Below are 56277 nucleotides of genomic sequence, written 5' to 3'. Positions count from 1 at the left end.
CGACTGGCTGGCAATGCGGGCCCGGACCGCGTGAGCCCGCGCCGGTGGGCCGTCGTGCAGCCGCGCATGCACTGGACGCTGGAAGGCAATGTCGCCGAGACCGTAGCCGCGCTGGAGGCCGCTGCGGCGGCTGGCGCCGAGGGCTGCGTCGGCACCGAGCTGGCGCTGACGGGCTTCCATCGCCGGCTGCCTGAATTGCTGGACGCCACGGCCCTGGCCGACGCCGAGGCGATGCTGCGGGCCTGCTGCGCGCGGCGGCGGCTGGCAGCCGCCATCGGCGTGCCGACGCTGGGCGCCGACGGTGCCGTCTTCAACAGCCATGTCTACATCGATCCTGCCGGCCGCGAGGTCGGGCGGGTGCACAAGCGCGGCCTCACGGCCAGTGAAGCCGGTTTCTTTGCGCCTGGCGGCACGCGGGGCTGGACGTCGTTGGCCGGCTTGGCGGTGACGTCGGTTCTGTGTCGCGAGATGCTGGACATCGACGCGCTCCGGGTGGAGCTGAGCCCGCCGCCGCCGGGAGTGCGCGTGATCTTCTGGCCAAGCTACATCGGCGAGTCGGACACCGAGCAGACCGCGCTGTGCGCGGCCTACCGGGAGGGCGCGCGTCGGCTGGCCGTCGAGCTGGGCGCCTGGGTGCTGCAGAGCAACTGGCCCGAGGCGCTGAACCTGCCGGGGGCGCATGGCTTCGGACATAGCGTGGTGATCGCGCCGGGCGGGCAGCGCGTCGCGACGCTGCCGCGCGATGCGGCCGCACTGCAGCTTGTCGAAATCGCTTGAGTCAGTCCCGACCGGCGGGCCGCTCGAAGCCGCCGTCCACCCAGGCTTCGGCCGCGCTCTGCGTGAGGCGGAAGCTGGCGGCCACCTTGAATTCCGCGAGGGGCTCACCTGCCGCGTCCTGCGCGCGCAACCAGGCGTAGGGCTCCTCTTCGGCCGGCACGATTTCCAGCGTGATCTTCAGCCAGGCGCCATCGCGGGCGACGTAGAGCGCCTTGTTCAGCTGGGCCTCGCGCTGCTGCTCGTGGCGGCGGATAACCTCGTGCGCCGTCTTGACCAGTGTGTTGAAGGCGTTGCCGTCCAGCGGCTTGGGGTTTTTCTTGTCGCGGCCCATGGTCCAGGGGCCCACGAGCGCCGGCTCGCTTTCGCCGGCCTTGTACATGGCCACGGCCCAGCCCTCGTCGTCTTCGTTCTTGATGACCTGGGCAGTCCAGCCGTTGTCGCGCCACAGGCGCGCTTCGTGCAGCGGTTCGTCGTCGGGAGCAGACATGAAAAATGGCGGGCCAAAGCCCGCCATTGTCATCGGGGATTCGGCGGCTCAGCCGTTGCTGGCCGGTGCAGCCGCTGGCTGCACCGCCGGCGCGCGCGTCACGCGGGTCTTGCCACCGGTGGTCACGAGGACGACCGGGTCGCCGCTGTTGAAGCTCTCCTGGCCCTTGGCCTGGATGATGGAGCGGCGTTCGCCATTGCGCAGCTGCACGATGATTTCCAGAGCGTCCTCGCGCGTGGCCGAGCGCTCGATGGCGTTGCCGATCACGGCGCCCGCCACGGCACCCAGCACGCCGGCGACCTGGCCATCGCGCCGGCCACCCACCGTGCTGCCGGCGATCGCGCCTGTCACACCACCGGCCACACCGCCGATGCCGCTCTGCGTGCCGTCCACGACGACGGGGCGCACATTCAGCACCGTCGCGTCCTGCACTTGGGCCATGCGTTGCGCGTCACCACGCTGGACCACGTCCGGGCTGGTCGTCGAGCAGGCGGACAGTGCCACGGCGGCGGCCAGGGCGAGGGAAGTCATGAGCTTGGACATTCGAATTCTCCTTGGGCAAACCACGAGCCCAACGCGCCAGATTGTCCCGCCGTTGACCGCTCGATGCAGCGGCCTACAACTCTTTACCCATGCAGGCGGCTGGAGCGGGGCACGCTGGCCAGCAGGAATTCCATCTGATCGGCCAGGATGCGCCGGCCACGCAGGATCATGTCCTCATGCAGGCTCGGCACATAGGGCAGGAAGAGCAGGCTCATGCGTGCCTCCTCGGGCATTCGGTTGCCCTTGCGGCCGTTGCAAGCCTTGCAGGCGGTAATGCAGTTCATCCACGTGTCCTGCCCGCCGCGCGACGTGGGGTGGATGTGCTCGCGCGTGAGGTCTTCCGGCAGGCAGCGCTGGCCGCAGTAGGCGCAGATGAAGCGGTCCCGCACGAAGAGCTTGCCGTTGGTCAGCGCAGGCGCCTGGCGCCAGGCCCGGCTGGGCACGGCGCCGCGCACCGCGATGATGGGATGAACCTCGATGCGGGACTGGCGGCCGGACATGCGCTGCAGCCCGCCGCGCAGTACCTGGCAGGGTTCCCCGAGCGTCCAGGCGACGCCGTCCAGGGCGTAGATGACCGCCGCTTCGCGTGTCGTGATCCACGCTTGCGGGCGGCCGGAGACATCGAGCTGCAGAACATCCACTGGTTCAACCTCCGCCCGAGAGCCTAGCGAGATCCGCGCCAGGGCTCAAGCGTGGTGGTATGACAGCCGGCGCCTGCGGGTTCCCTCGGGTTGCCTGGCACGTCGGCCGCGTGTCCGAAGGCGCATTAGGCGCATCACCCTAGGATTTCGTGGGAGAAGGTGGCGCGATTCCCGCGACGGCCTGCAAAATAGAACGATCGTTCGTTTTATTCCGCAGCCGCTCGTGTCGACGCAGTCCGCCTCCGCCAAGAAAGCCGCCCCGCTTCGCGCTGCGAAGCCGGTGCGCGTGGCGCGTTCGCTGCAGAAGGGCCAGCAGACGCGGGCCGCCATCCTTGACGCCGCGCTGGGCCTGGCTTCGCACATGGGCCTGGAAGGCCTGTCCATCGGCGCACTGGCCGACGTGACGGGCATGAGCAAGTCGGGCGTCTTCGCGCACTTCGGCTCGCGTGAAGAGCTGCAGATCGCCGTCGTCACCGAGTACCACGCCAAGTTCGAGGAAGAGGTCTTCTTCACCGCGATCCGCGAGCCGCGCGGGCTGCCGCGGCTGCGCGCGATGTTCGAGCGCTGGGTGCGGCGCGTGTCGGTCGAGGTCGATTCGGGCTGCATCTACATCAGCGGTGCCGTGGAGTTCGACGACCGGCCCGGCCCCGTGCGTGATGCACTGGTGGCCATGGTCAAGGCCTGGCATGCCGCGCTGCACAAGGCCATCCTGCTGTCAGTCGAGGCCGGCCACCTGGAGGCCGATGCCGATGTCGACCAGATCGTCTTCGAGCTGCACGGGCTGATCCTGTCGCTGCACCATGACGCTCGCTTCATGCGCATTCCCGGCGCGCTGGCGCGGGCCGGCATCGGCTTCGACCGCGCCATCCAGTACTACGCGACGCCGGCCGGCCTGCAGGTCGACGCCGCCCTCAAGTCATCCAAGAACGGCGCCACCCGGCGCTGACCCTCACCTCGCCCCAGGAGTCCCCGATGCCCCAGTACACCCCGCCCTTGCGTGACATGCAGTTCGTCATGCACGAGCTGCTGAACGTCGTCGACGAGCTGAAGATGCTCCCCGCCCACGCGGACATCGATGCCGACGCGATCAACGCGGTGCTCGAGGAGGGCGGCAAGTTCGCCGCCGAGGTGCTCGCGCCGTTGAACCTCAGCGGTGACGAGCAGGGCTGCACGCTCGACAAGGCGACCCACGAGGTCACCACGCCCAAGGGCTTCAAGGATGCCTACCGCCAGTACGTCGAAGGCGGCTGGCCGGCGCTGAGCTGCGACACCGAATACGGCGGCTCCGGCCTGCCGCACCTGGTGAACCAGTTCTTCTACGAAATGCTGAACTCGGCCAACCAGGCGTGGACGATGTACCCCGGCCTGAGCCACGGCGCCTACGAGGCGCTGCATGCGCACGGCACCCCCGAGCAGAAGGCCACCTACCTGCCCAAGCTGACCAGCGGCGAATGGACCGGCACGATGTGCCTGACCGAGCCGCACTGCGGCACCGACCTCGGCCTGCTGCGCACCAAGGCCGAGCCGCAGGCCGACGGCACCTACAAGATCACCGGCCAGAAGATCTTCATCTCCGCCGGCGAGCACGACATGACCGAGAACATCGTGCACCTCGTGCTGGCGCGCCTGCCGGATGCCCCGCAGGGCAGCAAGGGCATCTCGCTGTTCATCGTGCCGAAGTTCCACGTCAATGTCGACGGCTCGCTCGGTGCGCGCAACAGCATCTTCTGCGCCGGCCTGGAGCACAAGATGGGCATCCACGGCAACGCCACCGCGCAGATCGTGCTGGAGGACGCCGTCGGCACGATGGTCGGCGAGCCCAACAGGGGCCTGGCCGCGATGTTCGTCATGATGAACGCCGCCCGCCTGGGCGTCGGCAACCAGTCGCTGGGCCTGACGGAAGTGGCCTACCAGAACGCCGTGGCCTACGCCAAGGACCGCATCCAGATGCGCGCGCTGTCAGGCCCCAAGGCGCCGGACAAGCCGGCCGATCCGATCATCGTGCACCCTGACGTCCGCAAGATGCTGTTGACCGCCCGCGCCTATGCCGAGGGCGGCCGCATGCTGCAGGCCTACACGGTGCTGCAGCTCGACAAGGCGCTCAAGAGCGACGACGAGGACGAGCGCAAGGAGGCCGATGCCGAGGTCGCGCTGCTGACGCCCATCGTCAAGGCCTTCATCACCGACAACGGCTGGACGGCCACGTCGCACTGCATGCAGGTATTCGGCGGCCATGGCTACATCCATGAGTGGGGCATGGAGCAGTTCGTGCGCGATGCGCGCATCAACATGATCTACGAGGGCACCAACACCATCCAGTCGCTGGACCTGCTGGGCCGTAAGGTGCTGGCCAACAACGGCGCCACGCTGAAGAAGTTCGGCAAGAAGATCGCCGCCTTCATCGAGGAAGAGGGCGTCGTGGAGGCCATGCAGGAGTTCGTGAACCCGCTGGCCGACCTGGGCGACAAGGTCAACAAGCTGACGCAGGAAGTCGGCATGAAGGCCTTCGGCAACCCTGACGAGGTGGGGGCGGCTGCCGTCGATTACCTGCGCGTCGTCGGCCACCTGTGCTTTGCCTACCTGTTCGCGCAGGCTGCCAAGATCGCGCTGGCCAAGAAGGACTCCGGCGACCCGTTCTACACCGCCAAGCTGGCGACCGCGCGCTTCTACTTCGCCAAGCTGCTGCCCGAGACGGCCAGCCTGATCCGCAGCTGCCGCGCCGGTCTCGCGCCGCTGATGGCCATGGACGAAGCGCTGTTCTGATCGCCCGCACCGACGCCAAGGATGCCCCGATGAAAGTCCTGTTCGCTGCTGCACTGCTGTCGCCCCTGCTTGCCTTCGGGCAAGCGACCCCCGTGGGCCTGTGGAAGACCATCGACGACGACGGCAAAACCGCGAAGTCGCTGGTCCGCATCAGCGAACAGGGGGGCACCCTCGTCGGCAACATCGACAAGCTGCTGGATCCCAAGGACCCCGCCGACGCCAAGTGCGACAAGTGCACCGACGACCGTAAGGATCAGCCTGTCGTCGGTTTGCAGATCATCCGCAGCGTCAAGGCCGAGGGTGATGGCGTCTGGGGTGGTGGCGAGATACTGGACCCCAATAACGGCAAGACCTATCGCACGCGGCTGAAGCCGGTGGACGCAGGCAGGAAGCTGGAGGTGCGTGGCTACATCGGCGCCCCTCTGTTCGGCCGCACCCAGACCTGGGTCCGCGTCGAGTGACAAGTCAGTTGGGGCAGACCAGTCGGGCAAGCTGCCTGGTCAGTCCCTCAAGTTCATCAGATTCCCAGGAGGTAACCCCATGAGTCGATTCCAAGTCCGCAAGGTGGCCGTGCTCGGCGCCGGCGTCATGGGCGCGCAGATCGCCGCCCATCTCGTCAACGTGAAAGTACCGGTCGTGCTGTTCGACCTGCCCGCCAAGGAAGGCCCGAAGAACGGCATCGTCAGCAAGGCCATCGACGGCCTGAAGAAGCTCAAGCCCGCGCCGCTGGGCGTGGCCGAGGACGCGGCGCTGATCCAGCAGGCGAACTACGAGGAACACCTGGAGCTGCTCAAGGGCTGCGACCTCATCATCGAGGCCATCGCCGAGCGCATGGACTGGAAGCTCGACCTCTACACCAAGATCGCGCCGTTCATCGCGCCGCACGCGATCGTCGCGTCCAACACGTCAGGCCTGTCCATCACCAAGCTGGGCGAGGTACTGCCGGAAGAGATCAAGCCACGCTTCTGCGGCATCCACTTCTTCAACCCGCCGCGCTACATGTACCTGGTGGAGCTGATCCCGACGCCCGCGACGCGGCCGGAGATCCTGGACCAGCTGGAAGCCTTCGTGACCACCGCGGTCGGCAAGGGCGTCGTGCGCGCCAAGGACACGCCCAACTTCGTCGCCAACCGCGTCGGCATCGCCGGCATGATGGCCACGATGATCGAGGCCGAGAAGTTCGGCCTGACGGTCGACGTGGTGGACGACCTGACCGGCAAGAAGCTCGGCCGCGCGTCCAGCGGCACCTTCCGCACCGCGGACGTCGTCGGCCTGGACACCATGGCCCACGTCGTCAAGACGATGCAGGACAACCTGAAGGACGACCCGTTTTACTCGACGTACGCCACGCCGCAGGTGCTGGCCGGCCTGATCGGGAAGGGCGCCCTGGGCCAGAAGACCGGCGCCGGCTTCTACAAGAAGGTCGGCAAGGACATCCAGCGCCTGGACTTCGCGACCGGTGAGTACGTTGCCGGCGGCAAGAAGGCCGACGAGATCGTCGCCCGCATGCTGAAGAAGGCTCCGGCCGACCGACTGAAGCTGCTGCGCGAGTCCAGCAACCCGCAGGCCCAGTTCCTGTGGGCCATCCTGCGCGACAGCTTCCACTACGTCGCAGTGCACCTGGCCGAGGTGGCCGATACCGCGCGCGAGATCGACTTCGCGATGCGCTGGGGCTTCGGCAGCACCCAAGGCCCGTTCGAGCTGTGGCAGGCCGCCGGCTGGAAGCAGGTGGCCGAGTGGATCGCCGCCGACATCGCCGACGGCAAGACGCTGTCGAGCGCGCCGCTGCCGGCCTGGGTCACCGAAGGTCCCGTGGCCGAAGCCGGTGGCGTGCACACGCCGGCGGGCTCGTGGAGCGCGGCCGAAGGCCGGTTCAAGCCGCGCAGCGAGCTGCCCGTCTACGAGCGCCAGCCCTTCCGTGAAAGCCTGTTTGGCACCGGCGCGCCGGACCCGCTGAAGAGCGGTACGGAGCTGTTCAAGAATGACGAGATCCGCGTCTGGACGCTGGACGGCGAGGTCGTCATCGCGTCCATCACCGCCAAGCTGCATCTGATCAGCCCGGCCGTCACGGACGGCCTGCTGAAGGCCGTCGAGATCGCCGAGGGCGGCTATCAGGGCCTCGTCGTCTGGAGCCCGGATGACGTGTTCTCCGCTGGCGCCAACCTCGAAAGCCTGATGCCCGTTTTCATGAAGCTGGGAAGCAAGGGCATCGCGCCGGAAGAGAAGAAGCTGCAGGACATGATGCTGCGCATCCGCTATGCGCAGGTGCCGGTCGTGGCCGCGCTGCGCGGCCTGGCGCTGGGCGGTGGCTGCGAACTGGCGGTGCACTGCGCGCGCCGCGTCGCCCATGTGGAAAGCTATGTGGGCCTGGTGGAAGTGGGCGTGGGCCTGATCCCGGGCGGCGGCGGCCTGACCTACATCGCCCGCCGTGCCGCTGAGATGGCTGCGGCGGGCAATGCCAACGCCGACCTGCTGACCTTCCTGAAGGACGCCTTCCTGACGGCCGCCACCGCCAAGGTCGCGACCTCCGCGCACGAGGCGCGCAAGAACGGCTTCCTGCTGGAGTCCGACGTCATCGTTGCGAACAAGGACGAACTGCTGTTTGCCGCGACGGCCACCGTCAAGGGCATGGCCGCCGCGGGCTACCGCCCGCCGCACCAGGCGGTCTTCCCGGTCGCTGGCCGCAGCGGCATCGCGACGATCAAGGGCCAGGTCGCCAACATGCGCGATGGCGGCTTCGTCAGTCAGCACGACTACCACCTGGCTTCAGCCATTGCCGACGTGGTCTGTGGTGGCGAGGTGGAGGCCGGCTCGCTGGTGACCGAGGAATACCTGATGGCGCTGGAGCGCAAGCACTTCTGCTCGCTGCTCGACAACCCCAAGACCCAGGAACGCATCATGGGCATGCTGCAAACCGGCAAGCCGGTCCGCAACTAACGGCTTGGCGGGACAGACCGGAGCGCGTACCTGCGCGGAGTTCTGTCCCCGACTGATCAAAGCGAAGGAATTCACATGAGCAAGCAAGTCCAAGACGCCTACATCGTTGCCGCCACCCGCCTGCCCATCGGCAAGAGCGGCCGGGGCTACTTCAAGAACACCCGCCCCGACGAACTGCTCGTCAAGGTCATGCAGGCCACGCTGGCGCAAGCGCCCGGCCTCGAGGCCAAGGCGATCGAAGACGCCATCGTTGGCTGCTCCTTCCCCGAGGGCGAGCAGGGTATGAACATCGCCCGCGTGGCGTCCGTTCTGGCCGGTTTCGGCCCGACGGTCGGCGGCGTGACGATCAACCGCTACTGCGCGTCCGGCATCACCGCCGTGCAGATGGCGGCGGACCGCATCCGCGTCGGCGAGGCCGACGTGATGTTTGCCGGCGGTGTGGAATCCATGTCCATGATCCCGATGGGCGGCAACAAGCCCAGCCTGTCGCCGCTGATCTTCGAGAAGGACGAGAACATCGGCATCGCCTACGGCATGGGTCTGACGGCCGAGAAGGTCGCCGAGCAGTGGAAGATCAGCCGTGAGGCGCAGGACGCCTTCTCGCTGCAAAGCCACCAGCGCGCCATCGCCGCGATGCAAGCCGGCCACTTTGACGCAGAGATCACGCCGTTCGACGTCATCGAGCGCACGCCCAACCTGGCGGATGGCAGCGTCAACGTGAAGACGCGCACCGTCAGGCTCGACGAAGGCGCGCGGCCCGACACGTCGCTGGAAGGACTGGCCAAGCTGAAGGCGGTGTTCGCCGCCAAGGGCAGCGTGACGGCCGGCAACAGTTCGCAGACCTCCGACGGCTCGGGCGGCCTTCTGATCGTCAGCGAGGCAGCGCTGAAGCGCTACAACCTGACGCCGCTGGCTCGCTTCGTGTCGTTCGCCGTGCGCGGCGTGCCGCCGGAGATCATGGGTATCGGCCCCATCGAAGCCATCCCCGCGGCGCTGAAGGCCGCCGGCCTGACGGCCAAGGACCTGGACTGGGTCGAACTGAACGAAGCCTTTGCCGCGCAGAGCCTGGCGGTGCTGAACGACCTGGACAGCAAGGGCATCGAGCTGGACCGCGCCAAGGTCAACCCCAACGGGGGCGCCATCGCGCTGGGCCACCCGCTGGGCGCGACAGGCGCCATCCGCGCGGCCTCGGTCATCCACGGCCTGCGCCGCACCGGCGGCAAGTACGGCATGGTCACCATGTGCGTCGGCGCCGGCCAGGGTGCGGCCGGCATCTTCGAGAAGCTGTGACCATGAGCATCAAGACCTACATCGTCAACGGCGTCGCGACGATCGAGATCGCGCGGCCCGAGAAGAAGAACGCCATCACGCAGGACATGTACGACGACATGGCCGAGGCGCTGCGAGCGGCTGATGCCGACAAGACGGTGCGGGCGGTGCTGATCACCGGCCAGCCTGGCATCTTCACTTCGGGTAACGACCTGGAGGACTTCATGGCCCGGCCGCCGCGCGACGCGCAGGCGCCGGTGTTCCAGTTCATGCAGGCACTGCTGGATTGCGGCAAGCCGGTTGTCGCTGCGGTGACCGGCGCGGCCATCGGTATCGGCACGACGATGCTGCTGCACTGCGACTTCGTCTTCGTCGCCGACGACGCGCGGCTCGCGATGCCCTTCGTGGCCCTGGGCCTGGTGCCGGAGTTCGCGGCCAGCCTCGTCGTGCCGCAGCTGATGGGCAACCGCCGCGCGGCCGAGAAGCTGTTGCTGGGCGATCCGTTCACCGGCACGCAGGCGGTGGAGTGCGGCATTGCGAACGCCGTGCTGGCGGCACCCGAGGTGCTCAACCATGCACGGCGTGTGGCGGAGCGCTTCAACCATCTGGCACCCGGTGCGGTGCGCGACAGCAAGCGGTTGATCCGTGAACCTCAGCGCGAGGCGGTCAACGCCGCCATCGTGAAGGAAGCCGAGATCTTCGGTGCTCGCCTGCGCAGCCCCGAGGCCATGGAGGCCTTCCAGGCTTTCTTCCAGAAACGGGCGCCGGACTTCAGTAAGTTCGACTGAGGCGTGAGGCCCGTCCGCTATCTGCGGACGAGGCCGATCAGCAGGCCCACGACGGCCAGGATCAGGAAGCCGTAAAACAGCAGCTGGGCAAAGCCCGCCGCGCTCGCGGCAATGCCCGTGAAGCCGAAGACGGCCGCAATCAGGGCGATGACGAAGAAGATGATGGCGTAACGCAGCATGGCGGGACTCCTCTCGGTTGACGCCTGGATGGCGGACGAAGGAAGTCTCCTGCGGATGCTGCGTCCGTCATGCCGGACGGCGCGGGAGCGTCGAGTCGGACGCAGCCGACGTCGTTACACCGAGATGACCCGCTGCAGCGTCACGCGGTGATCGATACGGGCCGCGGCTTGCCTTCGCGGTCGATGGCGACATAGGTCAGCTTGGCCTCAGTCACCTTGACGACGTGCGGGTTTTCCGGGTCGCGCTCGGCCTCGACCTCCACATGTACGGTGATTGACGTGCGGCCGACGCGGATGACCGTGGCGTAGAAGCTCAGCAGGTCGCCGATCGACACCGGCTGCTTGAAGACGAACTCGTTGACAGCCACCGTCGTGATCCGGCCGCGCGACAGCTTGGCCGGCAGGATGGAGCCGGCGATGTCCACCTGCGCCATGATCCAGCCGCCGAAGATGTCGCCATTCGCGTTGGAGTCCGCCGGCATCGGCATCACGCGCAGCACAAGCACGCGCTGGTAGGGCTGGAGATGGGGGGCGCTTGAATCCTGGGGCATCGCAGTCACTTGGGGGCAATCACTTGGAGAATCGAGGGGCCATTGTCCGCCTGACGTCCGCCTGACCGCCTGCCAAGCCCTTCCGCTTCATGAGATCTACCCCTCGCGCCATCGAACTTCCCGCCCCGCCGAACGCGGCCGTCATGCCCGCCGTGCGTGGTGACTGGCGCACCGTCGGCCGGCTGCTGCCCTATCTGTGGCGCTATCGCTGGCGTGTCGGGCTGGCGCTGGCCTTCATGGTGGGCGCCAAGGTCAGCAACGTGGGCGTGCCGCTGCTCCTCAAGCGGCTCATCGACAGCCTGGACCTCAAGCCCGGCCAGCCGCAGGCGCTGCTCGTCGTGCCGCTGGGCCTGCTGCTGGCCTATGGCGTGCTGCGGCTTTCGACATCGCTGTTCACCGAGCTCCGCGAGCTGATCTTCGCCAAGGCCACCGAAGGCACGGCGCGCAGCATCTCGCTGCAGGTGTTCCGCCACTTGCACGACCTGTCCCTGCGCTTCCACCTGGAGCGCCAGACCGGCGGCATGACGCGCGACATCGAGCGCGGCACGCGCGCGGTGCACTCGCTGATCAGCTACTCGCTCTACAGCATCGTGCCGACGCTGATCGAGGTCGTGCTGGTGCTGACGCTGCTGGGCGTCAAGTTCGACGTCTGGTTCGCCGGCATCACCGTCGCGGCGTTGGTCGTCTACGTGGCGTTCACCGTCGTCGTGACGAACTGGCGCACGCAGTTCCGCAAGATGCTCAACGAGCTGGACTCGGTGGCGCACAGCAAGGCCATCGACTCGTTGCTGAACTACGAGACCGTCAAGTACTTCAACAACGAGGACTTCGAGGCTCGCCGCTATGACGAGAGCCTGGAAAAGCTCCGCAAGGCACAACTGAAGAGTCAGACGACGCTGTCGCTGCTCAACACCGGCCAGCAGCTCATCATCGCCACCGCGCTGGTGCTGATGCTGTGGCGCGCCACGCAAGGTGTCGTGGCGGGGCACATGAGCCTGGGCGACCTTGTCATGGTCAACGCCTTCATGATTCAGCTCTACATCCCGCTGAACTTCCTCGGCGTCATCTACCGCGAGATCAAGCAGTCGCTGACCGACATCGAGAAGTTGTTCGTGCTGCTGGACCGCCAGCGCGAGGTGGCCGACGCGCCGGGGGCCGTCGAGCTGCAGGTTCTGGGCGGCAGCGTGCGCTTCGACGACGTGCGCTTCGCCTACGACCCGGCGCGGCCCATCCTGCATGGCGTCAGCTTCGAGATCCCGGCGGGCCGCAAGGTCGCCGTCGTCGGCCCGAGCGGCTCGGGCAAGAGCACGCTGGCGCGGCTGCTCTACCGCTTCTACGACATCGACGGCGGCAGCATCCGCATCGACGGCCAGGACATTCGCGCCGTCACGCAGGCCAGCCTGCGTCGCGCGATCGGCATCGTGCCGCAGGACACCGTGCTGTTCAACGACACGGTCGCCTACAACATCGCCTACGGCCGCCCCGGCGCGACTCAGGACGAGGTCGAGGCCGCTGCCCGTGCGGCGCACATCCATGCCTTCATCGCCGGCACGCCGCAGGGCTACGGCACGATGGTGGGCGAGCGCGGCCTGAAGCTGTCGGGCGGAGAAAAGCAGCGCGTGGCCATCGCCCGCACGCTGCTGAAGAACCCGCCCATCCTCATCTTTGACGAGGCGACCTCGGCCCTGGACTCTACGAACGAGCGCGCCATCCAGGCAGAGCTGGAGTCGGTCGGCCAGAACAAGACCGTGCTGGTCATCGCGCACCGGCTGTCCACCGTCGTGGATGCCCACGAGATCCTGGTGCTGGAGCAGGGCCGCATCATCGAACGCGGCCGGCACGAGGAACTGCTGGCCCGTGGGGGGCGCTATGCCGACATGTGGCGGCTGCAGCAATCGGCCGATTGATGCGGCCCGCTGGCCGAGGGCAGCCGGTCAGTGCGGCTTCTTGGGCTTTTCGAAGCTCTTGGGCCGGTAGACGTTGCCGTCCCATTCGCCGTCCACGCGGCCATTGCCCTGGGCAGACTCGCGGGCGCGGCGGATGACGCGCTCGGCTTCCAGCGCCGCGGCGCGGGCCTGGCGCTGGCGGCGGCGCCAGCCGACCGCGCGGTCGACCTGGGCCTGGAACCAGTCCATCAGCCGCGCGACAGCGGCGTCCACCCGGGCTCGCAGCGGGTGCGGCAGCACCATGTGCACCGCCAGCACGAGGCAGATGGCGAGGCCCAGGGCGGCGAGCACGGTGTGGAGCATGGCACCGAGTTTGACCGAAACCGACGGCCTAGGCCACCCGTGTTGACGGGATGTTTCACCCTTGTCGGATCGACCACAACGCCAGCATGGCGTCAGGAATCTGCCGGCTCGCCGCGTCGCGGGCCTCGGCCGAGCCTTCGGCCAGCGCGCCGTCGGCACTGCCCAGCGCGGCGATCGGTGCCAGCAGCGTCGATGTCGCCTCGGCGTCGAACCACGGCGCCCAGGCGTCCTGCGCCAGCTCGACCGCCATCAGGAAGCCGGCCGCCCAGTCTTCAGCGTCGGCGTATTCGACGGTTTCGTCTTCGCCATCGGCGAAGCTGAATATCGGCTCCCAGCCCTGCGGATGCTGGGCCCAGGCGGTGGCGATGGACTGCAGGTGGCGCAGCACCAGCATGACGGCCTTCTTGCGCTGCTTGCCGCTGGCGAATGGTGCGGGCTCCGGCTCGCCGTCACCCCCCCAGATCACTGGCAGCCAGGCCTGGCCCGGCAGATCGGCCAGCGCGCGGCCCGGCGTCAGCAGCAGGCCGGCGAGGTAGCCGTCCAGCGCCTCGATGTTCATCGTGCCGTCGGCGGGCAGCGCGGCCAGCAGCTCGTCCAGGTCGTTCAGCTCGTCGTCGGACAGCGGGCGGTTGTCGGAGGCGGGGTTGTAGTGCGGGTATTGCATGGGGGCCTTGTGGTTCAGCCGTGACGACCGTGGCGGCTCTTGGGTTTCTTGCTGTCGAACTCGGCGATCTGCGTCTTCAGCAAAGCCATCAGCACGCGGGCATTCTGCTCGGTCATGACGAGCACGCTGCTGGGTTCGATGCCGTCGACGGGCGCGCGGCTGGCTACGCGGGCGTCGATCTTGAACAGCACCTGGCCGTGGATGTTGTTGGCGGCGGCCTTGAACTTCTGGATTTCGATTTCGTGGGTTTTCATGGCTTCAGGGGATGGACGGCCGGCAGGCCGCGATCTTGCCATTCCGCGCAGCGGGACTTAACGTGGCGCATGGCCCGGCCCCCTCGCCTGGAGATTGCCAGCGCGGTCTATCTGATCAGCGCGCGCTGCGCGTTGGGCAGCCGGCGTGTCGCGTTCACGGACGAGGCCGATCGGGCCGAGATGCGCGCGCTGCTCGCCCAGGCACTGCATCGCTTCGACGCCCAGGCGCTCGCCTACGCGCTGATGCCCGACCATTACGACCTGCTGCTCTTCACGCGCCGGGCCAACTTGTCGGCGTTGATGCGGCACGTCAACGGCGTCTACACGCAGCACCGCCAGCGCCGCCACGGCTTCAGCGGGCCGCTGTTCCAGGGGCGCTTCCGTGCCGTGCTGGTGGACCGCGAGCGCCACCTGCTGGACGCCTGCCGCTGGGTGGACCTGAACCCGGTGCGCGAGCGCCTGGTGCGGGGCGCCGCCGAATGGCCCGCCTCCAGCTTCCGTGCGCTGGCGGGCCTGGAGCCGGCGCCGGACTGGCTGGACGTCGATGGCCTGCACACCCACCTGCTGGGCCGGCCTGCCGTGACGACGGCGCAGCACAGGCTGGCCGGCGACCGCTATGCGCGGCTGGTGGCGTCCGACCCGGGCCTGCAGCTGTGGACCGGCCGCCTGCGCGAGCAGATCTTCCTCGGCGACGCGGACTTCGCCCGCCGCATGCGTGCTGCTGCCGACGTGCCGTCCCGCGCCTCGCGCGTCGGCTGGGCCGAGTGGCTGCGTCGCGCCGGCGGCATCCGTGAGCAGGCGTTGTGGCTGGCCCACACAGAGGGTGGCATCGCGATGACGGAGCTGGCCGCACAGCAGGGTCTGTCGGTGTCGCGCATCAGCCGTCTCATCGCCGCAGCCGAACGGGCGGTCTAGACGACGGTTTGAGCGGCATCAACGCGTGATGTGGCCGCGCCGTCTCCAATGGATGCATGGGGACGCATTCGAGACAGTGGATTGCCGCCGGCGTCGTCGGCCTGGTGTTGGTAGGTGCCGCTGCCTGGGGCTGGTGGCGCGGGCATGCGCTGCCAAGCTACACAGTGCTGCGCGGCGAGTTCGTGCAGACCATCGTCGCCAGCGGCCATGTCGAGACGCCGCACCGCATCGACATCGGCGCGCAGATCACGGCGCCCGTTGTGGCCGTGCCGGTGGCCGAGGGGCAGCGCGTGGAGCGCGGCCAGTTGCTGATGCAGCTGGACGACCGCGAGCTGGCCGTGGCCGTGCAGGCTGCCCAGGCGCAGGTGGCGCAGGCCGAGGCCAAGCTGCGCCAGCTCGTCGAGGTGCAGGCGCCGGTCTCGGCGCTGGCCGTGCGGCAGGCGCGGCTGAACATGGACAACGCGCGTGCGCAGGCCAAGCGCCAGGCCGACCTCTTCCAGCAGGGCTTCATCGGCCAGGCCGCGCTGGACGAGGCGGTCAAGGCGCTTGACCTGTCCGAGGCGCAGTGGGGCTCGGCCGTCAAGCAGGCCGAGAGCGAGATGCCCAGCGGCAGCGAGTTCGCGCTGGCCCGTGCCAATGCCGAGGCGGCGCGCTCGGCGCTGGAGGCGGCGCGCGTGCGTCAGGGCTATGCACGCATCGTGGCGCCCGCCACCGGCGTGCTGATCGCCCGCGCTGTAGAGGCGGGCGAGCAGGTCTCGCCCGGCCACGTTCTGATGACGCTGTCGCCCGACGGCGCCACGCAGCTCGTCGTGCAGATCGACGAGAAGCACCTGCGTTATCTGGCGCTCGGTGCGCCGGCCTCGGCCAGCAGCGAGGCCTATCCCGAGCAGCGCTTCCAGGCGCAGCTGGCCTTCGTCAACCCCGGCATCAATGCGCAGACCGGCGCGGTCACGGTCAAGCTCGACGTGCCACGCCCGCCCGCCGGGCTGCAGCAGGACATGACGGTGTCGGTCAACATCGAGGTGGCCCGGCATGCCGACGCCATCGTCGTGCCCAGCGACGCGGTGCGCGACCCGGCTGGAGCCAGCCCTTGGGTCATGCGCGTGGAAGGCGGCCGCGCCCGCCGCGTGGCGGTGCGCCTGGGCGCCAGCGCGGGCGGTCGCACTGAGATCGTCGTCGGCCTGCAGGCCGGGGACCGCGTGCTGCCGGCCACCGTCACGGTGCGCGACGGCGAGCACGTGCGGCTGGCGTCGCCGACATGAGGTCCTGGCAGCCGTTCGAGTGGATTGTCGCGCTGCGCTTCCTGCGCGAGGGGCGGCTGCAGACGGCCTTCATCGTCGGCGGCGTGGCCATCGGCGTCGCGGTGATCGTCTTCATGTCTGAGCTGCTGATGGGGCTGCAGGACAACTTCGTGCGCCGCGTGCTGACCGGGCAGGCCCACATCCAGCTGCTGCCGCCCCGCGAGGCCGCCCGCGTGCTGGCCACGGCGCCCGGCGAGATCGGCGCGCCGACCGTGCAGCCCCCACTGCAGCGGCTGCGCTCGGTCGACCAATGGCCCGCCGTGCGCGAACAGCTGCTGGCGCTGCCGCAGGTGGCCGTCGTCGCGCCCACGGTCAGCGGCTCGGCGCTGGTGGCCCGGGGCGGCGCCAGCCGCTCGATCTCGGTCGTCGGCGTCGAGGCGAGGGACTACTTCCGCATCGTGGCGCTGCCCGACAAGATCGTCCGCGGCGAGCCACGGCTGGGCCCGGGCGACCTGCTGATCGGCATCGACCTCGCCAGCGACCTCGGCGTGGTCGTGGGCGACAAGCTGGTGCTGACGGCCGGCGCGGTTGCGCAGACCACGCTGACCGTGGCGGGCATCTTCGACCTCGGCAACCGCGGCGCCAACCAGCGCACCACCTTCGTGGCACTGCACACCGCCCAAAGCCTGATGGCGCTGCCGGGCGGCGCCACCAGCCTGGAGGTGACCGTGCGCGACGTGTGGGCGGCCGAGACCGTGGCGCAGCGCATCACCGCGCTGACCGGCGTGGAAGCCGACAGCTGGATCCGCAACAACGCGCAGTTCTTCACGTCCATCAATGCGCAGACCACGGCCAACACCGCCATCCGCTTCTTCGTGGCGCTGTCGGTGGCGTTCGGCATCGCCAGCGTGCTGGTCGTGTCGGTCGTCCAGCGCTCGCGCGAGATCGGCATCCTGCGGGCCATGGGGGTCACGCGCGGTCGCATCCTGCGCGTGTTCCTGCTGCAGGGCAGCCTGCTGGGGCTGGGCGGCGCGCTGGCGGGCTGTTCGCTGGGGGGGGCCGCGCTGCTGCTGTGGCAGCGGCTGGAGCGCAACCCCGACGGCACGCCGCTGTGGATGCTGGAACTTCACCCGGCGCTGTTCGTGTCGGCCATGGCGCTGGCATCGCTGACGGGGCTGCTGGCCGCCTTCGCACCGGCACTGCGGGCGGCGCGGCTGGACCCCGTCGTGGCGATCCGGGGCTGAGCATGGCCGATCCCGTCGTTCGCCTCGTCGGCGTCAAGAAGGCCTTCAACGTCGGCACGCCGGTCGAGACCGAGGTGCTGCATGGCATCGACCTGCAGCTGGCGGCCGGCGAGTTCTGCGCCGTCATGGGCCCGTCAGGCTCTGGCAAAAGCACGTTGCTCAACCTCGTTGGCCTGCTGGACCGGCCGACCGCCGGCCAGCTGTTCATCCAGGGTCTGGACACCGGCACGCTGGACGACGCCGGGCTCACGCGGCTGCGGGGCCGCAGCATCGGCTTCGTCTTCCAGTATCACCACCTGATCTCTGCCTTCACGGCGCTGGAGAACGTCATGCTGCCGCTGCTGGGCCAGCGCGGCTTCCCCGACGACGCGATGCGCGTGCGCGCGGCCGAGTTGCTGGACGCCGTGGGCCTGGCCGCGTTCGCCGACCATCCGGCCGACCGGCTCTCGGGCGGCCAGCAGCAGCGCGTGGCGGTGGCGCGGGCGCTGGCGCTGCGGCCGCCACTGCTGCTGGCCGACGAGCCTACGGGTAACCTCGACACCAGGAGTGCCGAGGCGGTGTTCACGCTACTGCGCCGCTTCAGCGCCGAAGCCGGCACGGCGGTGTTCTTCGTCACGCACAACCCGGAGCTGGCGCGCCGCTGCGATCGGACCATCGAAGTTGTCGACGGCCGCATCGCGGCAGTTCCGGACTGAGCGACCGGGCGTCGGACGGCGCGGGCGTGGCCAGCGCCTACGATGCGCCCATGCTCAAGTTCTTCGTCCAACGTCCCTGGCTGGGCGCGCTCGTCGGCCTGCCGATCGCTGCGTTGCTGCTGGGCGCCATCGTCGCGGCCGTCATCTGGGTGCAGCTGCCGGCGCTCGATGCGCTGACAGACTACCAGCCCCACCAGCCGCTGCGCGTGCTGAGCGCCGACGGGCAGCTCATCGGCGAGTTCGGCGCCGAGCGCCGCCGCTTCGTGCCGCTGAAAGACATCCCGAAGCCCATGCAGGACGCGCTGCTGGCCGTCGAGGATGCCGACTTTTGGACGCATTCGGGCATCGACTTCGGCGGCATCGTGCGGGCCTTCTTCCGCAACCTGACGCACGGCGGGCCGCTGCATGGCGCGTCCACCATCACACAGCAACTCGCACGCGACACCTTCCTGACGAAGGAGCAGCGGCTGTCGCGCAAGATCGTCGAGGCGCTGCTGGCGATCAAGATCGAGCATGCGCTGACGAAGGAGCAGATCCTCGAGATCTACATGAACCAGATCTTCCTCGGCAACCGGGCCTACGGCTTTGCCGCAGCGGCCGAGCGCTACTACGGCAAGCCGCTGGACAAGCTCAGCACCGGCGAGATGGCGCTGCTGATCGGCCTGCCGAAGAACCCGATGGGCTTCAACCCCGTGCAGCACCTGGCTCGCGCCAAGCGCCGCCAGGCCGTCGTGCTGGAGCGCCTGGCCGCCGTGGGCCTCATCACGCCCGAGCAGGCGCAGGCGGCACGCGAGCAGGCGCTCGACATCCAGCGTCCCAAGCGGCTGGCCGGCGTGGCCGACCATGCGGCCGAGCAGGTGCGCCAGGAGATGCTGACCCGCTTCGGTGAGGATGCCTACACGCGCGGCCTGACGGTGACGACGACGCTGCACTACGCCGAGCAGGCCGCCGCGCAAGAGGCGCTGCGCCGCGCGCTGTTCGAACTGGAGCGCCGCCAGCCCTTCCGAGGCCCGGAGGCCACCGTGGAGTTGCCCGCCGCCACTGCCAAGGACGAGAGCGACGAGCTGGACGAGGCGCTGCAGGCCGCCTTCGACGCCCATCCGGACCTCGGCGAGCTGCGCGGCGCCGTGCTGCTGGGCGTCGACAAGACGGCCGCGCGGCTGGTGCTGTCTGACGGCGAGCGCATTGCACTGAAGGGCGCCGCGGTGCGGCCACTGCAGGACCTCAAGCGCGGCGCCGTGCTGCGCGTGCTGGAGAGCAAGTCGGGCAGCACGTCGACCTGGCAGATCAGTCAGACGCCACAGGCCGAGGGCGCCGTCGTCACGCTGGACCCGGCCACCGGCGCCATCCGCGCTCTGGTCGGCGGCTTCGACTTCACGCGCAACCAGTTCAACTCCGCGACGCAGGCCTACCGCCAGCCGGGCTCGTCGTTCAAGCCCTTCATCTACTCGGCGCTCATCGAGCAGGGTGCATGGTCGGGCACGCTGGTCAGCGACGAGCCCTTTGTGCAGGGCGACTGGGCGCCGCGCAACTACGACGGCCAGTACGAGGAGGCGCTGACGCTGCGCCAGGCGCTGATGCGCTCCAAGAACATGGTCACCATCCGCCTCGTGCAGGCCCTCGGCCCGCAGCGTGCCCGCGCCTGGGCCGCCCGCTTTGGCGTGGAAGAGGAGCGCCAGCCGCTGAACCTGACGCTGGCGCTGGGCACCGGCGCCGTCACGCCGATGCAGATGGCCCAGGCCTATGCCGCCTTCGCCAATGCCGGCCAGCTGCCTACCGGCTGGCTGATCCAGCGGGTGCAGGACGCGCAGGGTCAGACGCTTTGGCAGGCCGATCCGCCCAAGCCGCGCACGGCCGTCAGCGCGCGCAACGCCTTCATGACGTCGCAACTGCTGGCCGCCGTCGCACGCGAAGGCACCGCCGCGCGCGCGAGCAGCCTGCTGGGCCGCTGGGACCTCTACGGCAAGACCGGCACGACCAACGACGCCGTGGACGCCTGGTTCTGCGGTTTTCAGGCCACGCGGGCCGGTGCCGTGTGGATTGGCTACCCGCAACCCAAGTCGCTGGGCGAGCGCGAGAGCGGCGGCGGCCTGGCGCTGCCGGTGTGGGCGGCGACGATGGCCGTCGCGCTGAAGGGCCAGCCCATCACGCAGATCGCGCCGCCTGACGAAGGCCTCGTGAAGCTGGGCGACGACTGGTTCTACAGCGAGTTCGCCGGTGACCTCGCCATCGCCCGCATCGGCCTGCCCGCGCCCGATGGCGCCGCGTCGGCGCCCGAGGACCTGATGGAGCTCAAGCCGGACGCTGCGGCCAGCAAGGCGCCCTGAGCGGTCAGCGGCGCACCGCGGCCGGAGATCGCCCCGCCGTCAGCCACAGTGCGAACGCCAGCTCGCCCACCAGGGCCGGCAGCAGCACCGCCGGGAACAGCCGCTGCGCCAAGGTCGGCGCCAGCAGCAGCGCGCCGCTGTTGACGAGGTAGGACAGCCCGGCGACGGCCAGCAGCCCGCCCAGCACGCGCGGCAGCACGCCGCTGCGCGCGATCAACACGCCGCGGACGACGCAGGCCACGCCGAAGAACACCAGCCCGATGCCGAAGCCCTGGCTGTGCAGGCCGACGGCCAGCATCGCGAGCGCCTCGCGCTGCCCCGGCGGCAAGGTGGCGGCGAGCGTCTGCGAGGTCACCAGGTCCAGCGCTGCCAGCAACTGCACGCGGTTGGCCACCAGCACGGCCGTCTGCACCAGATTCAGGCCCGTGGCGACCAGCGCCGCCGCCTCGTTCACCGGCCGCAGCAGCCGCCACAGCATGACGATGACGGGCAGGTCCAGCACCTGCATCAGCACGTCGGCCGCCAGGCCCAGCCGCCACAGCTGCGGCTGCGCGGCGATACGCGCCGCGGTGGCGGCGGCATCGCCCGGCACGACGAGGCTGCCGCGCACGACGCCTTCGCTGAACAGGCCCAGCGCAATGATGGCCAGATAGCACAGGCCGGCGAGGCGCAATTCGCGCAGGCCGACGGCCGAGGGCGGCGCGGCGCGCGGAGGGAGCAAGGCAGAGGGTGTCATGGCAGCGGGTGTGACGGAAAGTGCGCAGCATGGCAGCTGGCCACGAGCTACCTACGGCCTGTGCGATGCACCGTCTCGACGGGGTGACAGCCTGCGCGCGCAGGCGACAAGGCGCGTCACCTGGGAAACGCCAGGTAACAGTCGCCCGCCGGCGCCAGCCTAGAGTGCACCATCCGAGTCAACCGTTGCGTGCCGATGCGTCCAGCTCTTGTCCTCCTGCCCATCGCCCTGCTCGCAGGCTGTGCCACCGTGCGTGAATCACCTCGCACGACGGCCGAGCCGGCCGACGCGCGCATGGCCCAGTCGCCGGGCGCGGCGGGGCTGGCCGAGGAGCGTCTCGGCAAGCGGCCCTGGGGCCGGCAGGGCGAGTTCCAGCTGCTGGGCCAGCGCGTGCACTACGAGCGTGGCGCGGACCGGCTGGCGCTGTTCGAGCCGCTGCCGCCCGGCCTGGCCACGCCGTTGCGCTTCAGCTGGGCCGGCCCGGCGGGCGACAGCGCGGCGGTTTGCGAAAGCTGGATGCCCGCCGCGGGCGCCGCTGTGCGCAGCAGCGATGCCAGGCCCTGGGTGCTGAGCTGCCGCTGGGGCAGCGCGCCGGCTGCCATGCTGCAGATCGGCGAGGGCCAGCGGCGCAACGGCGTGCTCACCCGCGAAGGCGCGTACCGGCGCGGCGAGCTGACACTGGGGCTGCGCTCGGCCCATCGCCTCGAAGGCAGCACTCGGCCTCAGGCTGGTGCGGTGGGCTACGAGATGCTCTACCAGGGCGACGTCGTCGCCAGCCTGGACCTCGCCGGACCTACGCCGCGGCTGCGCCGGCCGGACCCGGCCACGCCGCTGGGCCGGGCGGTCACCGAGGCCGCGCTAGCACTGGCGCTGGTGTCCGAACCCCGTTGACCGCATGCCGCGGCGGGCATGACGCCCGTCACGGGTGAGAACCGGCATGCGCCGGCCCGGCGGCTAGATTTGCGCGGGTCGATGAACGACGACGGAGTGCGTATGCGGATCGTGGCAATGATGAGCCTCTCGGTGTTGGCGCTGGCTTCAGGCTGTGGCGTCGTGCGCGAGGCGCGCATGGCGCAGCCAGTCTCGCTGGTCGCCGTGGCGGAGGAATCGTTCGGCAAACCGGGCTGGGGCCGGCGTGGCGAATTCGCGCTGTCCGGTCAGCGGGTCAGTTATGACCGGGGCGCGGACCGACTTTCGCTCTTCGACACGCTGGCCACCGGCCGTGCGCCGCTGCGCTACACCTGGGCCACGCCCACGGGCGACAGTCAGGCGGAGTGCACGGCACGCCAGACGGAGGTGAGCCGCGGCGTGCTGGCCGTGGCCACCAAGCCCTCGACGCTGAACTGCCGCTGGAGCGGCGCGTCCGACGCCGTGATGGACGTGGGCGAGGGTCGCGTGCAGTGGGGGCAGCAGACGCGCGAGGGCCGCTACCGTCGCGGTGATCTGACGCTCGATGTGCGTTCGGTGCACCGGCTTGAGGGCAGCGCCATCGCCACCGGGTCGCCGGTGGGCTATGAGTTCCTGCGCGGTGGCGAGGTCGTCGGCAGCGTGGACCTCAGCCGCGGCGTGCCGCGGCTGCGCCGGCCCGACGCCGCCACGCCCCTGGGCCGCGCCGTCGCCGAGGCCGCACTGGCGGTGGCGCTCGTCTGGGAGCCGGCCTGAGCACAACAGGCCGAGGCGGCAGACAATCCGCGCACCATGCCATCGCTCGACGCTTCCCGCTACGCCGACCAGGGCTACCTGGTCATCCCCGGCTTCAAGCCGGCTGCTGAGATCGCCGCGCTTCGCGAGCGCGCGCTGCAGATCGTCGACGCCTTCGACCCGGGCGAGCAGCGCCCTGTCTTCACGACTGAGGAGCAGCAGCGCCATGTCGACGACTACTTCCTCGACAGCGGTGACCAGGTGCGCTGCTTCTTCGAGGAGGAGGCCTTCGACGACGAAGGCCGGCTGCGCGTGGCCAAGGAGCTGGCCATCAACAAGATCGGCCATGCGATGCATGACCGCGACCCGGTCTTCAGCGCCTTCTCCAAGGGGCCGTCGCTGCGCGACGTGGCCGCGGCGCTGGGCCTGACGCGGCCGCAGGTCTGGCAGAGCATGTTCATCTTCAAGCAGCCGGGCATCGGCGGCGAGGTGCGTTGGCACCAGGATGCGAGCTTCTTCGAGACCGACCCCATCACCGTGACGACCTTCTGGTTCGCGCTGGAAGACGCGACGCTGCACAACGGCTGCCTATGGGCGCTGCCCGGTGGCCACCGCGGCCCGCTGCGTGAGCGCTTCGTCCGCGACGGCCGCCACGCCTGGATGGAGCCGGTGGACGCTACGCCCTGGCCCGAGGCCGGCGCCGGCTCGGCGGTGCCGCTGGAGGTCGAGGCTGGTTCGCTGGTCGTCTTCCACGGGCTATTGCCGCACTACTCGGCGGCCAACCGCTCAGAGAAGTCGCGCCACGCGTACACGCTGCACGTCCCGGACGCCGGCAGCCGCTACTCGCCGCGCAACTGGCTGCAGCGTGACGAGACGTTGCCCGTGGCCGGTTTCTAGCCCTTCTTCTCACAGTCCTCACAACTGCTCACGCGTGCCGCCCGCCGTCCTACACGGCGAGGCAGCCTGCGCCGGCACGGCCGGCCATCGGGTCACCTCAAAGTGGGTCCTACCGCAAACGTCGAGAACACGACGACTGGAGGCCGACATGAAATTCCCGAAATCCCTGCACGCCGACGGTTGGGCCGATCACATCGACACGACGCCCGTCGAGCGCAAGCCCGGCGCGACGAAGGTCGCCGGCTCGCCGCTGCGCCCCATGAAGCCTGCTGCCGCGATGGGTATGAACACGCCGCGCGCCACATCGGTGCTGTCCACCACGCCGCCAGTGGCCGACATGGCCACGCCGCGCGCCGAGCCGCGGCCGACGCTGGCCGACCGCCCGCAACCCCAGGCCACGCATGCCGCCGCACTGCCGCCCCGGCGTGAGGTTGACCGGCTGAGCTGGATGATCGCCGCCGGTGCCGGCGCGGCGTTGATCGCCGGCGTGGCCGTGTGGTCGATGAACCGCTCGTCCGACGCGCCCACCACGCCACCGGCCACCGTGACCGGCAGCGTCGAACCGCAGGCCCAGGTGGCGGCCGCCACGCCGGTGCCCGACGAGGCCGCGTCGCAAGCCGTGGCACAGCCGGCCGATGCCGCCACGCCGCCTCCCGTGACCGAGCCCGCCACTGCCACGACGACAGCTGCCGCAGAACCCGCGCCGGCGCCGACGCGCGAACGCCTGGGCCCGCCGGTGACCACCGTGAAGCCGGCGGTCGAGCCGCGCCAGGTGGCCCGCGCCGACGTGCCGGCACCGCGCCCAGATCTCGTGACGCGGGCCAACCCGCGCGGCGACACCGCCCAGGTGCCGGAGCGCACGCCGTATCTGCAGCCGGTCCCGGCCCCGACCGTGGCCACAGCGCCGACGGCCATCGACACGCCTGCCGCAATGCCTGATGCGACGACAGGCGTGCCTGCTGGCAACGCGCCGATCACGATGCCGCCCACGGCCGCCGGCCCGAGCACCAGCGCCACCCCGCCGGTTACCGAGGCCACCCCGCCCGTTGTGGCGTCGCAGCAGGCCGCCGCCTCGCCGGACACGCAGACCCCGCCGGTCGCGCTGCCGCAGGCTGCCCCGTCCACATCGCCAGGCACGCCGCCGCTCGCGCAGGCGCCGCAGCAGCCTGCCGCGGATGACGGCGGCATCACGGTGAAGGTGCGCTCGGCGCTGGCCGCCGACTCGACGCTGGCGGCCGTGCCCATCGCCGTGAGCACGGACCACGGCGTCGTCAGGCTGGAGGGGCAGGCGCCCGACGCGCCAACCCGCGAGCGCGCCACGGTCGTCGCTGCCAGCACGATGGGCGTGAAGGCGGTCGACAACCGGCTGGTCGTGCCGGCCACGCAGGTGAGCCAGGCGCCCACCGGCCTGTAACGGCATCGCGCGCAAACGATAAGGCGCCCCGCTGGGGCGCCTTTCTCGCGGCCGGATGGGCCGTGTCAGTGGCAGCGCTGGGTGCGGGCCGGCGCCAGTTCGGCGTCGATCAGCACGTCTTCGGTCGCCTCGCGGGCGGCCTCAAGCTGCAGGCAGAGCTCCGTAATGCCGTCGTCGCGACCGCCGACGACCTCGGGCAGCGGCGCGGCAGCAATGTCCGTCGGCAGGTCAGCCAGCGCGCCGATGAGCTGGAACAGCAGCTCCAGGCTGGCTTCGCCGTCCTGCGGCAGGTCGCGCGCGGCGCCGAGGCTGCGGGCCAGGTACCAGCAGGCTTCGGCGGCGTTGTCGCAAGCTTGCGCCTTCAGTTCGAGGGCGCGGTTGCGGGCGTCGGTCTCGCTGCGGGCCTGGACGGCCTCGAAGGCGCCGAGGTCCGCCGGGACGGCGTCGTCGAACGAAAGCGCAGCAAAGTCGAGTTCGTGGGCCATGGGATGCAACTGCGTTCAGGAAGGCAGAGTGATCGTAGGGCGCCGCACGCCAGCTGCCGCCCCCGCGATCCCGGCGGCGTGACGCAATCGCCGGAACTAAGTCACTATTTCAGCGCTTCTTCGCGGGCCGGGTCCAGCCCGGCAGAGCCATCTGTTTGCCGCGTGCCACGGCCAGCGAGCCGGGTTCGACGTCCTTCGTGATCGTCGAGCCGCCGCCGATCGTGGCGCCATTGCCCAGCGTGACCGGCGCGACGAGCACGCAGTTGGACCCGACGTGCACGTCATCGCCGATCGTCGTGCGGTGCTTGTTGGCGCCGTCGTAGTTGGCCGTGATGGAGCCCGCGCCGTAGTTGACGCGCTCGCCTACCGTCGCGTCGCCCAGGTAGGCGAGGTGGTTGGCCTTGGCACCGTTGGCCAGCGTCGAATTCTTGACCTCGACGAAGTTGCCGATGTGCACGTCGCTGCCCAGTTGCGCGCCGGGTCGCAGGCGAGCGAAGGGGCCGATCAGCGCGCCCTCGCCGACGCTGGCGCCCAGCGCCTCGCCGTCGATGTGCGTGAACTCGTGGATGCGCGCGCCGGAGGCGATTTTGACGTTGCGGATCACGCAGTTCGCGCCGATGCGCACGCCGTCGCCCAGCGCCACGTCTCCCTCGATCACGCAGTTCACGTCGATCTCGCAGTCCTGGCCGTGCGTCAGCGTGCCCCGCAGGTCGAAGCGGGCGGGGTCGGCCAGGCGCACGCCGGCGCGCATCAGGTCCTGCGCCTGCCGGGCCTGGAAGGCGCGCTCCAGCTGCGCCAGCTGCACCGGGTCGTTGACACCCAAAACCTCGGTTTCGCTGTGGGCCTTGATGCCCAGCACAGGCAGACCTTCGGCCACGGCCATCGCGACGATGTCGGTCAGGTAGTACTCGCCCTGGGCGTTGTCGTTGGTGAGCTGGCCAACCCAGCGCTTCAGCGCCGCGGTGGGGGCCGCCATCATGCCGCTGTAGCCCTCGCGGATGAGGCGCTGCTGCGGCGTTGCGTCCTTGTGCTCGACGATGGCCAGCACGCCGCCGTCGTCGGCGTTGCGGATGATGCGGCCGTAGCCCGTGGGGTCCGCCAGGTCGACCGTCAGCAGCACCAGCGCGTGGCCGGCGCAGGCGTCGATCAAGGCCTTGGCGGTGGCGGTCTCGATGAGCGGTACGTCGCCGTTCAGGATCAGCGTCGTGCCTTCGCCCACCAGCGCGGGCACCGTCTGCTGGATGGCGTGACCGGTGCCCAGCTGCGGCATCTGCCGCACGAAGGAAATGCCGTCGGCGCCGACGGCGGCTTCCACCTGCTCGGCGCCGTGGCCGGTGATGACGATGCGCGCGTCGGCCGTCAGCGGCTGGCAGCTCTTCAGGACATGGGACAGCAGCGAGCGGCCCGCCAGTTTGTGCAACACCTTGGGCGTTGCCGACTTCATGCGGGTCCCCTTGCCCGCCGCCATGATCACGATGTTGAGCGCCATGCCTGCCTTGCGACTGCGTTTTTGAACGAAGCCGCGATTATGGGCAGGCAGACCCTCCCTAGCGGGCAGCCACCATCACCGTCACGCGGTGCGACTTCGGCTCCACCTGCGGGAAGCCGGCGAGCGCCGCGTCGAACAGCGGCCCGAGCATCGCGTCGCCGGGAGCGAAGCCCTCGTTGCTGGCATGTGCCTCGTAGAGCGCCTCGCCACTGGCGCGGTCACGTACCAGCACGGCCACGGCGCGGTCGTAGCGGCGGTCGAAGAACGGGTCCTGGCGCCAACCCCACGGGCCGGCGCCCACGTAGCCGTAGCGCGGCGAAAACATCCGGCCGCGCCAGCGCCACCACAGCGGGTCGTCCCAGGGGACGGGGTCGTAGGCCGTGACACGCGCGCCCAGCGTGATGAGCACGTCGGCGCTCTTGGTGTCGGCCGCGGGCTTGAAGCCGGCCTTCTCCAGCGATGCGCGGGCGGCGTCTTCCAGCGCCGTCTGGCGCTTGGACGCCTCGTCGCTCTGCTGTTGCGAGGGCAGCCGGTCGAACGCATAGGTGCCGGGCTGGCGGCCTGACGGCCAAGCGCCATAACTGGACACGTCGGCGGAGACGCTGGCGGGGCCGGCACAGCCGGTGATGGCCACGACCGAGGCGGCGGCCAGCGCGGTGAGGACGAGACGGCGATTCATGACAAAACCTCCGGGGGAATCGATGCGGACATTCTGAACCCGGCGGATTGCCCGCGTGTAACCGCCAGGCAAAGCGTCGTGTGCCCGGCGCGGTCAGCGGTGCAGCGTGATGACGGAGGCCGGCGCCGGGGTGGCGCAGCTCTCGTCGTCGTCGAAGGCGATGTCGCCGTCGGCGTCGGCCACGCCGGTGGCCTTGATCGTCTCGAACGGGAACAGCTTCTTGTCCATCATGTGCGAAGGCACGATGTTGGTCATGGCCGTGAAGATGTTGTCGATGCGACCGGGGTAGCGCTTCTCCCACTCGTTGATCATCGCCTTGACCTGCACGCGCTGCAGGTTCTCCTGGCTGCCGCACAGGTTGCACGGGATGATCGGGAACTCGCGGTGCTCGGCCCAGCGAACCAGGTCGGGCTCCTTTACATACGCCAGTGGCCGGATGACAACGTTCCTGCCGTCGTCGCTGACGAGCTTGGGCGGCATGCCCTTCATGCGGCTGCCGAAGAACATGTTCAAGAACAGCGTCGTGACAATGTCGTCGCGGTGGTGGCCCAGCGCGATCTTCGTGCAGCCCAATTCGCCCGCGACGCGGTACAGGATGCCGCGGCGCAGCCGCGAGCACAGGCCGCAGGTCGTCTTACCTTCGGGCACCACGCGCTTGACGACGGAGTAGGTGTCCTGCTCCTCGATGTGGAAAGGCACGCCGCGGCTCTTCAGGTACTCCGGCAGCACGCCTTCCGGGAAGCCGGGCTGCTTCTGGTCGAGGTTGACGGCCACGAGCTCGAACTTGATCGGCGCGCGCTGCTGCAGGTTCAGCAGGATGTCCAGCATCGAGTAGCTGTCCTTCCTTATTGGACTACCCACCATCAAGCAAGAGGACCTCTTGAGCCCCGGAATTCATAGAGGAAAGTGGCAATCGAGCCCGCGTATCAAACTTGACATGCGCGCCGATTCGTCAAGATTGAGGGCTCCTGGGACGAGAAACGACAAAGTTGACACGCACCAGCGCGCTACGGAGCACGAACCCAGAGCCGCGGACAACGGGTTTTGCTCTGTTCAGAGACAATCGGCGGCTCTGGAAGAAATGCCCATGAACACCCTTGATCCCATCGCCAGCATGCAACCGGCGCACCTCGAGGTGCGTGAAAAGACGTTCCTGAGGCGCGAGACCCCACAACTGTCGAACTCCGAACAGGGCGTCCAGAAGAAGATCCGGCGACTGACAGGCCGAGCCATTCAAGACTTCACCATGATTCAAGATGGTGACTTGATCATGGCCTGCATGTCTGGCGGGGCTGACTCGTACACGATGTTGGACACGCTGCTCTACTTGAAGCACGTCGCACCGATCAAGTTCGATGTCATTGCGGTCAACCTCGACCAGAAGCAGCCGGGCTTCCCTGAAGATGTCCTTCCCCGCTACTTCAGCGACCGTGACATTCCGTTCCGCATCGTCGAGCAGGACACGTATAGCATCGTCAAGGAGAAGGTGGCGCCTGGGAAGACAACGTGCTCCCTCTGCTCCCGCCTTCGCCGCGGGATCCTCTATCGCACGGCCAAAGAGCTCGGCGCCACCAAGATCGCGCTTGGGCACCATCGCGACGACATCCTTGAGACGCTCCTTCTCAACATGTTCTTTGGCGGCCGTATCAAAACGATGCCACCGAAGCTCAAGTCCGACGACGGCAGCAACGTCGTGATCCGGCCATTGGCCTACTGCAAGGAAGCGGACATCAAGAAGTACGCCGGCGCGATGCAGTTTCCGATCATTCCTTGCAACCTATGCGGGTCGCAGCCCAACTTGCAGCGTCAGGCGATGAAGGAACTGCTACAGGGCTGGGATCGCGCGCATCCTCAGCGGCTGCGCAGCATGTTCTCCGCGATCTCCAACATCGTGCCGTCCCACATGATGGACCGCAAGTTGTTCGACTTCGAGAAGTTCGAAGGTGTCGCATACGACAAGACGTACGGAGACATCCTCTTTGACCGTGACGACTCGATCGACCAGTTCCAACAGACCATAGCGATCGACTGATCCGCGAAGTCTTTGAATTGGAAGGGTGCGCGCATTGGAAGATGCGGGCCCCTCTTGCTTCGGGGGGCGTTTTTCAGCTATTGCCACGGAAGACTTGCTGCCCTCCCCAGATCCGGCGCGAGCAAACGCGCGGCGAGAGAGCTGATCACCGCCGCGCGGCGAGGCGCCCCAGTTCCTGCAGCAAGTGGCCGTGCGGTTGATCGATGCACCGCAGGCAAACGGGTGCGTATTCCATTGGACCTGAGCATCCAGTTCGGCACGATGGGCACGCGATCCAGTGCTCCTGAGCACCGATGATGGCCTCGCACGACCGGCAGCTCTGCAGCGCTATGGAGAGCTTTCCATAACGCTGCCTATGCGCAGGTCGCAACTATGCGCACGATCAAGCCGTGACAGCAGAAGTCCCCTATGAGCGCCGCACGAGACGCGCTGCAGCTTCTGCGCATATTTTTCGGCGATACAAGTCCGCAGATTGCACAGCTCCCGCTACGACTGCGGTCTTGGCGAGGTCGATGGCTGACATCGCCCCGAAGTGGATCGCGGGCCTGGGACCGGTCGGTTAGCCGTTGAATGCGGGCGCTCGCGTGATTGGGTTCGACGATGCATCGTTGCCAGGTCGAGGACCGGCGCGGGGCGCGACAACCAGCCGTCGGCATCACACGCTGCTCCGCAACGCCTCATGCTCGCAAAAACTATGTCAAGGTCTGCCGCCCGTTCCTCCTTGGAGGCCGCGAATATCCTGGACGTCAAGATCGCCCGCCCGTCACCTGCGCATAGTTGCGACCTGCGCATAGGCAGCGACTGCTGACGCTCGCGGCCGGCGTCCGTAGGGCAGCAATGTGCCCTGAGCTGCCGCTGACAGTCGATCGCCGAACGGCAGCATTGGGAGAAACACCCGGCGCTGCGTCAGATGCCAGACCGCGAGCAGGGCAGTTTTCACGGAGATCGAGCGAACCTGGGCTGGCATCATCTGGGCTACAAGCACGCCGTTCTGGCGCGACTTGAACTTGTAACAACGTGCCGCTTTTGTCGGAAATTTAATGACCGGTTCGCCCGTCAACTTTTTGAGAAAACGCTGATGAGTCAAGCACTTGCGGCGCCCAACCAGGGACATGTTGTGGCGCACTGTTCCTGCCTAAGCAGCAGCGGCTGTCTCCCGAGAACACGTTAGGCAGCCCAAGCACTTGCACTCTGCCATGCATCTTCAGTACTCCACTGCCAAGCCTGAAGACGCTGCTGAATGCATCAGTCTGCGAGCGAGAACGCGCCAGAACGCAATCTCTGAAACCCAGCTTCGCTCAATCGGCATCACTGAAGAGAACTGGGCTCAAGCAGTTCGTGCTGGAGACGCGCTCGGACATGTGTGTCGCTGCGAAGGCCAGTTGGTTGGCTATTGCTTTGGCTCGCGCCTGAGCGGAGAAGTAACGGTTCTGGCGCTGCTCCCGGAGTTCGAGAACCTCGGAATCGGCAAGGAACTTCTATCAAAGGTTATGCGCGAGCTTGTTGCGCACGGCCATGCACGCCTGTTCCTCGCCTGCTCAGCAAATCCGCAAAGCCGTTCACATGGTTTCTATCGTCACCTCGGCTGGCGCTTCACCGGGACCATCGACGCGCACGGAGACGAAGTCTTGGAACTCCAGTGTCTGCTGCACGTGCAGGGCGGCGGGGCTGCCTAACCCATCGCTCAAGCGGAGCACCGTCGGCAGGGCACCAAGCCCGGTCTGGCGGTACACGGTACATTGTCGCCAGCCCGGGCTTGGCACCCTGCCGCCGTTGCCCGCTTAGCTCAAACGTTGATATGGCTTCTTCTTGTCAAGCGGCAAGACCCGGCCCTCTGCGCTGCAGATCTTGAACTGAACCCGTTGCCGGACGGGGAACGCGACGGAGCCTGAATTGCCACCCGATGTGGATGCGCGACGGTTGATCATGCTGATATGCGAGGGTTGGATACCTCAAGACAAGTGTTCGTCGCAGGGCTGCCTTCGGTCTAGGGTCTGAGGTCGATCCGGCCACTTGCGCGGCGTTCACGCTCAATAACGTTTTCGAGGGTTCCCTTGATGGCCGCAGCTGCGCCGCGTTCCCCGTCCGGCCTCTGGTGCTGATGCTGGCGCGTCACCTCCTTGGCGCGGCGCTGTTGATCAAGACGACCGTCACGCCGCCCGGGCTGGCGCCGTCGGCTCTGGCTTGATGCCCGCCCAGCCCGAGAGCTGGACCTCGCGCCCGATGGCCCACACGAACCCGGCCAACTCGCGAGCGACCGCCACCACGGCCTTGGTCTTCATGAGCCGGCGCGCGCTCAGGCGCTTGAACTTGTTGCACAGCCGCGTCTGCGCCTTCCACGCGATCTGCGTCACGGCCTCGGGCAGCCCGTCCTGGCGCGCCGCGATGATCGGACTCACCCGGGGCTCCATCCGGTAATGCCACGCCACTTCGACCAGCATGCGCCGCGCCGCGCTGTTGCCGGCCTTGGTGATCGCGCCCTGCCTGCGCTTGGGGCCGGAGGAGTGTTCCGTGGGCACCAGCCCCAGGTAGGCCATCAGCTGGCGCGGCGACTCGAAGCGCAGGAAGTCCTGCAACTCCGCCACCAGCGTCATCGCCGCGATCAACTGCACGCCGCGCAGGGCTTGCAGCGCCTGCACTACGGCCTTCAGGCCCCAGTCCGGCAGCGCGTCGCGCAGCGCCTGCTCCAACCGGGCGATGCGCTCACCGGCCTGCGTGATCGCGTGCAGGTACTCCTGGAAGGCGATCTGCTGGGGCGTGTGGCCGAGCTTGACCGTGGCCAGCCAGCGCAGGTGCGCCGCCGTCCACGAGGACTTGCCGGCGTAGGGGATGCCGTTGCGCAGCAGCAGTGCCTTGAGGCGGTGGCGGCCATTGCGCTGCTCACGCACGGCGTCCTCGCGGGCGCGCACCAGGTCACGCACGGACTCGTCCACGCTGTCGGGCACGCGCACCACCGAGAGATCGCCCGAGCGCGCGAGCCGCGCCAGCAGCATGGCGTCACGCCGGTCGGTCTTGATGCGCTCGCCCGGTGGGCGGGCGATGCTGGACGGCGCCACCACGTCGCAGTGCAGGCCCTGGGCGCAGAGGTGGCGCTGGATGACGTAGCCGCAGGGACCCGCCTCATAGACGATGTGCAGCGGCTGGCCTCGGCTGACGAGCTTGCGGATGGACTTGTCAAGCGACGCGAGGTCGCCCTTGATGCTGCCGACGTGCCGGACCTCGGCGTCGCGCGGCGCATCCGCCAAGGCGATGTCGATGCTGTCCTTGTGCACGTCCAACCCGACGAACAGGGTGCTAGATTCCTTGCCCATGGCCCGACTCCTTGCTCACTCGCAACGCCCCGGCAGACCACCTGCCGGGTGCCTTGGTGTAGCTCTGCAGGCCCCGCGCCTGCAACCTACGGCACCGCAGGGGTCGGGCCGCCTCAGATCACGAAGCCATCTTGTCTAGGCTGCTTCTATGAATCGGCGTTCACGCTTGCGAAGAACCGGAATTCTGTGTCTGCACTTCATGCGGAACCTTGCCTATCACCGCGGATGGAACGCCGCAAAGCTAGAGCGCAAGCAGCAAGAGTTCTGGCGGACGATTAACGGCAACTTCATTGACACGGCAGTGCTCGAGTGGTGCAAGGTCTATGGCGATCAGAGAGCAAAGCACCATTGGGAAAAGTGCGTTTCTGATACAGCAAATTTCGCTGAAGGTCTTTGGCAAATAACGGGCAAGACCGAAGAGGAATTCGAGCAATACCGAGTCGTTGTCCGAGCGTATCGCGACAAGTTCGTGGCTCACCTTGATGAACTTAACCAAATGCAGATCCCCGACCTGCAACCGGCGCTAGAGAGCATTCGATACCTGTACCAGCATTTGGTTGATGTCGAGGACGACGTGGATGCGTTCGTAGACCTACCGCCGAATGCCAATCGCTACTATCAAACTCACTTGACTGAAGGGAAAGCTGCTCATCGCGAATGATCAGCAATCTAACCAGTCGCTCGAACCGACTCGCGTCGGCAGGCCGCCGCTCGAGGCTCAACTCAAACGTTGAACGGCAGCTTTCTGGAGGCTTGGGAGGCCTTTGCCGACGTCCGCTTCGGGCACGAAGCTGCCGCACGTAGGTCAAGTGCGAGCGGCAGCAGCCAGCCTGAAGCGGCCGGCATTTCCACATTTGACGCTGGACCGAGTGATCAAGTCTCCGGACGCTAACCTGCACGACACGTCCAGACAAGGTGTTCACCAGGCGCTGGATTCCATGCTCAGAAGACGCTGGACCTGGTGCTCAGGTCGCCTCGGAATATGCAAACGGGTTTGATCGACCCAAAAAATCAACGCCACGCCGTCGCTTTTCCCAATACATCGCGCTCCATCTTGACTCGCGCCAGTTCGGCGCGCAGCCGCGCGATCTCCATCTGCTCCGGGCTCACAGGCTTGCTGCCCGCGCCCATGCGTCGCACGCACCGAGAAGACGGGCGCGGTTGAACGCCGAGGGCCCTGATGCTAGCCCTTATTGATCTAAAGGGACTATTGCTATAGAAGCTGCGGCAACAAGATGGTTAGGGAGGACGCGTATGGCAGGGTTAGGCTTGGACAGAAGGAATGCGCACTCTGGGTGCAGCCGATAGGCACTTCGTTACACCGTTTCATTTTTCGGGTAACGCCTGCCTTCCATGGTCATCCCTGTTCCACGCCTCAAGTTCTATCGCCGAGTCAAGGCTCTGGCGCCTCTCGTTGGCCGAAGTCCGGACAGCGTGGAACGCCTCGTCAAGGGCCTACTGCACCTTTGGCAGCAGCGATCCTTCGCTCACCTAGCCGCTAAACGTGCCCCGTACGGAAGCAGCCAGCTCCTCCACGAAAGCGCCGTCCAGGACTTCGCTGCTTGGCTTTCCGACGAGCCGTTCAACGATGCCGCTTACTGGCTAGCGAGCACGTACGCCATATTGGTCGGCGACAAACTCCGAGCTGAGAGGTCACTCTATTTCACGCCGCCGCGCCTCGCTGACCGGGTGATTGACAAGCTCGTAGATCAGGGCGCGTCGCTCACCACGCAGCACTGGCACGACCCTGCATGCGGTGGAGCGGCTTTCCTTGTTCCGATCGCTCAGCGGATGGCCGCTGCTCTCGCGCGGACGGGCTTGTCGCCAGCTTCGCAGTTGGAACACATAGATCGCCACCTCAGCGGCAACGACCTAGACCCCGCACTACTTGAGATATCGCGTCAGTTCCTGCGGATGGCGTTGTCAGATCAGTTGGCAGTCGCCGGCCGCGATCTTTCGGTGCGCCTCTTCGAGGGTGACGGCCTCACCTCAACGAGCATCGAAGCGTTGCAGCCCGATGTTTTGGCTTGCAATCCACCCTATCGAAAGCTCAAAGCCACCGAGGTTGAACGGTACCGAAGGGCGCACGGCGAAGTGGTTGAAGGACAGCCCAACATCTACGGGCTTTTCATAAACCGAACCCTTCAGGTTGTTAGGCGAGGTGGCCTCGTCGGACTGCTTACTCCGACAAGCTTCTTATCCGGGCAGTCCTTCTCCAAGCTACGCACGAAGCTCCTAACGCATGCCGACACCTTGCATGTAGACATGCTCAGTGACCGCAACGCCATGTTCATCGACGTTGAACAGGAGACCGCAATCACCATTTTGCGAAGCCGTGCCGCAAGCAAAGTGGTCGACTCGAAGACCGGGGTGAGCGTCCTCAAAGCCGACGGTCGGTTCGAAGACGTCGGCAAGTTCCTGTTGCCCAACTCCGGCCGCCCCTGGCCCATCCCGCGAGCCGCGAGTGACGCCAGCTTGCTTCAGTCAGCGGAGTCGGGTGGTTTCACCCTTTCGGACTACGGGTACGAAGCCCGCGTCGGCCACTTGGTTGCATATCGGGACGTGCGGCCCCGGTTCGCGCAGTTACCTGATGTCCGTCCCGGCAGGTTGGTGGTGCCACTGGTTTGGGCGACCGACATCACGCCAGATGGCCGCTTTGATCACGGTCGCGAGTGCCGTTTCAGCCGCAACCGCCGCTTCGTCCAAATCGGCTCTTTGGCAGACCGTGGGGTCATCTCAAAGCCTGCTGTCCTGTTGCAGCGCCTGACGTCAAGCGACCAAAAGCGCCGATTGGTCGCCGCGCCGGTATCCGCAGCATGGGTTGCCAGGTTTGGAGGCTATGTCTGTGAGAACCATGTGATCGTGCTGGAACCTTTGAGCGAAGGGGCGTTACTGCCCGAAGAGCTGGCTGCCATCCTGAACACGCAGCCGGTCGACCGAGTGTTCCGCGCCATCTCTGGGGCCAGCAACGTGGCGGTGTCAGAACTCGACGAGCTGTTGCTGCCCGACCCCGCCCGCCTTGCGGAACTAAAAAGCCATGGGACCTGTCTCGACGACGCGGTCCGAGCCGCTTACCTCTCGGCGAGCTGACCCAAGCGCTCTAGTCAATGGACGCCCCCGCCACTTGAGACCCACTTCAATAGCAAAACGAGATGTACAGGTCAGACAAGGGACGGAACCAGCTTCCTCGCGACAGAGCGGAGAAACAGCAACTTGCGGCCGAGCACAAAAAGGCGCTCGCAGCCAGGCTGCCGTGGATGCGTGGCCCCGCCGTTGAGGCAACAGGCGACGGGCCTGGCAGACCATCCAAAGCGCGCAACGGTTTGGATCAGCCTACAGCCACAAGCCCATCCGGCGGCTCGGCCGTGGCGCCACCCGCAGCGCGCCAAGTGTCGAAGGAGGCGCCACCCGCCGTTTTCGCGCTTCCACTATGGGCTGACGACGCGACGACATCACTGAAGACGGCCACGTCAGTCGAGGCCCTTGCTTCCGAGCTCTTGCACGCCGCGGAAACTAAGGTTTCGGGGCTTGTGCTGCTGTGGCCGGGCTCTCTTCGCTCGCTGGGCATGGTGCACGCCGTCGCGTGCGCCGTTCGTTGGCATCAAGGCGACAAGCAAGGCGTTCGAACACTTGTCTATCCGGCCAAAGCCAACTTCCTGCAGGCGCTCAACCATGCCCATATTGACCGCGCGGCCCTCGTCAGGCTCGCGCAGCGGCTCGAGGAGGCGGTATCCGGCTGTACCAACTCTTCTGTAACGGTCTCGTTGCCGCAGAAGGATGCGTTCTGGTTTGCCCTCAACAGCGTGCGCGCAGACGCTTCCGGCGAAATTCACCCGACTCTTGCGGAGCTGCTTCCGCACTTCTTTGCCGACAAAGACTTCCAGTCGTGGAAGGCCTGTGACGGTGACTTGCTGCGGTACGTCAAGGCGCGCATCACGGACGTCGACCACCGCCGGGCACTCAGCAACCTGTCGTTGCGCGCAATCGGCGAGATCGACAACGCGCCGGACGCACTCCTTGCGGTCAGTTGGAAGGCGTCCGAGGCGGATATGCAGCAGTGCCTCAAGAGCCTGCGCAACGGTCGCCAGCCCGATGTCTTGCTCTTGGACGCAACCCGGGCCCTGCGCCGAGACAACCCGTCATGGAAGACAAACATCGTCAAGTTCCTCGACTGTGCCTGGGAGGTGTGGCGGGAACGAATTCCGCCCGTGCTGCTGGTCATCGACGAGCCGCACGTGCGCACTCAGCTCGGGCAAGAGCTTGAAAAGCGTGCGAAGAAGAACAGCCCGGCTGCGGCGTGGCTGCTTCGCTCGGGCCTGCCGGTGCGCGGCGCCATCTGCGCGGTCAGCGGCGACAGCTTGATGCCCCAGGTGCGGCCGGAACCGCTGAAGCCTGAAAGCAGGCAGATTGTCGTCAACGTAGTCGACACAGAAGCTGCCAACGTAATCGAGATGCTGACGCGCATTCGAAACGCTGTGACCAATCCGACCTGGGCCGATGCGATGGACGCCGCTGCCGGCTACCTCGCGCGCCTGGCTGCATTGCCTTCAAGCACTCGCGTGCTCGTGAACTGGCTCGGTGAGGCTGACGTGCCGATGGCTGTTCGCCAAAACTACGCCTGGCCTGTCTACAAGTCCAAGCTCGAAGTCATCCGCAACGACCCTACCTTCGGAGAGCGCCCGCGCCTGGAGCGCGTCATCACCAAAGGCGATGAAATGTGGCGCAACTATGAGAACGGTACACCGCTGGCCCGCATGCTCGCCGAGCTCATTGAGCAGCGGACTCGAGGCACCGAGAAGTGCAGCCTTGTCTTCACCAAGCCCACCGCCCGTCGCCTGGCCGAGCGCTACTTCGAGACCTACGACGGCTACCCGGAGGGTGCGGGCTTTGAGGTGCTGCGTGACTGCGTCCGTTTCGTGGTCTCACGCAACCTCGAGGCCGAGACCGATGCCCCGCGCAATGAGACCCTGATCTTCGTGGGTCTGGACGAGGTGTCTCTGCGCATGCTCGTCCTGGAGCCCCGCATTTCGTCGCCGGCCTATGTGCTTCTGACCCGCCGAAACGCGGCGTACCTCAAGGCAACGATCAAGGCTATTCGTGCGCTGGCGGGGTTTGCGAGCTTGAGCAGTCGGCTCGACGCGCTCTGGCACCAACTGCCCGAGTTCCCTGACATCGACGAGTACACGCTGTTCAAGCGCGGTGACTTCGTCCTTCCGACCTTCTCGTTCGAGCAGGGGCTGTCATCGGTCGTGAACGAGCATGAGGAGCACGATCCCAACGCCTGGGAGCTGGTGCTGGACAGCGGCGCGGTCGTCAAGCGAAGCCCCGCAGCTCGGGCCTACCTCTACGATCCAGCACTTGGACACACCTCAACCCGCGGGTTCAAGGGCGTGGATGTCTTGAACCTCCAAGAAGGCGACCGGCTCTTCGTGATGTCTCTGGAGCTCCGGGAGCTCACCGAGGCGGCGCTGAAGGAGGCTGGCGTCCCCATCAGCCACGACCGCCGCTTCGAGGAAGACCTTCGCCGCTACCACCGAACGGTGAGCGATCTGGCCGCCCAGATTCCGGGGACGACGCTGAGCTTGAGGGCGGCGCACCTGCACGAAGCCATCACCCACGCGCTTGGGCCCAAGGGAGCGCCTCCGGCCGAGGGCACGGTTCGAGCTTGGCTCGACGTGGACCGGTATGCCGGCCGCTCGTTCGACGATGCAAAGCCCGGCGCCCCTCGCAACGAAGCCCACTTCAAGGCGTTTGCCAAGACCCTTGGAATGAACGACATCCACGCCGTTTACTTCTGGAAGGCCGTCATTCAGCCGCTTCGAGGCGTACGCCGGGCAGACGGCCGTCGCGTCTCGGATGTCTACGCCGAGATGCTGCTCGAGCCTGAGTCGACTGTGGTGCACCGCCGCCTTAGGCCCGAGGTCGTGAAGATGCTCTTCGAGCGGGCCAAGGAAAACATTCATACCGTCGAAGCCATCCGCAAGCCCCAGGGAGAAGTGAAGAATGAGTAGTGCTGTCGTTCGCGCCGACCCGGCCAAGATCTCGACCACGCTCAAGGAAGCGACAGTCGACTCGTTGCTGAACCTGACGTTCTCGCGCATCAGCGGGCATGGGCCAGAAGGCCAGGTGCTATTTGGCTCTCGACCTCGCTCCATCCTGGCTGCGGCCTTCCTGCTGCCGCCTCTGCGCGCAGAAGGCACGGGCGACGAGGTGACGCAACCCATCCGCATTACGGCACATGGCCTGGATTGCCAGGTTCACCGCGGAATCCCCGGAATCATCACGGTCGAACCTCGACTGCAGGTCTATGTCCGTGTGTTGCCCACGCCTGAGGACATGAAGCGACCGGACTGCGCGCCGCGGTTTCGGCTGAGCGATGAGGTCCGCAAGCTGTTGCAGACGCAGACCAAGGAAGCGCTCAGTGAGCGCTGGAAGATTGAATCGGCGGGCAAGTCCTACAAGCGCCGCATCGACCATCCTCAGTGGCGAGAGATTGAGCAGGCCGTACGGCGCGAGGTACTTGAGCGCTTGAAGCTGCCGGTAAATATCACGACGCTGTTCTCCGTCGAGGGCGATGGCACTGCCGAGCCAGGTGAAGGGTCTGGCGAAGGTGTTGTGGCGACCGGCGGGGTGCTGCCCGAGATCCGCGATGAGGTCTTTAAGCCGATGGACCTGCCGCACAAGTGGCTGCGCGTCCCTATCGACCAGGCCCACCTCCCCGCTCTGGTCATCGACCCGGCTATGTCGACTGCGGAGATCGCGGCGAAGGTCAAGCAGGCCTCGGGCGACTTGACCGCAGCCGTCCAGCTTGCGGTGCGCCAGTGGGCGGACTCGGACGAGGGCAAGTTGTGGTGCATGCGCAAAGGCGTCGTCGTTCGACCGTCGCAGTACCGGGACTGGCCGAAGTTCCTTGAAGAGCTGCGGGCGGACCCGACGCGGGAGCTGGCGCTGCCAGAGATCGTTTTGTCGTGGGAGGTGAAGCTGTCGGCTGACTGGACCCATCCGACGCGCACCAACCTTCACATCAGCCTGGAAAACGTCTCGGAAGAGCCGCGACGCAGTGCCGACCTCACAGACCAGAGCATCTTTCAGGTGCATCTGGAGGTCTCCATGCCGCGAGTGCTTCACGCTCCGCTGCGCTTGGGGCGTGTGGAGGCGTCCTATCGTTACAACAGCTTCCTAGACTACCCAGCGATGGGCTTCAACGGCGGGGTGCAGTTGCAGCACTCGCCTGACCCCAATTCGCTCAGGCTGCGCACAACTTGGGCGCCGCGCTACACGCAGCCCCGCATCACGCCCAAGAGTTACGCAGGCATCAACCCCACGATGCGGTTCCTGGCCACCCCCGAGGGGCTAGATGCGGTATTACCTCTAGGTGATGCGTTGGATGACTGGTTTGCCAAGCTCGACGAGACAGTAGACCTCGCAGCGGGTCTGGAGCCTGGTGACAAAACGGGTCTAGAGCGCGAGCAAGGGGGCTTCGCGAAGGACAAGCAGGGCTGGGAGAAGGAGATAGCCGCAGTCAAGGCCGGCCTCGAGATCTTGCAGGAGTCCAAAGCCGCATGGGACAAAACCGCAAAACGCGGTCCTCAAGCCGATGACAAGGCGGTGGTCTACGAGGCCTGGCTTTGCATGAACCAGGCGATGGCCGACCTCATGCGCGACAAGCTCAAGAGTGACTACGGCGCGTGGCGCCTCTTTCAGATCGCCTTCGTCATCGCGCACGTTCCTGCGATGGCAAGCCGCATGAAGTGCTTCCGCGACAAGTACGACCGGGAGCGCGACGACACGGTCTCGCTGCTCTACTTCGCCACGGGTGGCGGCAAATCCGAGGCGTTCTTCGGCCTGCTGGTGTTCTCACTGTTCCTCGACCGGCTGCGCGGTAAGCACGTCGGCGTGACCGCGATGATTCGCTACCCGCTGCGACTGTTGACCATCCAGCAAGCGCAGCGCTGTGCCTTGGCGCTGGCCAGGGCCGAGCAGGTCCGCAAGCACTTGGCCATCGGTGGTGACCCGTTCGCCATCGGCTTTTGGGTGGGTAGCGGCGGATCGCCGAACAATCACTACGCGCCCGGTGTGGCCGACATCCCTGACATCCAGGAAGTCCCAGCAGACCTCAAGTCCGAGCGAGACCACGAGGCTGCAGAGGTCAACTATGAGCTGCAGAAGGCTGCATGGAACAAGATTCCAAGCTGCCCGTTTTGCCGCAGTGAGACGGTCTTGCGTCGATTCGCAGACAAGGGCGGAACACTCGCTCACGTGTGTTCTAACGCTAGGTGCGAGTCGAACACCGGTGGCTACCAGCCGCTGCCGTTCTACATCTGCGACGTCGACATCTACGACCTCGCGCCCTCAGTGCTGTTGGGCACGGTGGACAAGTTAGCCCTCATCGGCCAGTCATCTGGCACGCTGCGCCGCATCTACGCGATGCTGGGGGCGGCACCTCTTCGCGACCGAGGGACCAAGCGCCTAGTCATGCCCTCGAGGACCAGCGAGTTCGAGGGGGACGTTGAGAGCAAGGGCTACGAGAAGCTCTATCCGGCCTATCCGGACGGAACGCACCTCTTCCACGACCCGTTCCCGAGCTTGCTCATCCAAGACGAGGCACACCTGCTCGACGAGTCCCTGGGCACGTTCGCAGGCCTGTTCGAGTCAGCCCTCGACGCGGTGCTGACGTCTATCGCCAAGCCGCTCTACGCGCTCGTGGCCTACGAGCCCGACGGCAGCACTCGCCGCCGGGCCAAAGTGGTGGCCGCTTCTGCCACGGTCTCAGACCCCGACCGGCAGCTCGAACACCTCTATCAGCGGCCCGTGCCGGCGATGCAGTTCCCGTATCCAGGACAGAGCCTCTACGAGTCCTTTTATGCAGGCCCGACCGCGCCGCCTGAAGACGAGTCGCAGCGTGCCACATTGAAAAACGTCGAGGAGTGGTCGCGCTGGAGCCGCGTCTACGTCGGCTTCATGACCAACGGTCGAGCCCATACTGCGACAACCGTGGCAGTGCTCTCCAACTTCCACACCATCATCACCGAGGTCTTGCTGGCGCTGACCTCGGGCGACGAGGCTCAGGTTGCTGCAGCCCGCGCCAAGCTAGTCGAGAGCGTCTCGCCCGGAACACTCGAGCAGCTCTACAGGGACAAGCTGCTGGAGGTGTCGCCGTCAGAGCTCGCCACCGTCGTCGACTTGCATCGAATCGCGCTGACCTACGTCACCAACAAGAAGGGTGGCGATCAGATCATGGCCGCAGAGTTCGAGGAGACGCGCAAGAGGCATGCGGAGCGCAAGCTCCCCATTTCCGACCTGCGCACAAATCTCATCACGGGCTCGGTTTCCCAGGGCGAGATTCAGGCAACAGTTCAAGAAGCTCAGACGCGCCCCAAGCCTGGGGAGCCGCTGCCCGAACTCACCGATGCGCTGCGCTCGGTGATTGCCACCTCGGCCGTTTCGCACGGCGTGGACGTCGAAGAGTTCAACTCAATGTTCTTCGCCGGTATGCCATCGGACGTCGCGGAGTACATCCAGGCCTCCTCGCGAGTGGGTCGCACGCACGTGGGGTTTGTCGTACTCATCCCCACGCCTCAGCGCCGCCGCGACCGCTACATCGTTGAGGTCTTTGACAGCTACCACCGCTTCCTCGAGCGGATGGTTTCGCCGGCGGCCATCGACCGTTGGGCTGGCCGGGCCATCGAGCGAGTGTTGCCAAGCTTCATCCAAGCCTACCTTTCCGGCGTGCGCTACGTCTCCGAGCTCTACAAGCTCGACCCGGACAAGAAGCACACCCTGCGAGACCTGTCCTGGATTCCGTTCATCGTCGACATCTACAAGAACGCCGCGACCAAGGGCCCCCTTATCAAGGGCATCTGCGAGTTCATCGAGAAAGCCATCGGCTTGGAAGGTGACTTCGCGCCCGGTGGCAAGCAGCACTACCAGGAGCTCATCCGCGAACGGGTCGAGACGCTTTTGACGAACTGGGCTCGGGACGCGCTAGGTGAGCAACGCAGCCTCATGGACTACTTCAAGGCGCAGCCCAGCGTCATGAACAGGCCGATGACTTCCCTCCGAGATGTCGACGAGGCTGGAGTCATCTACTTTGGCCATCGTGATCTAGATGGACGTCATGGAGTCAGCGACGGAGTTGCGCGCAAGGTCATGCGATTCATCCGCTGCGGCGTGGCCGAGGGTTCAGATTTGGGAGAGTGAAGATGGCAACAAGAAAAACTGCCCGGGGTGATACCGAGGAGCGGGAACCTTCCGCCGCCCGAATGATTCGCTCGCGCGGGCAGTTGGCGACCGCCTACGCGCCTGGCGCGCTGTTCACGTTTGAGGGTGGGCTTGGCGCTTGCTTGTCCATCGCCGACCAGGGCCAAAGCCCCGCGAAGGCTGACATCAGCAACGAGACCGCGACCCAGATTCACCTTCGCTTGCGTGAGATTTGGCAGAGCTGGTTCAGCCGTGCGATGCAAGGCGGCACAGATAAGGCTCAAGTCCTTCCGACCCAGTGCCTCGACCCTGCCTTGTTGCCAGACGGAACATTCAAGGCGCCCTCACCGAATCGTTTCGAGCTTGTCGACCCCAAGGCGATGAGCTATGTGCCTGCTCCGCTGGATTTTGTGTGCAACACATGTGGGCGATTTAGACAGTTCGAGTCCGTGCGGGAGGCGTCGGCCGAAATCAGAGAGCTCGGCAGGGATCAGTGCGACACGCGCAAAGCTGAGCACAAGGGCAAGTGTCGATGGCGGCAGCTCGACGTCATCTTTGTGCACTGGTCAGGCAACTGGGAGCCGCCGAGCCCGGGCAAGTGGGAGTGGAGTCAGCCTGAGCAGAAGGTGAAAGCCCCCATCCAGGCATGCTCTGTGTGTCAGAGCCGGAAGTTCTATCTCATCGACAAGTCGCCTCGCATCGGTGAGTGGGTCTTCGAGTGCGAGAACGGGCACAAGGAAGGGGACAGTTGGCTGCAAAACGACCCTGAAACCACGCAGCTGCTGGGTGACGAGTGCTTGCAGCGCCCGCCGCGCTGGCGGCGCATGGAGCCGATTTCATACAGAGCCACACCGGCCTTCTACCCTCACAGCGAGCAATTCATCGTGTTTTCAGCAGGCGAGCGCGACTTGCTGCTGATGCTGCAGGAGGGTAACGAGGCTGACCTGGCGGGGTTTGCTTCAGAGCGTTATGGCCTCGGCGTCAAACCGCCGTCGGACGCTGAGATCGTCGAGATGATGCGCAAGGCCGGAGAGGTGGCGAAGGTGCAGCTCTACGAGAGCATGGAACACATGCTCAAGACGTTGGCCGGCACATCGATGGCCGAAATGCCGACAAAGCAGATGCGGGTCATGATCGACGACTGGAAGGCCACGCCGGGCCTCATCCCCGTCAAGCACGAGCCGCCGCCCTGGCTGACGGGACAGATTGACCGGCGCGCCGAGTTCGGAAGTCGCTATGACCCGCTCGTGCTCGCCGTCGAGCACGAGGCCTTGCGTCGCAGCAAGCTCACCAAGCTGAGCGTGGCCGACGGGCGGTCTCCGTTCGTGCGCTTTACAGAGCCTGACCGTGACCTTGCCCCCAGAACGAAGGCGGAGCTGGACGCGCAGAAGGCGACTACAACCCGGTTGATGTCTGCCATGGGTCTCGCCGAGATGGGCCTCATCCGCGAGTTTGATTTGTGCCGCTTCACGCACGGCTTCACGCGCGTGTCGACCGACCCGCTCATTGAGAAGAGCGATCAACAGCAGCTCATGCTTCCGGTTCGACTGAACCTGTTCCAGCCGCTGGGAAACGGCAAGATCCCGATCTACGTCGTCACCCAGGCCAACGAGGCAATCTACGCACGCCTCAACCCCGAGCTCGTCTACGAGTGGCTGCGCGCTGTCGGCGTGACCGACCTGCCCGAGTGGGACCCGGCGGGTGACTTAAAGCTCGGGGCTCACGTCTTGGAGAGCGCGGCTCCGTTCGGAAAGTACTTCGCGGACCTGAAGCCCGGACCGGCCAACACCTACCGCTATGTCTACACGCTGCTGCATACCTACGCGCACACCCTGATGAAGGCGGTCGCAGAGTTTTCGGGGCTCGATATGGGCAGCCTAGGGGAGTACCTGTTCCCGGCAGACTTGGCGTTCGTGGTCTACCGCAACGGAACGACGATGGACCTGGGCAACCTGTCGGCGCTCTGGCGCAACTACAACACGGTCTTTCTCGAGTACCTATTGGAGCCAAGAACCCTGATGTGCGGCTCGGGCAGCTTGTGCGACGCCGACGGCGGCGCATGCCCGAGTTGCATCGTCATTCCGGAGACTTCCTGTGTTGCTGCAAACCGCCTGATGTCGCGCTCGGCGCTTCGTGGTGGCCTCGCTCCTCGGGAAGATGAGGGCCGGCAGCAAGGCAAGCGCATCACCGGCTATCTGGACATCACGACGGCCAAGGTGTCATCCGGTGCAGCAAGCTGACGACCTCTTCGTCCGACTCGCGACTCATGCCGAGGTGCTCGAGCCTGCGCTCAGCTGGGCAGGGGCGGGCAAGCTGCCCGGAACGCACGGCGCTCGAGAGCTCGCGCGGATCTGCGGAATTAGCAGCTCGCGGCTTCCCGCGGTTCTGACCGCGCTGCAGGCTGCCGAAGACGCGGGGGTCGTGAGCAAGGACTCTCACGGCATGTGGGCCGTAGCTTTATCCCAAGGGATGGCCCGCGAAGTTGCCTCGCTGATGCGAGGGGCACGCCTCTACCGAGACAGGGTCCATTCTGACGCCAACGAGGTGGAAGTCGTCATCTCGCGTCCAGCCGCGCCAAGCCGACTGGTCGCAGAGCTGGAGCGCACCATCGAAGGCGTTTGGGGCCTTGAAGAGACTGCAGTGATGCTGGGCCAAATGGCCGCCAACGCCACGCGGCGCTTCTCGGTCATGACGCCCTTCGTCGACGAGGATGGCGCGGAGCGCATCGTCAGCTTGTTTCAGGCGACGCGCCCCGGAGTGGCACGGGAACTTGTGGTCCGCGACGGGCTCCCCGCCGCTCTTGCCAGCAAGGCTGGTGAACTCAAGGCGCTAGGTGTGGCTGTCTACGATTTCCGCATCCCAAGACCGGATAGGCCGGAGAACGAGACGTTCCACGCAAAGGTCGTTCGGGTCGATGACTCGGAGTGCTATGCCGGGTCCTCAAACATGACCAGGTGGAGCTTTGCATACTCGCTGGAGCTGGGCTTCCACGTCAGGGGCGCGGCGGCGGCCAAGGTGTGCCGCCTGCTGGACGCGGTCATAGCAGTTTCTGCTCTGACTCCATACCCATAGCGCGCGGCTACTATGGCGGTGGACGACGACAAGGGAACCGCTTCTGAGTATCCCAAGGCGAAATGGCCAACCTGATTTAGTGCCCGCAAGAGGTACAACACGGAGTGGAGGACCTGAGCTTGATCCGTACGCTGTCATTGGACGCGCTGGTGCGTTCGATAGGAATGTCGAGGGACCAGCCGCTGCTAGTGTTTTTGGGGGCTGGCGCTTCCATGAGCTCGGGGATGCCATCCGCAACCCAGTGCATCTGGGAGTGGAAGCGCTCCATCTTCCTCACAAACAACCCTGGGCTTGAGCGTCAGTTTGAAGAGCTGTCATTGCCATCCGTTAGGCAGCGAATTCAGAGTTGGCTAGATTCTCAGCGTCGATTTCCTAAAGAGGGCGCGGCAGACGAATACTCGGTGTTTATCGAAGCCTGCTACGCACGTGGTGACGACCGGCGCAGATATTTTCAAGACTGGGTGAAGTCGGCAGATCCAGGCCTTGGCTATCAACTGCTGGCGGAACTAGCCAGGCGCCGACTGGTGAGTTCAGTTTGGACTACAAATTTCGATGGTCTTGTCGCCCGAGCAGCGGCGGCGAGCGGCGTAACCGCAATCGAGATTGGCCAGGACTCAAAAGAACGCGCCACTCGCCCGATGGCTTTGGATGAGCTCCAGTGTGTTGCGATGCACGGAGACTACCGGTACGACCCTCTTAAGAACACGCAGAGAGAGCTAGCAGAGCAAGAAGCGGAACTGCGTGCGGCACTGATTCCTTTGTTGAGATCACATCCCGTACTTGTGTGTGGGTACAGCGGTCGAGACGCAAGCGTGATGGCTGCATTCTTGGAGGCCTATCAAGACCCCAAGCAACAAAGGCTACCGCTGTTTTGGACGCAGTACGGTGACTCTCCGGCGTCCGGTGACGTGGCGAACCTGCTGGAGACGCCCGCGGGTGTTGAGCCCCAGCGCTTCATAGTGCCCGGCGTCACCTTCGACGACCTGATGCGCAGGATTGCGTTGCACGTAACACGATCTGATGATCGCAAAAGGCTCGACGCCATACTGGACAAGTTCAAAGAGTCGCCCACGACACAGCGCGCGGCATTTTCCTTGCCGAATCTACCGGTGAGCGGCCTCATCAAGAGCAACGCTTTTCCGATGCAGCCACCAGGCGAACTTCTTGAGTTCGATCTGATCAAATGGCCCGCTCCAGGAACGGTCTGGACAGAGCTGAAATCCACAGGTGAGAAGCATGGGTTCGTCGCAGCTCCATTCCGGGGCAAGGTATACGCAATCGCTGCGCCTGAGCAGATCCAAAAGGCCTTCGCCGGAAACATCTCCAGCGAGATCAAGCGGGTACCGCTCAATGACGAGGACCTGCGCTACGAAGACGGCACTTCCAATAGCTTGATGAGACGAGCGACTGCTTTGGCGCTAGCCGCTAAAGCCGGCCTTCCTTGCGATCACGATGGTCTGATTTGGGAGCCCAGCGGCGGAAGCAAGCAGCGCGTGGAAGGGCGTGACTGGATCGCCTACAAGGCGGTCATCTTGCAGGTCAAGACTGTGAGTGGCTCCTTAGCGCTTGTTTTGAAGCCGACCCTTTTTGTTGCCGATGCCTCCGGCAGCGAGGCGCCCCGCATGGTGGCCAACGCGGTAAAGGTCAAGGTCCTTGGCTATCAGCACAACGCCGAGTTCAACGAAGCGCTCGATTTTTGGCGCAAGAAGCTACTTCCTCAGCGTGAAACGGCGCTTCGTTTCCCTGATGTGGACGAGGGCGTGAAGTTTTCAGTTTCCGCTTGGCCCTTGTTCGCAAAGATCACCGACGAGCGGGAAGCCTCCGTGAAGTTGAGCGACAAGAACGAGCGCCTTGCCTCTCAAGTCGGCCTGCAGATCGCTGAGCCGCGGCTGTCCTTCTTGCCAAAAACGGGCAGCGGGTCTGCCTTCGATACCCATCCGATTCGCGGCTTGATGAGAGATCGGCCCTTCGACGCGCTATTGACCGACACCGGCATAGCCACAAACATCCGCGTCGCCCTGATCGCACCCTCCAAGGATGGGCGGCGGGTTTGCGAGTATCTGAACAAGCTGCACGAGTCAGTCGATCCGACACGCTCGGACGAAGACTACTTGCTCCCGTTCCCTGGCTTCAGTACAGCATTCAAGTGCGGGCTGGAGGTGACGCAGCCTGGTGGCAGAGGGTTCGTTGGTCTCGATGAGCCGGTCGATTTGACGCCTGCGTCCGCACGAGAACTGGGTGCGAGGATTTCTGCGGCCATTTCGTCGCTTAAGGCGGCCGCGAACCCCAGCGTCATCTTCATTTATGTCCCTGCCAGATGGGCCGCCATCAGAGGCTATGACGTCGATGGTGAGACGTTCGACCTGCATGACTTCGTAAAGGCCTCGGCGATTCCGCAGGGCGTCGCCACTCAATTCCTAGAGGAGGACACGCTCAGGCACGAGCAGCAGTGCCGGGTGCGTTGGTGGCTCTCGCTCGCCACCTATGCAAAGGCGATGAGGAGTCCCTGGGCGCTGGACGGCCTCGATAAGGACTCTGCATATGTCGGCGTCGGCTATAGCCTGCGCAATCGGCCCGGCGAGGATGGGAATGTGATCCTGGGTTGCAGCCACCTCTACAGTCCAAACGGACTTGGACTGCAGTTTCGGCTGAGCAAGATCGAGAACCCGATCATGCGCAGGAAGAACCCCTTCATGAGCTTCGACGACGCGCGGCGTCTCGGCGAGGGCATCCGGGAGCTGTTTTTCGAAGCCAACCTTAGGCTACCGAAACGTGTCGTGGTGCATAAGCAAACGCCGTTCTTGAAGCAGGAACGCCAGGGGTTGCAGGCCGGCTTGGAAGGAATTGGGTGCGTGGAGCTTCTGCAGATCCACATCGACGACACGCTTCGGTATGTGGCGTCGCGCGCAAATAGGAAGGGTGATCTGGAGATCCACGGGTACCCGATCCACCGAGGGACTACCGTCGTGGTGGACGATGCTACGGCGCTGTTGTGGGCGCATGGTGCCTCCACCGCGCTCAAAGCCAATCGCACGTACTACCAAGGAAAGCGCCGAATTCCTGCGCCGCTTGTGCTGACTCGGCATGCTGGGACAAGCGACCTCATGACGCTGGCGGCGGAAATCCTTGGGCTCTCGAAGATGAATTTCAACAGCTTCGATCTCTATGGGCAGCTCCCGGCCACCATAGAAACGTCGAGGCGAGTCGCCAGGATTGGCGCCCTTCTGGATAGGTACGCAGACCGGTCGTACGACTATCGTCTGTTCATGTGAATTCGGCGCTTGAAGCGTAAGCGTGGCCTCACGGCCCTCTGGCGCGCCAGCGGCGTCCTGACCAAGATCGGCTGATCCTGCGCACCTGCGATGGTGTGCATCAGGCATCGCTAACGCACACCATGGCCGATCAACACACGCCCTCCAGCGTAGGCGGACGGCCAAGTCACCTTGACGTCCAGCCTAGAGGTCGTCTCAGCTCTTGCTGTACGGGGGCTCGATGTTGTGTGCTGAGAGCGTCGCCTCATAGTGATCGAGCAGCGATTGCAGCTGGTCGCGGATGTACGCAAGCTCATCGGCAACTTCGGTGTTCAGCGATAGAACGTCGGTGTGTACTCGATTGAGTTCGCGGACCAGCCCATTCAAGGTGTCTCCCTGGATCAATACGCCTGGGAATTGACGCCCGGGATGCCGCACGACTGCGGCATTCGTGGTGTCTGAGTAGATTTCAACGGATTGCTCTCGCATTGCATGAAGCCGGTACTCGGCGATTTCTAGTCTTGATGGGGAGCATGCCAGCGGTGCGGCAGGAGCTCGTCGATCCGGCTGGCTGGCTGCAGCGGCAGACGCTCCAGGACGTCGCGCAGATACGCATATGGGTCGTGCCCGTTGATGCGCGCGGAGTGCAGCAGGCTCATGATGGCCGCGGCCCGCTTGCCGGCGCGCAGGCTGCCGGCGAAGAGCCAGTTCGCTCTTCCGAGAGCAATTGGGCGGATTTGGTTTTCTACCCAGTTGTTATCAATTGGCAGGCGTCCGTCGCCCAGGTAACGCGTTAGCGCTTCCCAGCGTCGTCGGCTGTAGTCGAGAGCCTTGGCGGTCGCTGAGCCGCCTGGCACTTTCTGGCGGTGCTCGTCGAGCCACTGCTTGAGCGCGTCGGCTACGGGCTTGGCTCTCTCGAGTCGAAGGGCCCGTCGGTCCTCGATGCCCAGCCCGGCTGCGTCGCGCTCGACGTCGTACAGCGCCTGGAAGAACTTCAGCGCCTGCTCGCCGACCTTGCTCTGGTGGTTGACCCAGAGCTCGTGGAACTTGCGTCGTGCGTGCGCCATGCAACCCGCCTCGGTCACGCCCATGTCGAAGCACTGCTTGTAGCCACTGAAGTCGTCGACGACCAGGCTGCCCTTCCAGCTGGCGCTGGTGCCGAGCTGCAGGAAGTCCCTTGCGTTCTGGCCACCACGGGTCTCCGCGAAGTTGAAGACCACCGCTCTGATGTCATGGAACTGTGTCGTGCACCAGCTCCACATGTAGGCCCGGTGCGTCTTGCCTTTGCCAGGCTTGAGCATCGGGACGGGTGTCTCGTCGGCGTGCAGCACCGGGGCCTTCAACAGCTCTGCCGTCAGCGCGTCCACGAGCGGCTGCAGCTGCACCCCGCACTCGCCGACCCACTGCGCGAGGGTTGAGCGCGCGATGGCCATGCCAGCGCGCTCGAAGATGGCTTCCTGCCGGTACAGCGGGAGGTGGTCGAGGTACTTGGCCACCAGCACCTGCGCGAGCAGCCGTGTCGTCGGGATGCCCTTGTCGATGATGTGCGGGTCCATCGGCGCCTGCACCAGCGTCTCGCACTCGGCACAGACCCATTTGCCCCGGACGTGGCGCTCGACCGTGAAGATACCGGGGGTGTAGTCCAGCTTCTCGCTGACGTCCTCGCCGATGCGCTTCATCGTGCAGCCGCACTTGCACGTCGTGCTGGCCGGCTCGTGATGCACGTCGTGGCGCGGCAGGTGGGCTGGCAGCGGAGCCCGCTTGGGCTGGCGCTTCTCGCCGTCGGGCTTCTTGGGCTGGGCGTTCTCGATCTCGCGCGCCACCGCCGCCAGGTCCATGTCGAACGTCTCGTCGAGCAGGCTCTTCTGCTCGGATGTGTAGGCCTCGCTCTGCGCGGCGAACTTCAGTCGCTTGAGGACCGCGTTCTCGTGCGTGAGCTTGTCGACGAGGGTCTGCTTGAACAGCAGCGCCTTGTCCTTGCGCACCAACTCGGCGCGCAGTGCGCCCACGACTTCCCGCAGCTGGTTGGCGTCAAGACTGTCGATGGCGTGGTCAGCGATCACGGGGATTAATCGTGCCAATGACAGCGCTCACGCGCCATCGGTGGATGTCGCAATTGCTGGCTACAGCAGGGTGATGACGCCGGCGTCACCCAGACGCTGCCACGGCAGACCGAGGACGAGTGCGTTGAGTTGCTCCGTCGTCAGCGTCAGGGTGCCGCCGACATCCCTGGGCCAGGAGAACCGGCCGCTGTTGAGCCGGCGAGCAGCGAGCCACACGCCGATGCCGTCATGCACGAGAACCTTCATGCGGTTGGCGCGACGGTTGGCAAAGAGGTAGGCATGGTGGGGCCTGGCGGCGCCGAACACGTTGACCACGCGAGCCAGCGCGGCCTCGGTGCCGGCTCGCATGTCCAGCGGCTCGACCGCCAGCCACACGGCGTCAACGCGGATCACCGCAGCAGCTCGCGAGTCCACGCGGCAAGCTCTGCCGCTGCGCTGACCGGCCAGGTGACCATGATCGAGACCGGCCCGCGCCTGAGTTCGACTCGGACATCAGGCACCACCGCAGCGGACTCTGCCGGCGCGGGAAGCGGGAGCGCGATGAACTCCCTTGCCTTAGCGAGTTCGGCAGGAGCCTGGCCCTGAGACAGCTGCCTCCAGCGGTGAACGACGTTGGCATTGATGCCATGGGCCATCGCTACCTTGGCCACTGACGCGCCGGGCTCGCTGCATTCGGCCAGCACCTGCGCCTTCTTTGTCTCGCTGTATCGCCGCCGTGTCTTCTTGTCGCTTGTCATGCGTCCACCTAAGTTACGTGGACAGCATCCTTGTCGCAAGCGACAGCCGGTTCAAGATGACTTTGCCGGACGCCTACCCTCCAGCCGCCGCAGGCGCGACCACAGCCCCGAACTCAAGCGCGAGCTGGTCCGGCAATGTCTGCTGCCCGGCGCGTCAGTGTCCAGCATCGCGATGGCCCACGGGATCAACGCCAACCTGGTGTTCAAATGGCGCCGCGAACATCGCGCTGCCGTGGCCGCCAGCCTTGAACCCGCACCAGCGTCAGCGCCAGCACTCCTGCCGATCACACTCGCGCCGGCCACATCGGACGGCATGACGCAGGCCTCACATTCCGTGCCGTCGTCGTGCGCAGCCCGCGCCAACGCAGGCAGCATCGAACTGGACTTCGCCGGTGCGCGGCTTCGACTGCGTGGCACGGTCGACCAAGAGAGCCTTGTCGCGGTGCTTGCTGCACTGCGCTGCGTTGCATGATTGGCCTGCCGTCGGGTACTCGCGTGTGGCTTGTCGCTGGCCACACCGACATGAGGAAGGGCTTCGATGGCTTGGCCGCTGTGGTGCAGACGGCCCTGGCCGAGAACCCGTTCGATGGCCACGTGTTCGTCTTCCGCGGTCGGCGCGGCGACATCATCAAAGTGCTGTGGTTCGACGGCCAGGGATTGATGCTGCTGGCCAAGCGCCTGGAGCGGGGCCGCTTCGTCTGGCCACAGGCCGCCGACGGCCGTATCACCCTGTCTGCAGCCCAACTCTCGATGCTGCTCGAAGGCATCGACTGGCGCATGCCAACTCGGACGCAATCCCCTCAGTTGGCCGCATAGGTGAGCATCTCGGGAGTGATCCCGATGCAGGCTCGCTGCCCTCGTCGCACACTGAGCTTCGTGCCGCAGGACATCGACCCGATCAGCCAACTGCCCGACGACGCGCAGTTGCTGAAGCAGCAACTTCGCGCCAGCGCCAGCGAAGTGCAGCGGCTCAAGCTGTTGGTCGACAAGCTTAAGCTGCAGTTGGCTCGCCGCGTGCGCGCGCAGTTCGGTGTCTCCAGTGAGCGATTCGATCTGCAGGCCAGTCTCATCGAGCCGGTGGTGTTGGAGGAATTGCCCGTACGCAAGCCGGCAACACCGGCGGCCAATGACGGCAGCGTCGACCGCAGCCTGCCTGCTCATCTGCCTCGCGAACAGCAGGAGATTCGCCCCGCCACCACTGCAGCGCACCACGACGCCGCGGGGCAATCCTGCGGCTGTACCGCTTGCGGCGGCCGGCTGCGCAGCATCGGCGCCGACGTCTCGGAGCACCTGGAGTACGTGCCGGCGCGCTTTAAGGTCATCCGCACCGTGAGACCCAAGCTGGCATGCACGAAGTGCGAGGCCATCTTCCAAGCCAGCGCCCCGAGCCGGCCGATCGCACGAGGTCTTGCGGGTCCAGCACTGCTGGCCCACGTGACGGTATCGAAGTATTGCGACCACGCCCCTCTGCACCGCCAGAGCCGGGTCTACGCCAGAGAAGGCGTCGAGATCGACCCCAGCACGATGGCCGGCTGGATCGAGCAGGCTCACAGCCTGTTCGACCCTCTCGTCGCCGCGCTGGGCCGGCACGTGCTGCATGGCGCCAAGGTGCACGCCGACGACACGCCAGTCAAGGTGCTCGCGCCAGGCGAAGGCAAGACGCGCACCGGGCGGCTGTGGGTCTATGTGCGCGACGACCGGCCCGCAGGTGACAGCGCCCCGCCCGCCGTCTGGTTCCGTTACTCGGCCGACCGCAAGGGCGAGCACCCGCAGCGCCACCTGCGCGACTTCCGCGGCATCCTGCAAGCCGATGCCTACGGCGGCTGGAACGCGCTGTACGACACAGGCCACGTGGTCGAAGCGGCCTGTTGGGCGCACGCACGAAGACCGTGGTGGGATCTGTACGAGCAGCACCGTGACGACACCGGCCTGGCGGCACAGGCACTGCGCCACATCCAAGGGGTGTATGCGATTGAAGCGGAGATCCGCGGCAGCCCACCCGACGTGCGACGCCAGCAGCGACAGGCGCGGGCGGGGCCCCTGCTCGAGGCCTTTCATCGCTGGTTGCAGGGGGTGCTCACCCAGGTATCGACGAAGTCGGAGCTGGCCAAGGCGGCCCGGTATAGCCTGGCGCGCTGGAACGCATTGACCCGCTACGTGGATGATGGTCGCATCGAGATCGACAACTCGGCGGCCGAGCGGGCACTGCGTGGGGTCGCGCTCGGGCGTAGCAACTACCTCTTCATGGGCTCGAACGCCGGCGGGGAACGGGCAGCGTCGATGTACAGCTTGATCGAGACCGCCAAGCTCAACGGGCTCGACCCCGAGGCCTACTTGCGCGAGGTGCTGCAATGCATCGCCGACCATCCGGTGAACCGCATCGACGAGCTGCTGCCGTGGTCGATCGCCGCGCTGAAGGCGCTACGGCACGCGGCCTGACGGGGCCACTGTGAGCCCCGTCGGCAACGTGTCAGGGTGATTGGCAGTACCTGCTTTGGGTCGGATCAGCCCTCCGCAAGCGAATCCAGCGGGCTCCGTACGGCGCCACCGCCGAGCTTGAGAACGTGCGTGTAGATCATGGTCGTAGCCACATCCGCATGCCCGAGAAGCTCCTGCACAGTCCGGATGTCGCTGCCCGACTGCAGCAGATGAGTTGCAAAGCAGTGACGCAGCGTGTGCGGAGTCGCGGGCTTGGCGATGCCGGCAGCGTGCACCGCACGCTTGAAGGCGCGTTGGAAGGTCTGGTCGTAAAGATGGTGACGGCGGACGACACCGCTTCGCGGATCGGTGGAATGGTGATCTTGCGGGAACACCCAGAACCATGGCCAAGACTGGCCGGCGCGTGGGTACTTGCGCTCCAATGCGTGGGGCATCTCGACGCCCGCCGTGCCGGCCTCGACATCGGCCGCCCACACCAGCCGAGCGCTCCCAAGTTGGTGCCGCAGTTCAGGCACCAGCGAGTGCGGCAGCATCACGACGCGATCCTTGGCTCCCTTGCCCTCGCGCACGATCAGCGCCCGCTGCGCGAAGTCCAGGTCCTTAACCCGCAGTTGCAGGGCCTCGCTGATTCGAAGGCCTGTGCCATAGAGCAAACGGGCCAGCAGCCGATGCTCGCCTTGAAGCCCGGCGAGCAGGAAGCGCACCTCATCAACGCTGAGGACGACGGGCAGGCGCCGGTGGCGCTGCGGGTGGCCGATCTCCTGCAGCCAGGGCAAGTCATGGCGCAGCACCTTGGTGTAGAAGAACAGCAGCGCCGACAGGGCTTGGCTGTGCGTCGACGGTGCGACCGACCGGTCGTTTGCCAAGTGCGTCAAGAACGCTTCAACCTCCGGCCCACCCATCTCGCCAGGGTGCCGTAATCGGTGAAAGCGGATGAAGGCCCTCACCCAGTAGACGTAGGTCTCCTCGGTCCGCGGGCTGTAGTGCATCAGCCGCAGGCGTTCTCGCAACTGGTCCAGCACCCGGGTCGCGCGCAGTGGCGGCAGGTCCGGACTGGACCGCGGGCGCAGGTATTTGCGAGGGGCCGCAACGGGCGGCACAACTGGCATCATGGGCGCTCCCCAGGCGGCCATCTCCCCTCGGCGAGGTGGTTGTCGGTGTGCCGCTTTTGCCGGAAATTTAATGCTGTATAAACGTACAGTCAAATGGGAGAAACTGATGGCACGTCAACGGCTTGCCGGAGATCCAGGTTGCCGATCTAGAGCGCAACTCGTCTGCCTAGGCGGCGTTAGCTGTCTCCCGAGAAC

The 56277-nt window shown here is 66.2% G+C and carries 49 protein-coding genes and 1 pseudogene (1 of these 50 running past the window's edge); 30 read left to right on the top strand and 20 right to left on the bottom strand.

Features of this window, described 5'->3' with window-relative positions:
• Both LXT13_RS18150 and LXT13_RS18145 read left to right on the top strand, forming a co-directional pair.
• On the top strand, window positions 1-34 hold the 3' end of the coding sequence (locus LXT13_RS18150) for a GNAT family N-acetyltransferase (RefSeq protein ID WP_233373362.1). Its footprint begins 512 nt before the window's first position; 34 of the gene's 546 nt are visible here — the last part of the coding sequence; its start codon lies off the left edge, out of view; its stop codon occupies window positions 32-34.
• Window positions 31-777, top strand: a complete 747-nt coding sequence (locus LXT13_RS18145) for a nitrilase-related carbon-nitrogen hydrolase (protein WP_233373361.1) — start codon at window positions 31-33, stop codon at window positions 775-777. Before LXT13_RS18150 ends, LXT13_RS18145 begins: the two co-directional genes overlap by 4 nt.
• 1 nt (window position 778) lies before the next feature.
• Here the strand turns inward: LXT13_RS18145 and LXT13_RS18140 are convergent, their stop codons facing one another.
• The 3 genes from LXT13_RS18140 to LXT13_RS18130 form a co-directional block, all read right to left on the bottom strand.
• Window positions 779-1264, bottom strand: a complete 486-nt coding sequence (locus LXT13_RS18140) for a hypothetical protein (protein WP_233373360.1) — start codon at window positions 1262-1264, stop codon at window positions 779-781.
• Between the two features lie 48 nt (window positions 1265-1312).
• Entirely contained in the window at window positions 1313-1807 is a 495-nt protein-coding gene (locus tag LXT13_RS18135; protein ID WP_233373359.1) for an outer membrane lipoprotein, read from the bottom strand.
• Between the two features lie 83 nt (window positions 1808-1890).
• On the bottom strand, window positions 1891-2448 hold the full coding sequence (locus LXT13_RS18130) for an HNH endonuclease (protein ID WP_233373358.1): 558 nt from the start codon (window positions 2446-2448) through the stop codon (window positions 1891-1893).
• A gap of 223 nt (window positions 2449-2671) precedes the next feature.
• Between LXT13_RS18130 and LXT13_RS18125 the strand changes: the two genes are divergently transcribed.
• The 6 genes from LXT13_RS18125 (at window position 2672) to LXT13_RS18100 (ending at window position 10205) form a co-directional block, all read left to right on the top strand.
• The gene (locus LXT13_RS18125) at window positions 2672-3394 is read left to right on the top strand and encodes a TetR/AcrR family transcriptional regulator (protein WP_419964685.1); all 723 of its coding nucleotides are present in this window, start codon (window positions 2672-2674) and stop codon (window positions 3392-3394) included.
• A 26-nt stretch (window positions 3395-3420) separates the two neighbouring features.
• Window positions 3421-5211: an acyl-CoA dehydrogenase C-terminal domain-containing protein gene (locus tag LXT13_RS18120; protein WP_233373357.1), complete on the top strand. Its 1791-nt coding sequence runs from the start codon at window positions 3421-3423 to the stop codon at window positions 5209-5211.
• A gap of 29 nt (window positions 5212-5240) precedes the next feature.
• On the top strand, window positions 5241-5672 hold the full coding sequence (locus LXT13_RS18115) for a DUF2147 domain-containing protein (RefSeq protein ID WP_233373356.1): 432 nt from the start codon (window positions 5241-5243) through the stop codon (window positions 5670-5672).
• A 79-nt stretch (window positions 5673-5751) separates the two neighbouring features.
• Window positions 5752-8148 (top strand): 3-hydroxyacyl-CoA dehydrogenase NAD-binding domain-containing protein, encoded by a 2397-nt coding sequence (locus LXT13_RS18110; RefSeq protein WP_233373355.1) that lies wholly within the window; start codon window positions 5752-5754, stop codon window positions 8146-8148.
• Window positions 8149-8223: 75 nt separating this feature from the next.
• On the top strand, window positions 8224-9438 hold the full coding sequence (locus tag LXT13_RS18105; protein WP_233373354.1) for an acetyl-CoA C-acyltransferase: 1215 nt from the start codon (window positions 8224-8226) through the stop codon (window positions 9436-9438).
• Window positions 9439-9440: 2 nt separating this feature from the next.
• A complete protein-coding gene (locus tag LXT13_RS18100; RefSeq protein ID WP_233373353.1) occupies window positions 9441-10205 on the top strand; it encodes an enoyl-CoA hydratase in 765 nt (254 codons plus the stop codon).
• Window positions 10206-10222: 17 nt separating this feature from the next.
• Here the strand turns inward: LXT13_RS18100 and LXT13_RS18095 are convergent, their stop codons facing one another.
• Both LXT13_RS18095 and LXT13_RS18090 read right to left on the bottom strand, forming a co-directional pair.
• Window positions 10223-10384 carry a DUF1328 domain-containing protein gene (locus tag LXT13_RS18095; RefSeq protein ID WP_233373352.1) on the bottom strand — a complete coding sequence of 54 codons (162 nt, stop codon included), beginning with the start codon at window positions 10382-10384 and terminating at the stop codon, window positions 10223-10225.
• A gap of 140 nt (window positions 10385-10524) precedes the next feature.
• Window positions 10525-10935 (bottom strand): acyl-CoA thioesterase, encoded by a 411-nt coding sequence (locus LXT13_RS18090; RefSeq protein ID WP_233373351.1) that lies wholly within the window; start codon window positions 10933-10935, stop codon window positions 10525-10527.
• Window positions 10936-11024: 89 nt separating this feature from the next.
• Between LXT13_RS18090 and LXT13_RS18085 the strand changes: the two genes are divergently transcribed.
• Window positions 11025-12842: an ABCB family ABC transporter ATP-binding protein/permease gene (locus LXT13_RS18085; protein WP_304622823.1), complete on the top strand. Its 1818-nt coding sequence runs from the start codon at window positions 11025-11027 to the stop codon at window positions 12840-12842.
• A 27-nt stretch (window positions 12843-12869) separates the two neighbouring features.
• Here the strand turns inward: LXT13_RS18085 and LXT13_RS18080 are convergent, their stop codons facing one another.
• The 3 genes from LXT13_RS18080 to LXT13_RS18070 are packed head-to-tail and all read right to left on the bottom strand — an operon-like array spanning window position 12870 to window position 14102.
• Window positions 12870-13184 (bottom strand): hypothetical protein, encoded by a 315-nt coding sequence (locus tag LXT13_RS18080; RefSeq protein WP_233373350.1) that lies wholly within the window; start codon window positions 13182-13184, stop codon window positions 12870-12872.
• A 55-nt stretch (window positions 13185-13239) separates the two neighbouring features.
• Window positions 13240-13848 carry a UPF0149 family protein gene (locus tag LXT13_RS18075; protein ID WP_233373349.1) on the bottom strand — a complete coding sequence of 203 codons (609 nt, stop codon included), beginning with the start codon at window positions 13846-13848 and terminating at the stop codon, window positions 13240-13242.
• Window positions 13849-13862: 14 nt separating this feature from the next.
• Window positions 13863-14102 (bottom strand): hypothetical protein, encoded by a 240-nt coding sequence (locus LXT13_RS18070; protein WP_233373348.1) that lies wholly within the window; start codon window positions 14100-14102, stop codon window positions 13863-13865.
• Between the two features lie 69 nt (window positions 14103-14171).
• On the opposite strand from LXT13_RS18070, the gene LXT13_RS18065 reads away from it, so the two are divergent.
• Genes LXT13_RS18065 through LXT13_RS18045 form a run of 5 tightly spaced genes read left to right on the top strand, consistent with a single transcriptional unit; the run spans window position 14172 to window position 20524 of the window.
• Entirely contained in the window at window positions 14172-15017 is an 846-nt protein-coding gene (locus LXT13_RS18065; RefSeq protein WP_233373347.1) for a transposase, read from the top strand.
• A gap of 56 nt (window positions 15018-15073) precedes the next feature.
• Window positions 15074-16279: an efflux RND transporter periplasmic adaptor subunit gene (locus tag LXT13_RS18060; RefSeq protein ID WP_233373346.1), complete on the top strand. Its 1206-nt coding sequence runs from the start codon at window positions 15074-15076 to the stop codon at window positions 16277-16279.
• The gene (locus LXT13_RS18055; RefSeq protein WP_233373345.1) at window positions 16276-17502 is read left to right on the top strand and encodes an ABC transporter permease; all 1227 of its coding nucleotides are present in this window, start codon (window positions 16276-16278) and stop codon (window positions 17500-17502) included. The genes LXT13_RS18060 and LXT13_RS18055 overlap by 4 nt, the downstream gene beginning before the upstream one ends.
• A gap of 2 nt (window positions 17503-17504) precedes the next feature.
• Entirely contained in the window at window positions 17505-18197 is a 693-nt protein-coding gene (locus tag LXT13_RS18050) for an ABC transporter ATP-binding protein (RefSeq protein ID WP_233373344.1), read from the top strand.
• A gap of 50 nt (window positions 18198-18247) precedes the next feature.
• Window positions 18248-20524 (top strand): penicillin-binding protein 1A, encoded by a 2277-nt coding sequence (locus tag LXT13_RS18045; protein ID WP_233373343.1) that lies wholly within the window; start codon window positions 18248-18250, stop codon window positions 20522-20524.
• Window positions 20525-20528: 4 nt separating this feature from the next.
• On the opposite strand, the gene LXT13_RS18040 is transcribed toward LXT13_RS18045, so the two are convergent.
• The gene (locus LXT13_RS18040; RefSeq protein WP_233373342.1) at window positions 20529-21260 is read right to left on the bottom strand and encodes a DUF4386 domain-containing protein; all 732 of its coding nucleotides are present in this window, start codon (window positions 21258-21260) and stop codon (window positions 20529-20531) included.
• A 249-nt stretch (window positions 21261-21509) separates the two neighbouring features.
• Between LXT13_RS18040 and LXT13_RS18035 the strand changes: the two genes are divergently transcribed.
• The 4 genes from LXT13_RS18035 (at window position 21510) to LXT13_RS18020 (ending at window position 25212) form a co-directional block, all read left to right on the top strand.
• A complete protein-coding gene (locus tag LXT13_RS18035) occupies window positions 21510-22151 on the top strand; it encodes a hypothetical protein (RefSeq protein ID WP_233373341.1) in 642 nt (213 codons plus the stop codon).
• Between the two features lie 102 nt (window positions 22152-22253).
• Window positions 22254-22922 (top strand): hypothetical protein, encoded by a 669-nt coding sequence (locus LXT13_RS18030; RefSeq protein ID WP_233373340.1) that lies wholly within the window; start codon window positions 22254-22256, stop codon window positions 22920-22922.
• Window positions 22923-22958: 36 nt separating this feature from the next.
• A complete protein-coding gene (locus LXT13_RS18025; protein WP_233373339.1) occupies window positions 22959-23798 on the top strand; it encodes a phytanoyl-CoA dioxygenase family protein in 840 nt (279 codons plus the stop codon).
• A 148-nt stretch (window positions 23799-23946) separates the two neighbouring features.
• Window positions 23947-25212 (top strand): BON domain-containing protein, encoded by a 1266-nt coding sequence (locus LXT13_RS18020; RefSeq protein ID WP_233373338.1) that lies wholly within the window; start codon window positions 23947-23949, stop codon window positions 25210-25212.
• Between the two features lie 65 nt (window positions 25213-25277).
• Here LXT13_RS18020 and LXT13_RS18015 read toward each other — a convergent pair whose 3' ends face one another.
• The 4 genes and pseudogenes from LXT13_RS18015 to ttcA (LXT13_RS18000) all read right to left on the bottom strand — a co-directional run.
• A complete protein-coding gene (locus LXT13_RS18015) occupies window positions 25278-25697 on the bottom strand; it encodes a BRO1 domain-containing protein (RefSeq protein ID WP_233373337.1) in 420 nt (139 codons plus the stop codon).
• Between the two features lie 109 nt (window positions 25698-25806).
• Entirely contained in the window at window positions 25807-27186 is a 1380-nt protein-coding gene (gene glmU / locus LXT13_RS18010) for a bifunctional UDP-N-acetylglucosamine diphosphorylase/glucosamine-1-phosphate N-acetyltransferase GlmU (protein ID WP_233373336.1), read from the bottom strand.
• A gap of 58 nt (window positions 27187-27244) precedes the next feature.
• Window positions 27245-27865 carry a DUF4136 domain-containing protein gene (locus tag LXT13_RS18005; RefSeq protein ID WP_233373335.1) on the bottom strand — a complete coding sequence of 207 codons (621 nt, stop codon included), beginning with the start codon at window positions 27863-27865 and terminating at the stop codon, window positions 27245-27247.
• A 93-nt stretch (window positions 27866-27958) separates the two neighbouring features.
• Window positions 27959-28753, bottom strand: a pseudogene (gene ttcA, locus LXT13_RS18000) (tRNA 2-thiocytidine(32) synthetase TtcA); the annotation flags it as partial.
• Window positions 28754-28952: 199 nt separating this feature from the next.
• On the opposite strand from ttcA (LXT13_RS18000), the gene ttcA (LXT13_RS17995) reads away from it, so the two are divergent.
• Entirely contained in the window at window positions 28953-29897 is a 945-nt protein-coding gene (ttcA, locus tag LXT13_RS17995) for a tRNA 2-thiocytidine(32) synthetase TtcA (RefSeq protein ID WP_233373334.1), read from the top strand.
• A gap of 763 nt (window positions 29898-30660) precedes the next feature.
• Here the strand turns inward: ttcA (LXT13_RS17995) and LXT13_RS17990 are convergent.
• Entirely contained in the window at window positions 30661-31011 is a 351-nt protein-coding gene (locus LXT13_RS17990) for a hypothetical protein (protein ID WP_233373333.1), read from the bottom strand.
• Window positions 31012-31081: 70 nt separating this feature from the next.
• Here LXT13_RS17990 and LXT13_RS17985 point away from each other — a divergent pair, with 70 nt between their 5' ends.
• On the top strand, window positions 31082-31573 hold the full coding sequence (locus LXT13_RS17985) for a GNAT family N-acetyltransferase (protein WP_255719565.1): 492 nt from the start codon (window positions 31082-31084) through the stop codon (window positions 31571-31573).
• A 474-nt stretch (window positions 31574-32047) separates the two neighbouring features.
• Here the strand turns inward: LXT13_RS17985 and LXT13_RS17980 are convergent, their stop codons facing one another.
• Window positions 32048-33208: an IS110 family RNA-guided transposase gene (locus LXT13_RS17980; RefSeq protein WP_233373331.1), complete on the bottom strand. Its 1161-nt coding sequence runs from the start codon at window positions 33206-33208 to the stop codon at window positions 32048-32050.
• 199 nt (window positions 33209-33407) lie between these two features.
• On the opposite strand from LXT13_RS17980, the gene LXT13_RS17975 reads away from it, so the two are divergent.
• From LXT13_RS17975 to LXT13_RS17945, 7 genes are all read left to right on the top strand, one after another.
• Window positions 33408-33869, top strand: coding sequence for a hypothetical protein (locus LXT13_RS17975; RefSeq protein ID WP_233373330.1), 462 nt, complete (start codon window positions 33408-33410; stop codon window positions 33867-33869).
• Between the two features lie 773 nt (window positions 33870-34642).
• Window positions 34643-36298 carry an Eco57I restriction-modification methylase domain-containing protein gene (locus LXT13_RS17970; protein ID WP_233373329.1) on the top strand — a complete coding sequence of 552 codons (1656 nt, stop codon included), beginning with the start codon at window positions 34643-34645 and terminating at the stop codon, window positions 36296-36298.
• A gap of 275 nt (window positions 36299-36573) precedes the next feature.
• Window positions 36574-39219: a hypothetical protein gene (locus tag LXT13_RS17965; RefSeq protein WP_233373328.1), complete on the top strand. Its 2646-nt coding sequence runs from the start codon at window positions 36574-36576 to the stop codon at window positions 39217-39219.
• Window positions 39212-43408, top strand: coding sequence for a helicase-related protein (locus LXT13_RS17960; RefSeq protein ID WP_233373327.1), 4197 nt, complete (start codon window positions 39212-39214; stop codon window positions 43406-43408). Before LXT13_RS17965 ends, LXT13_RS17960 begins: the two co-directional genes overlap by 8 nt.
• 62 nt (window positions 43409-43470) lie before the next feature.
• Window positions 43471-45648, top strand: coding sequence for a hypothetical protein (locus LXT13_RS17955; protein ID WP_233373326.1), 2178 nt, complete (start codon window positions 43471-43473; stop codon window positions 45646-45648).
• Window positions 45635-46480 carry a phospholipase D-like domain-containing protein gene (locus LXT13_RS28825; RefSeq protein WP_233373325.1) on the top strand — a complete coding sequence of 282 codons (846 nt, stop codon included), beginning with the start codon at window positions 45635-45637 and terminating at the stop codon, window positions 46478-46480. Before LXT13_RS17955 ends, LXT13_RS28825 begins: the two co-directional genes overlap by 14 nt.
• A gap of 224 nt (window positions 46481-46704) precedes the next feature.
• The gene (locus tag LXT13_RS17945) at window positions 46705-49752 is read left to right on the top strand and encodes an SIR2 family protein (protein WP_233373324.1); all 3048 of its coding nucleotides are present in this window, start codon (window positions 46705-46707) and stop codon (window positions 49750-49752) included.
• 195 nt (window positions 49753-49947) lie between these two features.
• Here the strand turns inward: LXT13_RS17945 and LXT13_RS28985 are convergent, their stop codons facing one another.
• The 4 genes from LXT13_RS28985 to tnpA (LXT13_RS17925) form a co-directional block, all read right to left on the bottom strand.
• Complete coding sequence (locus LXT13_RS28985; protein ID WP_419964684.1) at window positions 49948-50220, bottom strand: DUF6959 family protein; 273 nt, start codon at window positions 50218-50220, stop codon at window positions 49948-49950.
• A 26-nt stretch (window positions 50221-50246) separates the two neighbouring features.
• Window positions 50247-51791 carry an IS66 family transposase gene (gene tnpC, locus LXT13_RS17935; RefSeq protein ID WP_419964689.1) on the bottom strand — a complete coding sequence of 515 codons (1545 nt, stop codon included), beginning with the start codon at window positions 51789-51791 and terminating at the stop codon, window positions 50247-50249.
• Between the two features lie 63 nt (window positions 51792-51854).
• A complete protein-coding gene (gene tnpB / locus LXT13_RS17930; RefSeq protein ID WP_233373322.1) occupies window positions 51855-52187 on the bottom strand; it encodes an IS66 family insertion sequence element accessory protein TnpB in 333 nt (110 codons plus the stop codon).
• Complete coding sequence (gene tnpA, locus LXT13_RS17925) at window positions 52184-52531, bottom strand: IS66-like element accessory protein TnpA (RefSeq protein ID WP_233373321.1); 348 nt, start codon at window positions 52529-52531, stop codon at window positions 52184-52186. The genes tnpB (LXT13_RS17930) and tnpA (LXT13_RS17925) overlap by 4 nt, the downstream gene beginning before the upstream one ends.
• Between tnpA (LXT13_RS17925) and tnpA (LXT13_RS17920) the strand changes: the two genes are divergently transcribed.
• Genes tnpA (LXT13_RS17920) through tnpC (LXT13_RS17910) form a run of 3 tightly spaced genes read left to right on the top strand, consistent with a single transcriptional unit; the run spans window position 52416 to window position 54970 of the window.
• Window positions 52416-53003, top strand: a complete 588-nt coding sequence (gene tnpA, locus LXT13_RS17920) for an IS66-like element accessory protein TnpA (RefSeq protein ID WP_233373320.1) — start codon at window positions 52416-52418, stop codon at window positions 53001-53003. The genes tnpA (LXT13_RS17925) and tnpA (LXT13_RS17920) overlap by 116 nt on opposite strands.
• Window positions 53000-53347: an IS66 family insertion sequence element accessory protein TnpB gene (gene tnpB, locus LXT13_RS17915; protein WP_233373319.1), complete on the top strand. Its 348-nt coding sequence runs from the start codon at window positions 53000-53002 to the stop codon at window positions 53345-53347. The genes tnpA (LXT13_RS17920) and tnpB (LXT13_RS17915) overlap by 4 nt, the downstream gene beginning before the upstream one ends.
• Before the next feature lie 24 nt (window positions 53348-53371).
• Window positions 53372-54970: an IS66 family transposase gene (tnpC, locus tag LXT13_RS17910; protein WP_233373318.1), complete on the top strand. Its 1599-nt coding sequence runs from the start codon at window positions 53372-53374 to the stop codon at window positions 54968-54970.
• A 65-nt stretch (window positions 54971-55035) separates the two neighbouring features.
• Here the strand turns inward: tnpC (LXT13_RS17910) and LXT13_RS17905 are convergent, their stop codons facing one another.
• Window positions 55036-56079, bottom strand: coding sequence for an integron integrase (locus tag LXT13_RS17905; RefSeq protein ID WP_233373317.1), 1044 nt, complete (start codon window positions 56077-56079; stop codon window positions 55036-55038).
• Window positions 56080-56277: the final 198 nt, after the last annotated feature.

Source organism: Pelomonas cellulosilytica (assembly GCF_021353265.1).
Lineage (GTDB): Bacteria > Pseudomonadota > Gammaproteobacteria > Burkholderiales > Burkholderiaceae_C > Pelomonas > Pelomonas cellulosilytica.
This window is presented reverse-complemented; position numbering and strand designations above follow the sequence as displayed.

Excerpts from the sequence above, each read along its gene's own strand:
- tnpA (WP_233373321.1), bottom strand. The coding sequence starts at position 52,531 with ATGACAAGCGACAAGAAGACACGGCGGCGATACAGCGAGACAAAGAAG.
- LXT13_RS18020 (WP_233373338.1), top strand. The coding sequence starts at position 23,947 with ATGAAATTCCCGAAATCCCTGCACGCCGACGGTTGGGCCGATCACATC.
- LXT13_RS18065 (WP_233373347.1), top strand. The coding sequence starts at position 14,172 with ATGGCCCGGCCCCCTCGCCTGGAGATTGCCAGCGCGGTCTATCTGATC.
- LXT13_RS18025 (WP_233373339.1), top strand. The coding sequence starts at position 22,959 with ATGCCATCGCTCGACGCTTCCCGCTACGCCGACCAGGGCTACCTGGTC.
- LXT13_RS18080 (WP_233373350.1), bottom strand. The coding sequence starts at position 13,184 with ATGCTCCACACCGTGCTCGCCGCCCTGGGCCTCGCCATCTGCCTCGTG.
- LXT13_RS18120 (WP_233373357.1), top strand. The coding sequence starts at position 3,421 with ATGCCCCAGTACACCCCGCCCTTGCGTGACATGCAGTTCGTCATGCAC.
- LXT13_RS18005 (WP_233373335.1), bottom strand. The coding sequence starts at position 27,865 with ATGAATCGCCGTCTCGTCCTCACCGCGCTGGCCGCCGCCTCGGTCGTG.
- LXT13_RS17990 (WP_233373333.1), bottom strand. The coding sequence starts at position 31,011 with ATGTCCCTGGTTGGGCGCCGCAAGTGCTTGACTCATCAGCGTTTTCTC.
- LXT13_RS18135 (WP_233373359.1), bottom strand. The coding sequence starts at position 1,807 with ATGTCCAAGCTCATGACTTCCCTCGCCCTGGCCGCCGCCGTGGCACTG.
- LXT13_RS18105 (WP_233373354.1), top strand. The coding sequence starts at position 8,224 with ATGAGCAAGCAAGTCCAAGACGCCTACATCGTTGCCGCCACCCGCCTG.
- LXT13_RS18115 (WP_233373356.1), top strand. The coding sequence starts at position 5,241 with ATGAAAGTCCTGTTCGCTGCTGCACTGCTGTCGCCCCTGCTTGCCTTC.
- LXT13_RS28985 (WP_419964684.1), bottom strand. The coding sequence starts at position 50,220 with ATGCGAGAGCAATCCGTTGAAATCTACTCAGACACCACGAATGCCGCA.
- LXT13_RS17975 (WP_233373330.1), top strand. The coding sequence starts at position 33,408 with ATGCGGAACCTTGCCTATCACCGCGGATGGAACGCCGCAAAGCTAGAG.
- LXT13_RS18055 (WP_233373345.1), top strand. The coding sequence starts at position 16,276 with ATGAGGTCCTGGCAGCCGTTCGAGTGGATTGTCGCGCTGCGCTTCCTG.
- LXT13_RS18100 (WP_233373353.1), top strand. The coding sequence starts at position 9,441 with ATGAGCATCAAGACCTACATCGTCAACGGCGTCGCGACGATCGAGATC.
- LXT13_RS18110 (WP_233373355.1), top strand. The coding sequence starts at position 5,752 with ATGAGTCGATTCCAAGTCCGCAAGGTGGCCGTGCTCGGCGCCGGCGTC.
- LXT13_RS17980 (WP_233373331.1), bottom strand. The coding sequence starts at position 33,208 with ATGGGCAAGGAATCTAGCACCCTGTTCGTCGGGTTGGACGTGCACAAG.
- tnpA (WP_233373320.1), top strand. The coding sequence starts at position 52,416 with ATGCCATGGGCCATCGCTACCTTGGCCACTGACGCGCCGGGCTCGCTG.
- LXT13_RS18060 (WP_233373346.1), top strand. The coding sequence starts at position 15,074 with ATGGGGACGCATTCGAGACAGTGGATTGCCGCCGGCGTCGTCGGCCTG.
- glmU (WP_233373336.1), bottom strand. The coding sequence starts at position 27,186 with ATGGCGCTCAACATCGTGATCATGGCGGCGGGCAAGGGGACCCGCATG.
- LXT13_RS18015 (WP_233373337.1), bottom strand. The coding sequence starts at position 25,697 with ATGGCCCACGAACTCGACTTTGCTGCGCTTTCGTTCGACGACGCCGTC.
- LXT13_RS18050 (WP_233373344.1), top strand. The coding sequence starts at position 17,505 with ATGGCCGATCCCGTCGTTCGCCTCGTCGGCGTCAAGAAGGCCTTCAAC.
- LXT13_RS18030 (WP_233373340.1), top strand. The coding sequence starts at position 22,254 with ATGCGGATCGTGGCAATGATGAGCCTCTCGGTGTTGGCGCTGGCTTCA.
- LXT13_RS18045 (WP_233373343.1), top strand. The coding sequence starts at position 18,248 with ATGCTCAAGTTCTTCGTCCAACGTCCCTGGCTGGGCGCGCTCGTCGGC.
- LXT13_RS18085 (WP_304622823.1), top strand. The coding sequence starts at position 11,025 with ATGAGATCTACCCCTCGCGCCATCGAACTTCCCGCCCCGCCGAACGCG.
- tnpB (WP_233373319.1), top strand. The coding sequence starts at position 53,000 with ATGATTGGCCTGCCGTCGGGTACTCGCGTGTGGCTTGTCGCTGGCCAC.
- LXT13_RS18040 (WP_233373342.1), bottom strand. The coding sequence starts at position 21,260 with ATGACACCCTCTGCCTTGCTCCCTCCGCGCGCCGCGCCGCCCTCGGCC.
- LXT13_RS17960 (WP_233373327.1), top strand. The coding sequence starts at position 39,212 with ATGAGTAGTGCTGTCGTTCGCGCCGACCCGGCCAAGATCTCGACCACG.
- LXT13_RS18075 (WP_233373349.1), bottom strand. The coding sequence starts at position 13,848 with ATGCAATACCCGCACTACAACCCCGCCTCCGACAACCGCCCGCTGTCC.
- LXT13_RS18090 (WP_233373351.1), bottom strand. The coding sequence starts at position 10,935 with ATGCCCCAGGATTCAAGCGCCCCCCATCTCCAGCCCTACCAGCGCGTG.
- LXT13_RS18070 (WP_233373348.1), bottom strand. The coding sequence starts at position 14,102 with ATGAAAACCCACGAAATCGAAATCCAGAAGTTCAAGGCCGCCGCCAAC.
- LXT13_RS18140 (WP_233373360.1), bottom strand. The coding sequence starts at position 1,264 with ATGTCTGCTCCCGACGACGAACCGCTGCACGAAGCGCGCCTGTGGCGC.
- LXT13_RS17955 (WP_233373326.1), top strand. The coding sequence starts at position 43,471 with ATGATTCGCTCGCGCGGGCAGTTGGCGACCGCCTACGCGCCTGGCGCG.
- tnpC (WP_233373318.1), top strand. The coding sequence starts at position 53,372 with ATGCAGGCTCGCTGCCCTCGTCGCACACTGAGCTTCGTGCCGCAGGAC.
- LXT13_RS17945 (WP_233373324.1), top strand. The coding sequence starts at position 46,705 with ATGCCATCCGCAACCCAGTGCATCTGGGAGTGGAAGCGCTCCATCTTC.
- ttcA (WP_233373334.1), top strand. The coding sequence starts at position 28,953 with ATGAACACCCTTGATCCCATCGCCAGCATGCAACCGGCGCACCTCGAG.
- LXT13_RS17905 (WP_233373317.1), bottom strand. The coding sequence starts at position 56,079 with ATGCCAGTTGTGCCGCCCGTTGCGGCCCCTCGCAAATACCTGCGCCCG.
- LXT13_RS18095 (WP_233373352.1), bottom strand. The coding sequence starts at position 10,384 with ATGCTGCGTTACGCCATCATCTTCTTCGTCATCGCCCTGATTGCGGCC.